General features: G+C 72.9%; 27 protein-coding genes. 21 read left to right on the top strand and 6 right to left on the bottom strand.

Annotation, left to right across the window (positions count from 1 at the left end; translation table 11 throughout):
- The 6 genes from ETD83_RS12365 to ETD83_RS12340 form a co-directional block, all read left to right on the top strand.
- On the top strand, positions 1-276 hold a 276-nt coding region (locus ETD83_RS12365), incomplete at its 5' end, for an acetyl-CoA carboxylase biotin carboxyl carrier protein (protein ID WP_329602764.1).
- 5 nt (positions 277-281) lie between these two features.
- The gene (locus ETD83_RS12360) at positions 282-1,688 is read left to right on the top strand and encodes an acetyl-CoA carboxylase biotin carboxylase subunit (protein ID WP_138645240.1); all 1,407 of its coding nucleotides are present in this window, start codon (positions 282-284) and stop codon (positions 1,686-1,688) included.
- On the top strand, positions 1,685-2,470 hold the full coding sequence (gene fabG / locus ETD83_RS12355) for a 3-oxoacyl-ACP reductase FabG (protein WP_138645239.1): 786 nt from the start codon (positions 1,685-1,687) through the stop codon (positions 2,468-2,470). The genes ETD83_RS12360 and fabG overlap by 4 nt, the downstream gene beginning before the upstream one ends.
- Positions 2,471-2,478: 8 nt before the next feature.
- A complete protein-coding gene (locus ETD83_RS12350; protein WP_138645238.1) occupies positions 2,479-3,441 on the top strand; it encodes an aromatase/cyclase in 963 nt (320 codons plus the stop codon).
- 37 nt (positions 3,442-3,478) lie between these two features.
- Positions 3,479-4,999, top strand: a complete 1,521-nt coding sequence (locus tag ETD83_RS12345; RefSeq protein ID WP_138645237.1) for an FAD-dependent monooxygenase — start codon at positions 3,479-3,481, stop codon at positions 4,997-4,999.
- Positions 4,996-5,736: a class I SAM-dependent methyltransferase gene (locus ETD83_RS12340; RefSeq protein WP_138645236.1), complete on the top strand. Its 741-nt coding sequence runs from the start codon at positions 4,996-4,998 to the stop codon at positions 5,734-5,736. Before ETD83_RS12345 ends, ETD83_RS12340 begins: the two co-directional genes overlap by 4 nt.
- A gap of 77 nt (positions 5,737-5,813) precedes the next feature.
- On the opposite strand, the gene ETD83_RS12335 is transcribed toward ETD83_RS12340, so the two are convergent.
- Entirely contained in the window at positions 5,814-7,250 is a 1,437-nt protein-coding gene (locus ETD83_RS12335) for an FAD-dependent monooxygenase (RefSeq protein WP_138645235.1), read from the bottom strand.
- A gap of 125 nt (positions 7,251-7,375) precedes the next feature.
- Between ETD83_RS12335 and ETD83_RS12330 the strand changes: the two genes are divergently transcribed.
- Positions 7,376-8,149, top strand: coding sequence for an AfsR/SARP family transcriptional regulator (locus ETD83_RS12330; protein WP_138645234.1), 774 nt, complete (start codon positions 7,376-7,378; stop codon positions 8,147-8,149).
- A gap of 53 nt (positions 8,150-8,202) precedes the next feature.
- On the opposite strand, the gene ETD83_RS12325 is transcribed toward ETD83_RS12330, so the two are convergent.
- Entirely contained in the window at positions 8,203-14,871 is a 6,669-nt protein-coding gene (locus ETD83_RS12325; RefSeq protein WP_138645233.1) for a type I polyketide synthase, read from the bottom strand.
- Positions 14,868-20,780, bottom strand: a complete 5,913-nt coding sequence (locus ETD83_RS12320) for a type I polyketide synthase (RefSeq protein ID WP_138645232.1) — start codon at positions 20,778-20,780, stop codon at positions 14,868-14,870. The genes ETD83_RS12325 and ETD83_RS12320 overlap by 4 nt, the downstream gene beginning before the upstream one ends.
- Before the next feature lie 303 nt (positions 20,781-21,083).
- On the opposite strand from ETD83_RS12320, the gene ETD83_RS12315 reads away from it, so the two are divergent.
- The 11 genes from ETD83_RS12315 to ETD83_RS12265 all read left to right on the top strand — a co-directional run bounded on the left by ETD83_RS12315 (position 21,084) and on the right by ETD83_RS12265 (position 33,380).
- Positions 21,084-21,353: an acyl carrier protein gene (locus tag ETD83_RS12315; RefSeq protein ID WP_138645231.1), complete on the top strand. Its 270-nt coding sequence runs from the start codon at positions 21,084-21,086 to the stop codon at positions 21,351-21,353.
- An 83-nt stretch (positions 21,354-21,436) separates the two neighbouring features.
- Complete coding sequence (locus tag ETD83_RS12310; RefSeq protein WP_138645230.1) at positions 21,437-22,780, top strand: NAD(P)/FAD-dependent oxidoreductase; 1,344 nt, start codon at positions 21,437-21,439, stop codon at positions 22,778-22,780.
- An 81-nt stretch (positions 22,781-22,861) separates the two neighbouring features.
- A complete protein-coding gene (locus tag ETD83_RS12305; protein WP_138645229.1) occupies positions 22,862-24,655 on the top strand; it encodes an NAD(P)/FAD-dependent oxidoreductase in 1,794 nt (597 codons plus the stop codon).
- Between the two features lie 28 nt (positions 24,656-24,683).
- A complete protein-coding gene (locus ETD83_RS12300) occupies positions 24,684-26,348 on the top strand; it encodes an NAD(P)/FAD-dependent oxidoreductase (protein WP_205717621.1) in 1,665 nt (554 codons plus the stop codon).
- Positions 26,349-26,423: 75 nt separating this feature from the next.
- Positions 26,424-27,164 (top strand): ABC transporter permease, encoded by a 741-nt coding sequence (locus ETD83_RS12295; protein ID WP_138645228.1) that lies wholly within the window; start codon positions 26,424-26,426, stop codon positions 27,162-27,164.
- 11 nt (positions 27,165-27,175) lie between these two features.
- Positions 27,176-27,913 (top strand): ABC transporter permease, encoded by a 738-nt coding sequence (locus ETD83_RS12290; RefSeq protein WP_171064160.1) that lies wholly within the window; start codon positions 27,176-27,178, stop codon positions 27,911-27,913.
- A 74-nt stretch (positions 27,914-27,987) separates the two neighbouring features.
- Complete coding sequence (locus ETD83_RS12285) at positions 27,988-28,719, top strand: ABC transporter ATP-binding protein (RefSeq protein ID WP_138645226.1); 732 nt, start codon at positions 27,988-27,990, stop codon at positions 28,717-28,719.
- Positions 28,720-28,731: 12 nt separating this feature from the next.
- Positions 28,732-30,072: a cation:proton antiporter domain-containing protein gene (locus ETD83_RS12280; protein WP_138645225.1), complete on the top strand. Its 1,341-nt coding sequence runs from the start codon at positions 28,732-28,734 to the stop codon at positions 30,070-30,072.
- Positions 30,073-30,148: 76 nt separating this feature from the next.
- Entirely contained in the window at positions 30,149-31,288 is a 1,140-nt protein-coding gene (locus ETD83_RS12275) for an acyl-CoA dehydrogenase family protein (protein ID WP_138645224.1), read from the top strand.
- The gene (locus ETD83_RS12270) at positions 31,288-32,835 is read left to right on the top strand and encodes an amino acid adenylation domain-containing protein (protein WP_138645223.1); all 1,548 of its coding nucleotides are present in this window, start codon (positions 31,288-31,290) and stop codon (positions 32,833-32,835) included. The genes ETD83_RS12275 and ETD83_RS12270 overlap by 1 nt, the downstream gene beginning before the upstream one ends.
- Complete coding sequence (locus ETD83_RS12265) at positions 32,832-33,380, top strand: flavin reductase family protein (RefSeq protein WP_138645222.1); 549 nt, start codon at positions 32,832-32,834, stop codon at positions 33,378-33,380. The genes ETD83_RS12270 and ETD83_RS12265 overlap by 4 nt, the downstream gene beginning before the upstream one ends.
- 57 nt (positions 33,381-33,437) lie before the next feature.
- Here the strand turns inward: ETD83_RS12265 and ETD83_RS12260 are convergent, their stop codons facing one another.
- From ETD83_RS12260 to ETD83_RS12250, 3 genes are all read right to left on the bottom strand, one after another.
- Positions 33,438-35,177, bottom strand: coding sequence for an NAD(P)/FAD-dependent oxidoreductase (locus tag ETD83_RS12260; RefSeq protein WP_205717620.1), 1,740 nt, complete (start codon positions 35,175-35,177; stop codon positions 33,438-33,440).
- Entirely contained in the window at positions 35,096-36,484 is a 1,389-nt protein-coding gene (locus ETD83_RS12255) for an NAD(P)/FAD-dependent oxidoreductase (protein ID WP_138645221.1), read from the bottom strand. Before ETD83_RS12255 ends, ETD83_RS12260 begins: the two co-directional genes overlap by 82 nt.
- Positions 36,485-36,615: 131 nt before the next feature.
- Positions 36,616-37,404: a DUF3050 domain-containing protein gene (locus ETD83_RS12250; RefSeq protein ID WP_138645220.1), complete on the bottom strand. Its 789-nt coding sequence runs from the start codon at positions 37,402-37,404 to the stop codon at positions 36,616-36,618.
- Positions 37,405-37,679: 275 nt separating this feature from the next.
- On the opposite strand from ETD83_RS12250, the gene ETD83_RS12245 reads away from it, so the two are divergent.
- The 3 genes from ETD83_RS12245 to ETD83_RS12235 form a co-directional block, all read left to right on the top strand.
- A complete protein-coding gene (locus ETD83_RS12245; protein WP_205717619.1) occupies positions 37,680-38,036 on the top strand; it encodes a 4Fe-4S dicluster domain-containing protein in 357 nt (118 codons plus the stop codon).
- Positions 38,033-40,015 (top strand): hypothetical protein, encoded by a 1,983-nt coding sequence (locus ETD83_RS12240; protein WP_205717618.1) that lies wholly within the window; start codon positions 38,033-38,035, stop codon positions 40,013-40,015. Before ETD83_RS12245 ends, ETD83_RS12240 begins: the two co-directional genes overlap by 4 nt.
- Positions 40,016-40,026: 11 nt before the next feature.
- The coding region (locus tag ETD83_RS12235) for an amidase family protein (protein WP_268920445.1) at positions 40,027-40,421 on the top strand (395 nt) is incomplete at its 3' end.

The raw sequence follows: 40,421 nt of genomic DNA, 5'->3' as shown, positions 1-40,421 counted from the left end.
GAGAGCGCCCCCACCGCGGAGGACGCCGACGAGCACCTCACCTCGCCCGCGGTCGGCGTCTTCTACCACGCCAAGGAGCCGGGCGCCGAGCCGTTCGTGTCCGTGGGCGACGCCGTGAGCCCCGGGCAGCAGATCGGGATCGTCGAGGCGATGAAGCTCATGATCCCCGTCGAGGCGGACCGGGCCGGGACCATCGCGGCCGTGGTGAAGGACGACGGCGCGCCCGTCGAGTACGGCGAGCCGCTGTTCGCGCTGGCGGCGGCGGAAGGGAGCTGAGCGGCATGTTCGGCACGGTCCTGATCGCCAACCGGGGCGAGATCGCGCTGCGGGTCGCCCGCACCTGCCGCGAGCTGGGCGTCCGGACGGTCGCGGTCTACTCCACCGAAGACCGCGACTCGCCGGTCGTGTCGTACGCCGACCAGGCGGTGCACATCGGCCCGGGCCCGGCCAAGCGCAGCTACCTCAACATCCCGGCCGTCATCGAGGCGGCCCGGCAGACCGGCGCCGACGCCGTGCATCCCGGCTACGGCTTCCTGTCCGAGGACCCCGACTTCGCCGAGGTGTGCGGGAAGGAGGGCCTGACCTTCATCGGCCCGCCCGCCGAGGTGATGGCCCGGCTCGGAGACAAGTGCACGGCCCGCAGGACGATGGCGGAGACCGGGCTGCCGCTGCTGCCCGGCAGCTTCGGGCCGGTGGCCTCCGCGCAGGCCGCCCGCGAGGCGGCGGAGCGGATCGGCTTCCCGGTCATCATCAAGGCGGCGGCGGGCGGCGGCGGGCGCGGCATGCGCGTGGTGGACAACCTCGACTCGGTCCTGCCGGTCTACGCCGAGGTGTCGGGCGAGGCGCAGACGCTGTTCGGCGACTCGACCCTCTACGTGGAGCGCTACCTGCCGTCGGCCCGCCACGTGGAGGTGCAGGTGCTGTGCGACGGCCATGGCGAGGCCGTCCACCTCGGGGTGCGCGACTGCTCCGTCCAGCGCCGCCATCAGAAGCTGCTGGAGGAGAGCCCGGCGCCGTGCCTGCCGCCCGGGACGATCGACCGGATGGGCGAGGCCGCGGTGGCCGGGGCCCTCGCCGCCGGGTACACCGGCGCCGGCACCTTCGAGTTCCTCGTCGACGCGGACGCGGAGTTCTACTTCATGGAGGTCAACTGCCGGATCCAGGTCGAGCATCCGGTGACGGAGCTGGTCACGGGGCTCGACCTCGTCCGCGAGCAGCTGCGGGTCGCGGCGGGGGAGCGGCTCGGCCTGCGCCAGGACGACGTCCGCGCCCGGGGCGCCGCCATCGAGTGCCGGGTGAACGTCGAGGACCCCGACCGGGGCTTCGTGCCCACGCCGGGCCGGATCGAGACGCTCGAACTGCCCGGCGGCCCGTTCGTCCGGGTCGACACGCACGGCTACCCCGGCTACCGGGTGCCCGCGCTGTACGACCCGCTGCTGGCGAAGGTCCTCGCCTGGGCGCCCACCCGCGAGCAGGCGGTCGCCCGGATGGACCGGGCGCTGGCGGAGTTCCGGGCGGAGGGACCGGGCGTGCGCACCACGGCGGGCTTCCTGCGCCGCGTCCTGGCGGACGAGCGCTTCCGCGCCGGGACCTACGACACCGGCCTGGTCTCCCGGCTCATGGACGCGCCCGGCACCGCGGACGCGGGCCCACCGACCACGACACAACCGGAGGAGGAAAGGGCATGACATCGGAGCGGACGCAGGTCGCCCTGGTCACCGGGGCGACCAGCGGCATCGGACTGGCGACGGCGCGGGCCCTGGCCGGGATGGGGTACCGCGTGTTCATCTGCGCGCGGGACGCCGACGCCGTCCAGGAGACCGTGAAGCGGCTCCTGGACGAGGGGTTCCAGGCCGACGGGCAGGCGTGCGACGTGCGGGAGCCCGACCAGATCGCGGCCTTCGTGCGCGCCGCGGTCGACCGGTTCGGGCCGGTGGACGTCCTGGTCAACAATGCCGGGCGCAGCGGCGGCGGGGTCACCGCCGACCTCGCCGACGAGCTGTGGTTCGACGTGATCGACACGAACCTGCACAGCGTCTTCCGGATGACCCGGGAGGTGCTGAACGCGGGCGGCATGCGGGAGGCGAAGCGGGGCCGCGTCGTCAACATCGCCTCGACCGCGGGCAAGCAGGGCGTGGTGCTCGGGGCGCCGTACTCGGCGTCCAAGCACGGCGTCGTCGGCTTCACCAAGGCGCTCGGCAACGAGCTCGCGCCGACCGGGATCACGGTCAACGCGGTGTGCCCGGGCTACGTCGAGACGCCGATGGCGCAGCGGGTCCGGCAGGGCTACGCGGCCGTCTGGGACACCTCCGAGGAGGCGGTCCTGGAGCGGTTCCAGGCCAAGATCCCCCTTGGCCGCTACTCCACGCCGGAGGAGGTGGCCGGGCTCGTCTGCTACCTGACCACCGACACGGCGGCGTCCATCACCGCCCAGGCGATCAACGTCTGCGGCGGCCTCGGGAACTTCTAGGGAGCGTCATGGACCAGCCGGGCCACCGCGAGGTGGAGCATCAGATCGACGTCAACGCGCCCGCCGCGACCGTGCACCGGATGATCGAGGCCGTCGAGGACTGGCCGAACCTGTTCCCGCCGACCGTGCACGTGGACCGGTTCGAGCGGTCCGGGACGCAGGAGCGCATCCGGATCTGGGCCTTCGCGAACGGCGAGGTGAAGACCTGGACCTCGCGCCGGGTCCTGGACCCTGAGCGGCTGCGGATCGAGTTCCGCCAGGAGGTCCCGGCCGCGCCCGTCGCGGCGATGGGCGGCACCTGGATCGTCGAACCGGCCGGCGACGCGGCGTCCACGGTGCGGCTGCTGCACGACTACCGGGCCGCCGGCGACGATCCGGAGAAGCTGGCGTGGATCGAGCGGGCCGTGGACGGCAACAGCCAGGCGGAGCTGGCGGCGCTGAAGGCGGGCGCGGAGGCGGCGGCCGGGACGGGAGAACCGCCCGTCCACACCTTCGAGGACTCCGTCGTCGTCAACGGCACCATGGGCGAGGTCGCCGGTCCCGTGTACGACTTCCTCAACGAGGCGAAGCTGTGGGAGGAGCGGCTCCCGCACGTGTCACGCGTGGACCTCACCGAGGACACCCCCGGTCTCCAGCTCCTGGAGATGGACACCAAGGCCAAGAACGGCTCGACGCACACGACGAAGTCGGTCCGGGTCTGCTTCCCGCAGCACACGATCGTGTACAAGCAGATCGGGCTCCCGGCCCTGCTGACGCTGCACACCGGCATCTGGCGGGTGGCGGCGGACGGGCCGTCCGGCGTGCGGGTCACCTCGTCGCACACCGTGGCGATCAACACCGCGAACATCACCGCCGTGCTCGGCGCCGACGCCGGTGTCCCGGAGGCGCGCGACTTCGTCCGGGACGCGCTCGGCACCAACAGCCTGGCGACGCTGCGGCACGCCAAGGAGTACGCCGAGAACCGGCCCTGACCGTCCACCTGCCCGCCCGTTCCCGGAGGGAGGCGCGATGCGAACCCAGGTCACCCAGGTCACCGTCGTCGGAGCCGGTCCGGTCGGGCTGCTGCTGGCGGGCGAGCTGCGGCTCGGCGGAGCCGCGGTGGTGGTGCTGGAGCGGCTGGACGAGCCCGTCGCGCAGACCCGCGCGTCCACCCTGCACGCGCGCACGATGGAGTTCTTCGAGCAGCGCGGCCTGCGGGCGTCGCTGGGGTCCCCGCCCAGCCACCGCATGGGCCACTTCGGCGGGATCCCGCTCGACCTCGGCCTCCTGCCGACGCCCTTCCCGGGGCAGTGGAAGGTGCCGCAGCCCCGGCTGGAGGCACTGCTGGCCGAGTGGGCGAGCGGTCTCGGCGCCGACATCCGGCGCGGGCACGACGTGACCGGTCTGGTCGTGGAGGACGACCGGGTGCTGGTCGACGTGCTCGGCCCGTCCGGGCCCTACCAGGTCGAATCCGGTCACGTGGTCGGCTGCGACGGGGAGGGCAGCACGGTGCGCCGGGCGGCGGGCATCGGCTTCCCCGGCCGGGACGCGACCGGTGAGCTGCTCGCCGCCGACGTGGCGGGCATCGCCGTCCAGGACCGGCGCTTCGAGCGGCTCCCCGGCGGGCTGGCCGTCGCCGCGAAACGTCCGGACGACGGCCTGACCCGCGTGATGGTGGCCGTCGACGGGCACGCCGCCGGGACGGAGCCACCGACGTTCGCCGATGTGCAGACGGCATGGCGGCGGGTGACCGGGGAGGACATCAGCGGCGGCACCGCGCGCTGGCTGCACGCCTTCCGGGACGGCTCCCGGCTGGCGGAGCGGTACCGCGCCGGACGGGTGCTGCTGGCCGGTGACGCGGCGCACCGGCAGCTCCCCGCCGGCGGCCAGGCGATCAACCTGGGGCTGCAGGACGCGGCGAACCTGGGCTGGAAGCTCGCCGCCGTGGCGATCGGCCGCGCGCCGCACGGCCTGCTGGACACCTATGACGAGGAACGCCGGTCCGTCGGGCGGCGCGTCCAGCGCGGCGTCGACGCGCAGGCGGCGCTGCTCCTCGGCGGCGCCGAGCTGGACCCGCTGCGCGCCGTGCTGGCCGAGCTGATCGGGTACCCGCAGGTCCGCGACCAGCTCGCCGGGCTCGTCACGGGTCTCGACGTGCGGTACGGGCCGTTCCAGGGGGTGTGGGGGGCCGTCCCCCCGCAAGAGACCGATGGCGGCCCGCATCCGCTGGTCGGTGCCCGGATTCCACCCGGCGACGGGTGGGACGGGACGGCGGCGGCGCTGCGGTCCGCGCGCGGGGTGCTGCTGGTGCTCACCGCCGTCCCGGAGCATCGGGCCGCGCTGCGCGACGCCGCCGCGGGATGGGCCGGACGGGTCGACCTCGTCGCCCCCGACCGGCATCCGGGCGGGCCGGTGGCCGGGCTGGACGCGGTGCTGCTCCGTCCGGACGGCCACGTGGCGTGGGCCGGTGCCGGTTCCGACGATCCGCGTCCGATGCTGCGCCACTGGTTCGGTTCTGTTGGCACGTCGCACAAGGGAGACGACAGATGAACAGGGAAGATCAGGTACTCGCCGAGGACACCTCCGCGTTCGAGCCGCTCTACGCGGGCAAGGCGCCGATCGAGGGGCTCGGCATGCGGTTCGGCTTCGCCCCCTGGGACATCGGGGAGCCGCAGCGGTCGGTGATGGATCTCGAACGGGCCGGCGGGTTCACCGGCCCGGTGCTCGACGCCGGATGCGGGCGCGGCGCCCACGCGGTCTACCTCAGCGGCCGCGGATACCCGGTGACCGGCGTCGACATCTCGCCCACCGCGATCGACGACGCCCGCGAGCGCGCCCGCGCGCAGAACGCCGACGTCGAGTTCATGGTCGCGGACGCCACCCGCATGGACGGGGTGCGCGAGGGCTTCCGCTCGGTGCTGGACTACGGCCTCTACCACTGCCTCGACGACGACCAGCGCCGGGTCTACGCCGCGACCGTCCACCGGCTGTGCGCGGAGGGGGCGACGCTGCAGCTGTTCAGCTTCAGCGAGACCGCCCCGCCCGGGCTCCCCCCGGCGTGGCTGCGGGTCGGCCGCGCGAACCTGGAGGCGAACCTGAGCGAGCACTGGCGGATCATCGAGATCCGCGAGACCAGCTCCGCGACGCGGTTCACCCGGGCCTTCCTTGAGGAGAAGCGCGACGCCGCCCCGGAGGGCGGCGTGGAGTTCGACCCCGACGCGCTGGACGAGGACGACCAGGGACGCATCCTGCTGCCGATGTGGCACGTCCACGCGGAACGGGTGTGACCGGGACGGGTGGAGCACGGCCGCGCCGGGACGACCGGCGCGGCCGCCGCGCGTCACACCGTCCCCACCTCGATCGCCTACACCGTCTCCGTCGCCTCCGTGGCCTCCCTCGGCAGGTCCCGGCCGCCCGGCCGCAGGTCCCTGCCGTCGGGGCGGAGGACGCGCGCCCCGCCGGGCGGGACGCCGAGGGCGCGGGCGATCTCCGGGGGGAGGACGTGCGTGGTCACCGGGGCGTGCACGCGGGGTATGGCCGGTGGCTCATGCGGGTCGGCCCGTCCCGGGTCGCTGAGCACGGTGATCCCGTCGCCGAGCAGGTCCAGCGTGGACACCGTCAGGCCGTTGCGGGTCAGCCAGTGGTGCGCGAGCCGGCCGTTGAGGTCCCAGGGCAGGGCCTCCTCGGGGGTGCACCGGGCGCCGTTCGGGTCCGCGGACCGTTCGACGTTGTGCAGCGCCACCGGGCGCCGTTCGGCCTCGTAGCTGTGCAGCAGGCCGTCCCCCGCCCAGCCGCGCAGCACCCAGGCGAGCTTCCAGCCCAGGTCGTAGCCGTCGTGGATCGCGGTGTTCATGCCGGTTCCGCCGCGCGGGGTCATCTGGTGCGCCGCGTCGCCGACGAGGAAGCCGCGGCCCGCCCGGAACCGCTCGGCGACCTGCGCGGCGAACCCGAACTCCGAGACCGACTCGATCCTCGGCCGCAGGCCGCGGACCCCGGCGGCGGCGGCGATCAGCTCCGTGAGCTGCTCGGTCGTGCGGTCGACCAGCGGGACCTGGCCGGGCCTGTGCTCGCGGCCGTAGTGCCAGCGGTCGCCGGGCCCGCGCGGCGTCAGGATCCCGGACGCGGCCGGATCGGTGATCACGTTGAGGCCGTAGCGGCGGCCGTCGAGGAACGCCGCGAGCGGGGCCCGGAACTGGACGCCGTAGTAGCCGCCGCGCACCGGCGAGCCGTCCAGCCCTATCCCGAGCTGCTCGCGCACCGTGCTGTGCGCGCCGTCGGCGCCCACGACGTACAGCGCCCGCAGCGTCCGTGCCCGGCCCCCGTCCTCGTCGTGCAGGATCGCGCGGACGCCGCCGGCGTCCTGCTCCACCCCGACCAGCCGGGACCCGAACCGGACCTCCACGGACGCGGCCTCGCGCAGCCGGGCCAGCAGCATCGGCTCCAGATGGTCCTGCGGCACCCAGGCCGGCGCCGCCGGGCTCACCCGGGCCGCCTCCTCGGAGGTGGGGTAGCCCAGCGGGAACTCCCTGCCCTCGCCCGAGGCGAGCGCCGGGGTCACCCAGCCGCGCGGCACCACGTCCGCCGCCCCGGCGCGCACGGCGTCCGCCAGGCCCCAGGACCGCAGGATCTCCATGCTGCGCGTGCTCACCACCAGCGCCCGCGAAAGCGTCGACACCCTCGGGCGCTTTTCCGCGACCAGTACCTCGATTCCGTATCGTGCCAGGGTCAGCGCCATGACCAGGCCCGCCGGACCGGCTCCGGCGATGACCACCTCGACGTTCCCGCGCTCCTTATCCGCCATGCCTAGATTGAACGCCGTCGGGGAGCGGCCGGGCAACCGTTGTCGGCCCCACAATGAGCAATTATCCTTTGGTGTCAGTCGCTGACTGCGCGACCATTAGGGGGCGCTGTAACCGAGGGGTACAAATGGTCCGATTCGCGATTCTCGGCTCGTTTGAGATCTTCAATGAGAGTGGCGTCTGTGAGCTGACGGCGCCGAAACTGAGACAGGTGCTCGCGCTGCTGCTGGTGCGCCGGAACCAGCTCGTCACGCTGGAGACGGTGGTCGAGGAACTGTGGGGCGCCGACCCGCCCAAGAGCGCGCAGACCACTGCCCAGACCTACATCTACCAACTCCGCAAGACCATCGAATCCGAGGGGCTCGCGCCCGACAGCCGCGAGTTGCTGGTCACCCGCCCGTCGGGCTACATGCTGCGGGTGGAGCCCACCGAACTGGACCTGTTCGTCTTCGACGAGGAGGTCAAGAGCGGGCGGCGGCTGCTGGAGGTGGGCCGCCTGCAGGAGGCGGCGCGGCAGCTGCGCGACGCGCTCGCCCTCTGGACGGGCCCGCCCCTGGCGGGCGTCAACCGCGGCCCGCTGCTCGAAGCCTACGCCGCTCACCTGCAAGAACAGCGGCTCTACACGCTGGAGTTGCGGATCAAGGCCGACATGCTGCTGGGCCGCGACCGCGAGCTGATCGGGGAGCTGCGGTCGCTGGTCGCGGCGCATCCCTTCAACGAGTGGTTCCACGGGCAGCTGATCATGGCGTTGAGCCGGGCGGGCCGGCGCAACGAGGCGCTGGACGTCTTCCACAGCCTCCGGCACGTCCTGGACAACGAGCTCGGGCTGCTGCCGTCCCCCGAGATCCAGGAGATCCACCAGAACGTGCTGCTGGTCGGCAAGGGCCCGGCCGGCGGCTGACCCGGCCGGGCTCCGCCGCCCCCCGGCCGGGCCCGGGCGCCCCTGGCCGGGGGTCATCCACCGGCCGGGGGCAGGTAGCCGGTGCGGGCCATCCAGGAGAAATAGGTGCGCAGCAGCCGCTCGTCCAGCGGCGGGCATTCCACGCCGGTGCCGGCCAGCACCTCTTCGGCATTCGCGGTGTCGTAGTCGATCGCCTCTTCGCCGCCGACCACGAACTCCTCGACCACGTCCATCACCGGATGCAGGACATTGTCCCGTTCGGCAAACGACTCCTGCAGTTCTTGCCACCATTTCTCGACCGGCACGACCGCGACCGGCCATCCGTTTTCGCCAATGTTGCGGACGAGTTCGCCAAAATGCATCTTACGCCGGTTGACAAGGTGGAAGTTCGTCCCGAAGGCGTGCGGGGCGCGGGAGATCCGGACCAGTGCCGCACTCACATAGTCGACCGGTGTCATCTCGATTTCCAGGTCGAGGTCGGGCGCCATGCCGAGCTGGACGCAGCCGCGGATGACCCGGGTGGTGAAGTGGGTCGTCAGGCAGGCCCCGGTGCGCGAGTCGCCCAGCACTCGCCCGGGGCGGTGGACGTCCACCGGGATGCCGCGCTCCCGCGCGATCTCCACCAGCCGCTCGGCGGCCCACTTGGTCTGCACGTAGCCGGTGACCAGTCGGCCCGCCGTGGCGATCGGGTCGGCCTCGGCGATCACGGAGCGGCCGTCCTCGGGGATCCCCCAGATGCCGTAGGTGGACACGTGGCTGACCGGGGTCAGCGGTCCGGTGCAGGCCAGCCGCAGGATCTCGGCGAGGCCGTCCACGTTGGCCGCCTCCAGCCGCCGGTAGGTGTAGGAGAAGCTGACCCAGGCGCCGCAGTGGTAGATCGCGTCGACGCTCTCCGCCAGCGCGCCGAAGGCGGACGCCTCCAGGCCCAGCAGCGGCGCCGCGAGGTCTCCGGGGAGCACCTCGATCCGCTCGTCGGCGTCGTCCCGCCAGGGGAGGTAGTGCTCCAGGTTGCCGCGGATCCGGGCCAGGCCCTCGGTCTCGTCCGCGCAGCGGGTCAGGCAGACGACCGTCGCGTCCGTCGCGCTGAGCAGCTCGTCCAGCAGGTACGCGCCGACGAAGCCGGTGGCGCCGGTGAGCAGCACCCGGCGCGGGTTCTGGTAGCCCTTCCCGAGGGGGCCGCTGGGACGGATGTCGGGGTCGAGCTCCACCCGCCGCGCGATCTGCGAGGGGAGGGTGAGGTCGGCCTCCTCGTCCTCCGTGGTCTCCGCTCCGGTCTCTTCGCCGAGCAGCGCCGCCCACTCGCCGAGGGTCGTCCGTGCGAAGAAGGCGTTGGGGCGGACGGTGACCTGGAGGTCGCGCTTGCAGCGTTTGACGACCTCCATGACCATCAGCGAGTCCAGTCCGTATCCGATCACGTCGTCCTCCACCGCGATGCCGCGGGGATCGATGCCGAGCACGTCGCCGAGCACGTCCTGGACGTAGGCGACGAGCAGTGCGGTGCGCTTTTCGGGTGGGGCTTGCGCCAGGTCGTCCAGCAGCGGGGCCGTGGCCTCGCCGGTCTCCTCGGAGACGTCGAGGGCGTGCAGCAGCGGCCGGTCGATCCGGGCCTCCATGACCGGGCGGAACGTCGACCAGTCGGCCGCGCACACCACCCCGTGGGAGGCGCCCGCCGCCAGCAGCGCGCCGAGCAGCCGCAGGCACTGCGGCGCGGCGAGGGTGCGCAGCCCGGTGGAGGTGAGGAAGCTCAGCACCTCCTCGTCGAAGAGGGCCGAGGGCAGGTCCCACGGGCCCCAGTCGACGGTGAGCGCGGCCTCGCCCCGGCGGCGCCGGTAGGCCGCCAGGGCGTCCAGGAACGCGTTCCCGGACGCGTAGCTCGACAGGTGCTGCGAGCCCCAGGTGGCGGCGATCGAGGAGAAACCGAGGAAGAAGTCGAGATCGAGCCCCGCGGTCAGGCGGTGCAGCAGCCATCCACCGGCGACCTTGGGCCGCCATACGGCGTCGTAGTCGTCGGGTGCGGTGACGGGGACGTCCCGCAGGAACTGCGGTTTGGACACTCCCGCCGCGTGCACGACCCCGCGCAGCGGACGGCGGGCGGTGCGCAGCGCGGAGACGACGGCCTCCATCCGGCCGGCGTCGGCGACGTCGGCGGCGACCACCTCGACCTCCGCCCCGAGCGCCTCTAGCCGCCGCACGACGGCGACGCGTTCGCGCAGGCCGGGGGCGAGGCCGCCGTCCCACTCGGCGCGCGGTGGCAGGGGCGTGCGGGCCAGCAGGACGAGCCGTCCGGCGCCGTGCCGCGCCAGCCATTCGCCGACGGCCTGCCCGATGCCGCCGAACGCGCCGGTGATGAGGTAGGAGCCGGACGGGCTGACCCGCGGAGCCCCGCGCATCGGCGCCGTGGCGGCGGCGCGGTTCAGCCGGGGCACGTACCGCGCGCGGTCCCGCAGCGCGTGCTCGTCCTCGGACGACGGGTCCAGCAGCGCCTGGATCAGGGCGTCGAGGTCGGCGTCCTCCGGGGCGGACGGGTCGAGGTCGACCGCCCCTCCCCAGTGCTCGGGGTGCTCAAGGGCGATGACCCGTCCGAGCCCCCACAGCGTTCCCGCGAGGGGGGCGGTGAGCCTGTCCTCCGCCGCGACGGCCCCGCGCGTCACCAGCGAGACCTTCGTCTCCGCCCAGGCGGGGCGTTCCAGGAGCCGCTGGACGAGCCCGATCACGGTCAGCTCGCCGTGCCGCAGGAACGCGGTGACGGCGTCCCCGTCGCAGGTCTCGGGGTCGGGCGCGTCGAGCCCGGTGAGCACGACGATCCGGCCCGGCGCGGCGGGGCCCGTCCAGCCGTCGAGGAGCGAGGGCCCGATGCCGTCGTCACCGGGGTCGATGATCTGGCAGTGGGCGCCTTCCTGGCGCAGCCTGCCGGCGAGCGCGGCCGCGGTGCCGCCGCGGTCGGCGATCAGCAGGACGCTCTCGTCCCGCACGCGCGCCGGGGACGGCGCGGCGGCCCGCTCCCATCCGACCTCGTACAGCAGCTCGCCCGGGGAACGCCATCGGGCCCCAGCGGTCGCGTCCTGTGCCGTGTCCACCACTTCGAGGCCGCGCAGTGTGCCCAGGCGCGCGCCGTCCTCGGCCAGGAACTCGATGTCGCCCGTCACCACGGCCGCGTCCCCCTTGGCGCCATCACCCGTGGTGCCATGCGCCGTGACCGCGGCCGTGACGTGGCGGACCCGTGCCGGGTCGTGCAGGACGCCCTCCGCCAGGCGCCGCGCGCGGCCGGTGAAGGAGTCCGGCACCGCGCCGTCGGCGGCCCAGGAGAGGGCGGCGACCGACGCGTCGAGGAGCTGGCCCCAGCGGGCGGCGGGCTCGCGGTCGTCCGGCGGTTCCAGCGCGACGAGCACGCCCCGCCCGCCCCGATGGGCGCCGGAGATCGCGTCGAGCAGCGCCGGGGGCAGCGAGGCCCCGTCGTGCGCGATCGCGCGTCCGTAGCTCCCGGGGTCGAAGCCGTCCGGTGAGACGGGGATCCGGCGGGAGCCCGGGATGGGCCGCCGGACCACGCCGCGCGCGTGCCGCGTCCAGGGGGCGCCCGCCTCCTCCTCGGACCTGGACACCGAGTGGATCTCCACGGCCGCCGTGTCGGCATGGCCGGGCGAGACGGTGATCTGCAGGATGCGGTCCGGGTCGTCCATCGGCACCCTGCTGTCGATCCGCACGTCCGCGACGCTCAGCCGGAGGCTGTCGAGCGCGTCGTTGACCGCCGCGTCGACCACGATGCCGAGCCCGCCGACCGAGAGGTAGCGGCCGCTGCCGTCGGAGCGGGTGTACTCGGCCCAGACCGGCGCGCTCAGGTCCGCCTGGTAGGTCGGGACGGCGGCGCGCAGCCTGCGCAGGCCCGCGGGGAGCGCGGCCGCTGAACCCGCCTCGGTCGGCGCCTGCCCGGTGGCGGCGGCGCCGTTCCGCCTCTTCTCGAACCAGTAGGGCGAGCCCTGCCAGACCGTCGCGGGCAGCGGCACCCGGCGCGGGGGCGTGCCCGTGTGCACCTTGTCCCAGTCGGCGGAGACCCCGCGCAGGACGGCCATGCCGAGGGCCGCCCTGACCGACGTCCGGTCTTCCGGTCCGTTGGGTTTGGGACGGCGCAGTACCGGAATCCACGCGCATGTGGGATCGTCGAGCGCACGGGCTCCAAGGGCGCTCAGCACCGGCGACGGGCCCAGCTCGACGAAGGTCCGGTAGCCGCCGTCGTGCAGCGTCCGCAGTCCCTCATGGAAGCGGACGGTCTGGGCGGCGTGCCGCACCCAGTAGTCCGGGCCGCCGTCGCCGGGCTCCCAGAAGCGTCCCGTCACGTTGGACACCAGCGGGATCTCCGGTTCCCGGTGCTCGATCTCGGCGGCTATCGCGCGGAACTCCGCCAGCATCGGCTTGAGCAGCGGCGAGTGGAAGGCGTGCGACACCGAGAGCCGCTGGGCCCGCACGTCGCGCGCGGCCAGCTCCGCCTCGATCGCGGCCACGTCCTCGGCGAGGCCGGAGAGGACGACGCTGTGCGGCCCGTTCACCGCGGCCACGGCGACCGTTCCGGTGCGCGCGCCGATCGCCTCCAGCGCCTCCTCCTCGGTGAGCCCCAGGGCCGTCATCACCCCGTCCGCCGGGAGCACGGCCATCAGCGCCGAGCGCGCCGCGACCAGCCGCGCGGCGTCGGGGAGCGTGAGGACCCCGGCCACGCAGGCGGCGGTGATCTCACCGATGCTGTGCCCGGCCAGCGCGCCCGGCGTGACGCCCCACGACCGCCAGAGCCGGGCCAGCGCGTACTCGACCGCGAACAGGGCGGGCTGCGTGTAGCGGGTGTCGTCCAGGTCGGGGGCGTCGCCGTCCGTCGACCGGGGCCAGATCACCTCGCGGAGCGGACGGTCCAGGAGGGGGTCGAAGTGCTCGGCGCACTCGTCCAGGGCCTCGGCGAACGCCGGTTCGGCGCTCAGCCCGGCGGCCATCCCCGCGTACTGCGCCCCCTGCCCCGTGAACAGCCAGGCGGGCTTGCGGTGCTTGTGGGCCTGGAGTTCGGCGGTGCCCAGGGACGGATGCCGGCCGCCCCGGGCGTGCGCTTCGAGGGCGTCCGCCATCGCGTCCGGCGTACCGGCGGACGCGACGAGCCCGTGCCGCTGGCGGCTGCGTCCCACCTGGGTCGTGTAGCAGACGTCGGCGAGGTCGTCGCCGGGGGATTCGCGCAGGTGGTCGGCGAACCGGCCCGCGAGCTGGGCGAGGCCCTGCGGGGTGTGCGCCGACAGGAGCAGCGGCCCGGCCATGTCGCCGGTGCGGTCACCGGTTTCCGCCGCCTCGTGCGACCGGACGATGCAGTGCGCGTTCGTGCCGCTCACCCCGAAGCTGCTGACCGCCCCGGCGCGCGGCCGGCCGGCGGCGTCCGGCCACGGCGTGCCGTCGGCGGCGACCCTGATGTGCAGCCGGTCCCAGTCGACGTTGGGGTTCGGGTCGGTGAAATGCAGGTGCGGGGGGATCCAGCCGTGCCGGAGCGACAGGACGAGCTTGCAGAGCCCCGCCACGCCCGCGGCCGGTTCCAGATGCCCGATGTTGGTCTTGACCGATCCCACCAGCAGCGGCGCCTCGTCCGCGTGGTGCCGGCCGATCACGGCCTCCAGCGCCCGCAGCTCGATCGGATCGCCCAGGGAGGTCCCCGTCCCGTGCACCTCGACGTAGTCGAGGTGGGCCGGATCGAGGCGGGCCTGCGCCAGCGCCGCCCTGATCACGTCCTGCTGCGCGGCCGGGTTCGGCACCGTCAGCCCACTGGACCTGCCGTCGTGGTTGACCGCCGACCCTTGGACGACGGCCAGGACGGGGTCGCGGTTCTCGATCGCGTCCGACAGGCGCTTGAGGACCAGGACGCCCGCTCCCTCGCCGCGCCCGTAGCCGTCGGCGGAGGCGTCGAAGGTCTTGCACCGGCCGTCCGGGGACAGCGCCTTGAACTTGCTCATCAGCACGTACCCGTACGCGGAGAGGATCATGTTGACGCCGCCCGCCAGCGCCATGTCGCACTCGCCCAGCCGCAGCGCCTGGCACGCGTCGTGCACCGCGACGAGGGACGAGGAGCAGGTCGTGTCGATGACCTTGCAGGGACCCTCCAGGCCCAGCGTGTAGGAGATGCGGCCCGCGGCGAAGCTCGGCTCGCCGATCAGCTGGTAGGCGTCCACATCCCTGATGTCGCCCTCGCTCTGCCGCATCCGCACGTAGTCGGTGGTGCTGAGGCCCATGAAGACGCCGGTCCGGGTGCCCGCCAGGCGGTCGGGCGCCTGGCCCGCGCGCTCCAGCGCCTCCCACGCCACCTCCAGCGCGAGCCGCTGCTGCGGGTCCATGCCGAGCGCCTCCCGGGGCGAGATCCCGAAGACGGCGGGCTCGAACGTGCTGACCTCGTCCAGGAAGCCGCCCTGGACGGTGTACGCCTTGCCCGGCTCGTCGGGGTCGGGGTGGTAGACCGCCCCGGCGTCGTCGCGTTCGGGCGGGAACTCGCGGACGGCGTCGACGCCGTCGGCCAGCAACCGCCAGAAGCGGTCCGGGGTGTCCGCTCCGCCGGGGAAGCGGCAGCCCAGCCCGATGATGGCCACCGGCTCGGCGGGCGGGCGCGCCGAGCGCTCGCGCAGCTTGCGTTGCAGGCGTTCGATGGTCCGGGCCGCCTCCGCGAGGCTGGCGCGCTGGTCGGTGCGTTCCCTGGCCGGAGCTTGGTCGCTCATGCGTGGTCGTCCTCTTCGGTCAGCGTCGATTCGGCGGTGGAGATCGCGGCCAGCAGGCGATCGGTCAGGGCCTGCTCGTCGAGGTCGTCAAGGTCGTCATCGAGGTCGTCGTCGAGGTCCTTGCCGAGTTCCGGGGCGGCGTCGGGGACGTCGTCGGAGGTGGCGAGGTCGAGCACCTCGGACAGGATGAAGTCGGCGAACGACGCGGCGTTCGGGCACTCGAAGATCACGGTGCCGGGCAGGTCCGCGGCGAGGCTCCGCTCGGCGGCGGCCTTCAGCCGGCTGGACAGCACCGAGTCCATACCCAGGTCGAAGAATCCCTGGTCGGGGGCTATGTCTTCGGTCTCGCCGAGCACGGCGCCGGCCATGTCGAGCACCGCTTCGAGCGCCCGCTCGAAGCGCCGCCCGGCGGGCAGCCGGGCCAGCTCGGCGGCGAGCAGGCCGCGCCCGTCGTCGTCCTCCGGCTTGTTCTGGGGGACGGGGGCGTCCGCGGCGGACGGCTCCGGCCGTGCCGCGATCCAGTACGGCCGGTGCTGCCACGGATAGCCCGGCAGCGGGACGGGTCTGCGGCCCGTGGGCACGACCCGGTCCCAGTCCACCCGGCATCCGTGGGCGTGCAGGTCGGCGACGACTTCCAGGTGGTCGTCCAGGAGGTCGCGGGGGAGGCCGGACAGCACGAGCACGTCCGCGCCGGACGCCGCGTGCGGCTCGGGCGGTGCGCCGATGGCGAGGATCGCCTCGACGCCGGTCTCGGCCAGCCGCTCGACCGACGCGGCCTCCCCGGGCGTGCGGTTCCGGACCAGGGCCTCGACGGCTTCCGCCACGGTGAGCGCGCCGGTCGCGCATGCCGCGGCGGTCGCTCCGATGCCGTCGCCCATGGCCGTGTCGGCGGTGACGCCGAGTGCCTCCCACAGGTCGGTGATGGCCAGGTGGCCCGCGAGCGTCACCAGGTCATGGGCCGGCGTGCCGGGTTCGGGGACGGTGTCCGAGCGCCACATCTCGAACGGGGCGATCCCGGCCAGCGACGATGCCGCGGCGTCGAGTTCCGCCAGGCGCGGCGTCGACCACGGCGCCTCGAAGGGCCGCGTCACCGGCTCGGATCCGTAGTAGAAGGCGAGGCGCTTGTGCTCGCCCGGACGCGCCGTGCCGGTGGAGATCCTCGGGAACCGGCCCCCCGCCGCGCCGTTCGGGGTCGTTGCGTCGGCCACGGCGTCCAGGCCCGCGATCAGGTCGCGGCGGCCGGTCCCGATCACGGTGGCGCGGTGCTCGTGGTGCGTCCGGCGGGCGCCGGACGTCCAGCACAGGTCAGCCAGGTCCGCTTCCGGCATGGTGCGCAGCGCCGTCCGCAACCGGTCGGCGGACGCGCGCAGCGCGTCGGCACCAGCCCCCGAGGTGGCGAGCACGAACGGGCGCCGCCGGTCCGTCCAGAGGGTCTCGCCGGGCGCTCGGGGCGCGGAGTGAAGTGGGTCGGGTGGTTCCGTCACCACGACGTGTGCGTTGGTGCCGGTGAATCCGAAAGCGCTGACACCGGCGATCCTCGGACGTTCCCCGCGCGGCCAGTCGACGGATTCGGTGGGGACGCGCAGCGCCAGCTTGTCCCAGTCCACCTGGCGCGTGGGCTTGGTGACATGGAGGTGCGGGGGGATCGCCTCGTGGTGGAGCGCGAGGACGCTCTTGAGCAGCCCGGCGATTCCCGACGCCGCCTCCAGGTGCCCGATGTTGGTCTTCACCGAGCCGACCAGGAGCGGTGCCCGCGGGTCGCGTCCGGCGCCCAGTTCGGCGTCCAGCGCGCGGAGTTCGATCGCGTCGCCCAGCCTTGTCCCGGTCCCGTGCGCCTCGACGTAGTCCACCTGGGCGGGTGCGACGCCCGCCTGGCTCAGCGCCTCCCGGACGACCTCCCGCTGCGCCTCGCCGTTCGGGACGGTGAGGCCGCCGCTGGCGCCGTCCTGGTTGACCGCGCTTCCACGGATCACCGCGTAGATGCGGTCCCCGTCCCGCACGGCCCGCGACAGCGTCTTGAGGACCACGGCCCCGCTTCCCTCGCCGCGGCCGTACCCGTCGGCGGAGTCGTCGAAGGTCTTGCAGCGGCCGTCCGGGGCCAGCGCGCCCGCCGACGACATGGACAGGAAGACGGTCGGCGTGCACATCGCGTTGGCGCCGCCCGCCACGGCCACCTCGCTCTCGCCGGAACGCAGGCTCTGGCAGGCCAGGTGGACGGCCGTCAGCGACGACGAGCACGCGGTGTCCACGGCGATGCTGGGGCCGCGCACGCCCAGGAAATGGGAGAGCCGCCCGGCGGCGCCGCTGAAGGAGTTGCCGGTGCCGTAGTAGAGGTCGATGTCGGCGTTCCGCGCGGTCACGAGCTGCTGGTAGTCGGTGGTGTTCAGCCCGACGAAGATGCCCGCGCGCCCGCCGCGCAGCCGGTCGGCGGGCAGGCCCGCGTCCTCCAGCGCCTCCCAGGCGACTTCCAGGAACATGCGCTGCTGGGGGTCCATGCTGCGCGCCTCGTGCGGCGAGACGCGGAAGAAGGCGTTGTCGAAGCCGTCGATGGCGTCGAGGAACGCGCCCCGTCCGGTCACCGTGGTGCCCGGCGTTCCCGGAGGTCCGGAGAGCAGCCCGGCGGAGTCCCATCGGTCGGCGGGCACCTCGCGCGTGGTGTCCACGGCACCGGACAGCAACCGCCAGTAATCCCCGGGATCTTGCACGCCGCCCGGCAGCCGGCAGCCGATCCCGATGATCGCGATCGGTTCCTGGCCGCCCGGGGCGGCCTCTTCAGCCGCGGGTTCCGGCCTGACCTCCCGTGTCGGCTCCGGCGGGGCCGGGGTGAGGGTGAGGACGTGCTCCGCGAGCGCGTCGATCGACGCGTGCGCCAGGACGTCGGCGGCGGTCAGGGCGCAGCCGAGGGCCTGCTCCAACGCGCGGGCGAACGTGACCGTCGCCACCGAGTCCAGGCCGAGGTCGAAGAAGCCGCGGGTGCGGGGGAGGCGATGCCCGGCGGGGTGGCCCAGCACGTCCAGCAGCGTGCGATGGACGATCGCCGCCACTCCCTCCCGATCGGCCGGCTGGGCGGCCTCGGCCGGGGCGGCGGGTGGCGCCGCCGGCGCGGGTTCCGGTTCCTTCGCCGCTGGGCGCGCTCCCCCCGACAGCTCTCCGACGAGCTCGCCTGCGGCGTCGTACAACCGCACCTCGGCCCGCACGGCCGTGGTGGACGAGGTCCGCGCCCCGGTCTGCGAGCCGCGCGGCACGCCGGGCAGCCAGTACCGCTCGTCCGCCCAGCGGGGCGGCGGGAGCGGGACGGCGCGGACGGGCCCGCCCGCCACGGCCGCCCAGTCGACCGCGATCCCGCAGGTGTGCAGGCGGGCCCGCGCCTGGGCCAGGGCGGCGGGCCCCGGACGGGCGCGCACCAGCGAGCCGACGACCGGGCCGCGCCGCCCCCGTTCGGCGAGCGCCGCCTGCAGCGGCCTGGTCAGCACCTGGTGGGCGCCGATCTCCACGAAGGCGGCGTCCCGCTCGGCCAGGAACGCGTCGACCGCGGGCCACAGCAGCACCGGGTCGCGCAGGCTCCGTCCCCAGTACGCGGCGTCCATCAGCGGTGACCGCTCCCCCGGGACCACCGTGGACAGCACTTCTACCTGCGGGGTCGTGACCGGCAGGTCGGCCAGCAGCTCCTCCAGCTCGTCCCCGTGCGGCCGCATGAGCGGGTGGTGGAAGGCGTAGTCGACCCCGAGCGGGATCGTGACCGCCCCGCCGTCCTTGAGGGCCCGGACCGCCGCGTCGAGCGGTTCACCCGGCCCGGCCAGCACGACCGAGCGCGGGCCGTTCTCGACGGCGACGCGGACCTCGGGGTGATCGTCCCGCAGCCGGTCGCGGACGTCGCCAGCGGCGAGCTCGACCGCGACCATCGCGCCGCTGCCGGTGGCGCGCTGCATCAGCCGCCCGCGATGCACGATCAGGCGGGCCGCGTCGGGCAGGGTCAGCGCCCCGGCGACGCAGGCGGCGGCGATCTCCCCCATGCTGTGCCCGATGATCACGTCCGGCGTGACGCCCCAGGAGCACCAGAGCCGGGCGAGGGCGACCTGGAGGGCGAACAGCGCGGGCTGGGCCACCTCGGTCGCGCGCAGCCGCGCCGGGTCCTCGTCGCGGAGCGCGTCCAGCAGCGACCAGCCGCCGTGCTCGCGGATCAGGGCGTCGCACTCGTCGAACGTCTCCGCGACGACCCGTTCCCGCTCGTACAGGTCCAGGCCCATGCCGGGCCACTGCGATCCCTGGCCGGCGCAGACGAAGGCCACCGGGAGCGGATCGTCGTCCGCCACGTCCGTGACGACGGCGGGGGAGCGCTCGTCCCGGCCCAGCGCCGCCAGGCCCTCGGCCAGCTCCGCCGCGTCGGCTCCGACGACGGCGGCGCGGTGGGCGAGATGCGTCCGGCGCGCGGTGGACGCCGCCGCGACCTCGCCGACGGGAACGTCCTCCTCCAGCAGCCGCCCGTAGTCCCGGGCGAGATCGCGCACGCCCTCCGCCGTGGACGACGACAGGGCCAGCGTGAACGGAGCCGTTGCGGCCGCCCCCCGCCGCGCCCGGGACGGGGCGGACAGCAGCACGTGGGCGTTGGTCCCCGACAAGCCGAAGGCGCTGACCCCGGCCACCAGCTCCCCGGTGGACGGCAGCGAGATCGCGGCGTCCGGGACGCGGACGGTGCCCCCGCCCCAGTCGATCAGCGGCGCGGGAGAGCCGAAGTGGGCCTGCGGCGGGACCGTCCGGTGCCGCAGCACCAGCAGGGTCTTGAGCAGGCCCGCGATCCCCGCCGCCGAGTCCATGTGCCCGAAGTTGGCCTTGTGCGACCCCACCAGCAGGGGCCGCTGCGCGGTCCGTCCGGCCCCGAGGACGGCGCTGAGCGCGGCGATCTCCAGCGGGTCGCCGAGCGGCGTCCCGGTGCCGTGCGCCTCGACGAAGCGCGGCGCCTCGGGGCCGAGCCCGGCGGCGCGCAGCGCGGACCGCAGGAGCATCTCCTGGGCGGACGCGTTCGGCGCGGTCAGGCCCGCGCTGTGGCCGTCCTGGTTGACGGCGGAGCCGCGGATCACCCCGTAGATCTGGTCGCGGTCGCGGACCGCGTCGGCGTACCGCTTGAGCACGACCACGCCGCACCCCTCGCCCCGCACCACCCCGTCGGCGGCGGCGTCGAACGGGCGGCAGCGGCCGGTGGGCGAGAGGGCCTGGACGCGGTCCATGTAGAGGGTCAGCTCGGGGGCCACCATCACGTTCACGCCGCCGGCGAGCGCGGTGTCCACCTCGCCGGAACGCAGCCCCTGGCACGCCAGATGCACCGCGACCAGGGACGACGAGCAAGCGCTGTTGAGCGTCATGCACGGGCCGTGCAGGTCGAAGGTGTAGGCGAGACGGCCCGCGGCGAAGCTGAACTCCTTGCCGCTGGCGAAGTAGGGGTCGACGCCGTCCGGGCCGAGGGTCTTGGCGTGCAGGACCATGTAGTCCGAGCCGAGGATGCCGAAATGCGCGCTGGTCGCCGAGCCGCGCCAGCGCTCCCGGGGGACGCCCGCGTCCGACATGGCCTCCCAGGCGACCTCCATCAGGAGCCGCTGCTGGGGGTCCATCTGCCGGGCCTCCCGCGGGGAGATGCCGAAGAACCCCGCGTCGAACCGGTCGATGTCGGCGAGGAACCCGCCCACGACCGGGGACGGCCCACGCCCGCCAGGACGTCTGCCCGGCGCCCCGCCCGGCGGCACGTCCGGGGGCACGTCCGGCGACCCGGCGTCCCAGCGGTCGGCGGGAACCGGCTCGATGACGTCCCGGCCCTCGATCAGGATCCGCCACAGCCCGTCCAGGTCGCGCACCCCGCCGGGAAACCTGCAGCCCACCCCCACGACGGCGATGCGGTCCTTCCGTGAATCGGGCATCCCTGCTCCTCCCAGAAGCCTGGTGCGATGTCGCGCCGCGCGGGTGAGGCGGCGGTTCCCCTCGGCCCACAGGGTGGTTTCGCTCGCTCGTGTCTGGTTCGAAGACCGATCTCGGCGCCGTCGCGTCCGATCCCTTGGCGCGCCGCCCACCCGCCCCCGCCTGCGGCGCGCCCCGGCCTGGACGAGGTCTTGAGTCACTTCAGAACGGACTGAGATCAGGAGCCGAACCGCGGCGGCCAAGGTGACCCAGGTAGCCGCGAACGGCGGCACGCGCCAAGTGGACAAGCCGAAGGGGTCCGATCGATGGCTCTCGACGCCGAGCAGATCTACACCGAGCTCCGCGCGTACGTCAGCACGAACTTCCTGGAGGGCGGGGAGGTCGAGGAGCTGAACCGCGACACCCCGCTGCTGGAGTGGGGAGTTCTCAACTCCATGAACACCTCGATCCTCATGTCGCACATCAGGGACCGGTTCGGGGTGGACGTCCCGCCCATGTACATCACCGGCACCCGCTTCCGTGACCTCGGCGCCATCACCGAGATGGTGCACGAGCTGTCCTTGCAGGCGGCCTGAGCGCGACCGTCAGCGATCCACCCGCGATCCACGCACATCGAGGCGGCTCCGCGCCGAGGGGCCGACGTAGAAGGGAAGGCGACGTGGAGGCAGAGTTCGACGTCGGCATCATCGGGGGCGGGCCGGCCGGATCCGTGGCCGCCGCCTACCTCGCCAAGGCGGGGCTGAAGGTGGCGGTCTTCGAGAGCGAGAACTTCCCCCGTGAGCACGTGGGCGAGTCGCTCGTCCCGGCGACGACCCCGGTCCTGCTGGAGATCGGGGCGATGGAGAAGGTGGAGGCGGCCGGCTTCCCGAAGAAGTACGGCGCCGCCTGGACCTCGGCCGAGCACCGCGACATCGACCACATGGGGTTCCGCGGCCTGGAGCACGACTTCCGCGCCGCGGAGATCCTCTTCAACGAGCGTGACCAGCCCGGGGTCGACCGGGACCACACCTTCCACGTCGACCGCGGGAAGTTCGACCTGATCCTGCTCAAGCACGCCGAGGAGCTCGGCGCGCAGGTCTTCCAGGGCGTGCACGTCACCAGGAGCGACATCGCCGACGACGGCGTGACGCTGCACGTCCGGGTCGGCGGCCGGCAGGTGGAGGTCCCGGTCCGCATGGTCGTGGACGCCAGCGGCCGCCGCACCCAGCTCGGCGCCCAGCTCAAGCTGAAGATCAGCGACCCGGTGTTCAACCAGTACGCGGTGCACACCTGGTTCGACAACTTCGACCGGACCGCGCTGGCCGTGGACGACGCCAAGGCCGACTACATCTTCATCCACTTCCTCCCGGTGACCGACACGTGGGTGTGGCAGATCCCCATCACCGACACCATCACCTCCGTCGGTGTGGTCAGCCAGAAGAAGCGGTTCAAGGAGTACGGCGGCGACCGGGAGCGGTTCTTCTGGGAGACCGTCGGCAGCCGTCCCGAGCTGCTGGACGCCCTGAAGAACTCCGACCAGGTCCGCCCGCTTAAGACCGAGGGCGACTACAGCTACGGCATGCGGCAGATCTGCGGGGACAGGTTCGTCCTCATCGGGGACGCCGCGCGGTTCGTCGACCCGATCTTCTCCAGCGGGGTCAGCGTGGCGATGAACAGCGCCCGGATCGCCTGCGGCGACATCGTCGCGGCGGCACAGGCCGGCGACTACTCCAAGGAGCGCTTCGCGGGCTACGAGCGCACGCTGCGCCGCGGGGTGAGCAACTGGTACGAGTTCATCTCGATCTACTACCGGCTGAACATCCTGTTCACCGCGTTCGTGCAGGACGAGCGCTACCGGCTGGACGTGCTGAAGATGCTGCAGGGCGACGTCTACGAGGACGACGAGCCCAAGGCGCTGGCCGCGATGCGCGAGATCGTCAAGGTGGTCGAGGACGACCCGACCCACCTCTGGCACCCCTACCTGGGCAGCCTCAAGTCGCCGTCGGCCAAACCCACCTTCTGACGGCCGCGCCCAGGTCAGACCGCGGCCCCGGCCCCGGCCGGCGGCCCCATCTTCCGACCGTTTCCGACAGAGGAGCATGACATGGTCAGCGGGCAGCCGGCCGCGAGGGCCGGAACGACGGGCGCCGCGAGGGCCGCCGCCAGGGGCGGCGGGGACGTGCACGATGTCGCGATCATCGGGTCCGGTGTCGCGGGCACCGTCCTCGCCGCCTGCCTGGCGCGCAACTACGCCAGGGTGGTGCTGATCGACGCCGCCACCCATCCGAAGTTCACCATCGGCGAGTCGACGATCCCGTTCACCTCGATGATGCTGCGGCTCCTCGCGGAGCGGTACGACGTGCCGGAGATCAAGCACCTGTCGACGTTCGAGGGCGTCCACGCCAACGTCACCACGCAGTGCGGGATCAAGCGCAACTTCGGCTTCGTCTACCACCACGAGGGCGAGCGGCAGGATCCCGAACTGCGCACGCACTTCCAGATCCCGAAGATCCTCAACACCGAGAACCACTACTTCCGCCAGGACATCGACTCCTGGATGCTGTCGGTCGCCGTCAAGTACGGCACCGAGGTGCGCCAGCAGCAGCCGGTCACGGACGTCGACATCGACGACGACGGCGCCACCGTGCACCTCGCGTCCGGGGCGAGCGTGCGGGCCAAGTTCGTCGTGGACGCCAGCGGGTTCCGCTCGGTCCTCGCGGACAAGTACGGGCTGCGCGAGCAGCCGACCCGGTTCCGGCACCATTCGCGGTCGCTGTTCAACCACTTCACTGGGGTGCGCCCGTTCGACGACGTGGCGAGGCCCGACGAGGGCTTCCCGAGCCGGTGGGGCGAGGGGACGCTGCACCACCTGTTCGAGGGCGGCTGGATGTGGGTGATCCCGTTCGACAACCATCCCCGGGCGACGAACCCGCTGTGCAGCGTCGGGATCCTGATGGACCCGCGCGTCCACCCCGAGCCTGACTGCTCGCCCGAGGAGGAGTTCCAGCGGTTCATCGACAAGTACCCGGACATCGCCGCCCAGTTCGAGGGGGCGCGCCCGGTGCGCAGCTGGGTCCGGACCGGGCGGCTGCAGTACTCGCCCCGCCAGACGGTCGGGTACCGCTGGTGCCTGACCTCGCACGCGGCCGGGTTCATCGACCCGCTGTTCTCGCGCGGCATGTCCAACACGATGGAGACGGTCCACGCGCTCACGCACCGCCTGCTGGACGCGATCCGCGACGACGACTTCTCCGTCGAGCGGTTCGAGTTCATGCAGGACCTGGAGCAGGGGCTGCTGGACTTCAACGACGACCTGTGCGCGAACGCCTACGTCTCCTTCGGGGACTGGAGGCTGTGGAACGCGTGGTTCCGCATCTGGGCGCTCGGGCAGATCATCGCGACCTTCGAGGTGAACCGGGCGTACGCGCAGTACCTCGACAGCCGTGACACCGCCGTCCTCGACCGGCTTGAGCACGCCTGGTGGCGCGGCAAGGCGTTCCAGGAGGACTCCCCGTACGCGCCCGTCCTGGAACTGTTGCGCGAGGTGAGCGAGCTGTGCCAGGCGGTCCAGAACAAGGAGCTGGACGCCGGCGCGGCGGCCGACACGATCATGGCGCGGCTGCGGGAGGCCGACTTCGTGCCGCCGCACTTCGGCCTCGCCGACCCCGGCCGGCGCTGCCTCGACGCCACGTTCCTCGACGTGCTGCGCATGCTCCGCTGGGGCAAGCGGAAGGCGCCGCCGGAGATCGGCCGGCTCACCCGCGAGGGGCTGACGCTCTTCATGAAGAAGCGCCTGGCCCCCGGGGAGTTCGAGCTCGGCGAAGAGTTCAGGCAGTACCTGGCGGGCCGGCGGTGGCTGGGCCGGAAGCTGCGCGTCCCCGACCCCATGAAGTCCTAGGCCGACCCCTACGTTCTGGGAGCGACAAGTGCCGACCACGACGCATCAAGAGATCTACGACGTCGCCATCCTGGGCTCGGGGTTCGCCGGCTCCATGCTCGGCGCGATCCTGGCCCGCAACGGGGCCAAGGTCCTGCTGCTGGACAGCAAGTCCCACCCCAAGTTCGCGATCGGCGAGTCCACCATCCCCAACATGCTGGTGACGCTGCGCACCATGGCGCTCCGCTACGACGTGCCGGAGCTCATGGCGGTGTCCACCTTCTCCGGCTGCCAGAAGATCGTCTCGGCGGCGCACGGGCAGAAGATCCACTTCGGGTTCATGAACCACCAGGAGGGCGCGGAGCAGGATCCGCGCCAGCTGACGATGTTCAACTTCCCGAAGCTGATGCTGCACCCCGCCGCGCACATGCTCCGCCAGGACGTCGACGCCTACCTCTACAACGTCGCCGTCAAGTACGGCTGCGCGACCCGCACCAACTTCACCGCCGAGAAGATCGACTTCGACGGGTCGGGCGTGACGATCGCGTCCGAGCGCGGCGAGGAGATGCGGGCCAGGTACATCGTGGACGCCAGCGGGTACCGCTCGCTGCTGGCCAAGAAGTTCGGCCTGCGCGAGGACCCGTGCCGCTACCGGCACCACTCCAGGTCGATCTGGAACCACATGCGCGACACCCCCAGGACGGACGACGTCTTCCGCCGTCCGAAGCGCGACACCCCGCCCGTCCCCTGGTACGACGGGACCGTCCACCACCTGTTCGACCACGGGTGGTTCTGGGTGATCGCGTTCGACAACCACCCCTCGTCCCGCAACCCGCTGTGCAGTGTCGGGCTCACGCTGGACGAGCGGCGCTACCCCAAGCCGGAGGGCGTGACGCCCGAAGAGGACTTCTGGCACCACGCCAACCGGTTCCCCGGCATCGCCCGCCAGTTCGAGGGCGTCAAGCCGGTGCGGGAGTGGGTGGCGACCGACCGCCTCCAGTACTCGTCGTCGCAGACCGTCGGCGACCGGTGGGTGCTGCTCGCGCACGCCGCCGCCTTCATCGACCCGCTGTTCTCCCGCGGCCTGCACAACACGTGCGAGGCGGTCAACATCCTCGCCTGGCGGATCCTGCGGGCGGTCGAGGACGACGACTTCTCCGCCGAGCGGTTCGCCCCCGTCAACAGCCGCCAGCAGGCGCTGTTCGACGGCAACGACAAGCTGGTCAACGCGGCCTACCAGTCGTTCGCCGACCACGAGCTGTGGTCCGCCGTCTTCAGGATCTGGGCGTGGGGCTCCAACGCGGGGACGTTCCGCGCGCTGGAGGCGTTCCGGCGCTGGCGCAAGGACGGCGACAACGCCCACCTGCTGGAGCTGGAGGAGGTCGAGAACCCCGGCCTGCACTGGTCCGACCACGAGGGCTACGCGGAGCTGTTCGACGACATGGTCGCCCAGTGCGACGCCTTCGACCGCGGTGAGATCACCGGCCGGGAGGCGGCCGACGCCCTGTACGACCACCTGGAGCGCGCCCCGTTCGTGCCCCGCCACTGGGGCTGGACGGAACGCGACCTGCGGTTCATCAACCCGAACCTGCGGCGCGTCAGCCGGACCATGTGGTGGGCCGCCAGGCAGGCGCCGCCGGACGTCCGCCGGCTGATGCTCGGCTTCCTCCGCGAGAGCACCAAGGAACTCGTGCGGGGCCGCCGTGTCCTGTGAGCCGGAGCGTCCGCGACCCGGGCCGGAGCGCCCGCGACGCCCGCGACCCTTGCGACCCCAGAAAGGTGGTCTGAAGTGATCTCCCGCAATTGCCTGCTCATCGCGAACCGGGTTCTCCGCGAGCTGCGGCGCGACTACCGGACGCTGTTCCTGTTCACCATGTCGCCGCTGTTCGTGATGATCCTCGTCGCCGGGATGCTCGTGGAGACCCCGCGGACGTTCGACCGGAGCGGCCTGCTCGTCATGGGCCTGTTCCCGACCGCTCCCGGGTTCCTGTTCGCCGCGTTCGCCATCCAGCGCGAGCGCTACCGGGGCTCACTGGAGTTCCTGCTGTCGGGCCCCGTCACCCGGTTGGACGTCCTCGTCGGCTACCTGCTCGCGTTCTCCGTCCCCGCGGTCGCGCAGGTCGCGCTGACGGTGTCGGTGTCCTACGGGCTGCTCGGCCTGGACAGCGCCGGGCCCTGGTGGGCGGCGGCGCTCCTCGCCATGCTCGCCTGCGTCCTCGGCGTCGTGCTCGGCATGTTCGCGATCAACCTGGCGCACAACGAGCTCCAGCTCACCAAGGTGCTGCCGACCGTGGCGCTGCCGCACCTGATGGTGTCCGGGCTGTTCCTGCCCTATGAGGACATGCCGGGCTGGATGCAGGCCGCGGCGACCATCGCGCCCTGGCGGTACGCGGTCGGCGCCGTCTCCGAACTCCATCTGCACTCGTCGGTCACGTCCGAGCTGGTGCTCAACCTGAGCGTGACGGTCGGCATCGTGTTCGCCCTTTCCGCCGTGACCGTCGGCACCGTGCTCAGGCGCCGGACCGCCTAGGAGGGACAGCCGTGTTCTCTGTACGGATCACGCTCGCGATCACCCGCCGCATCCTGCGGGAGGTCTTCCGCGACACGCGCGCGAGCATCTTCCTTCTCGTCGCGCCGGGCGTGCTGATCGTGCTCGTGCGCAACCTGTTCGAGTCCGCCGCGGACTTCGCCCCGACGGGCGCGATGATGCTCGGCGCGTTCCCCGCCCTGTCCATGTACATGGTCGGCAGCACGCTGGTGGTGCGGGAACGCAACCGGGGAACGCTGGAGGCGATCCTCGCCACCCCCGCGAGCCGGCTCGACTTCGTCCTCGCCTACCTGTGCGCCGCCGTGGCCGCGTCGCTGGTGCAGGCCGTCAGCACCGTCGCGGTGGGCTACACCCTCGGCGGCCTGGAGACGGCGAGCCCGCCGTGGCTGCTCGGCGCCATGGCCGCGCTGTGCGCGATCTTCGGGATGAGCCTCGGGCTCATCTGCAGCGCCATCTGCCAGAACGAGGGCCAGGCGTCCCAGCTCGTGCCCGGGATCATGGTGCCGCAGCTGCTGATCTGCGGCGTCTTCTGGCCGCTGCCCGTCATGGCCGACTGGCTGCGGGCCATCGAGCGGTTCATGCCGTTCTCCACCGTCACCCGGGCGATGACCGCGGCCCGCGAGCACTCCTACGGCGGCTCGGAACTCGTGGTCAACAGCGTCGCCATGGCCGTGCTCACCGCGGCCGCGCTGCTCGGGGTCGCGGCGATCATCCGCCGCCGGACGGCCTAGGTCCCTCACTCCACAAGCACACGTCAATCCACAAGCACCGCGTCAATCCACAAGCACGCAGAACGGAGACAGTCATGTCCGAATCGGCCGTGCGGATACGCGATCTGGTCGTGTACCGCGGTGGCGCGCTCGTCCTGGACGGCATCGACCTGGACGTCGCGCCCGGCACCGTGACCGGCCTGGTCGGCCCCAGCGGCAGCGGCAAGACCACGCTGCTGCGCTGCGTCGTCGGCGTCCAGAAGATCAAGAGCGGCCGGGTGACCGTGCTCGGCCGCCCGGCGGGCACCGCCGCGCTGCGCCACGAGGTCAGCTACCTCACCCAGTCGCCGACCGTGTACGGCGACCTGACGGTGGAGGAGAACGTCCGCCACTTCGCGGCGCTGTACCGCAGGTCCAAGCGGGACGCCGCGATCGTGATCGAGCGGGTCGGGCTGAGCCCGAAGTCGCGGCAGCTCGTGCGCAAGCTGTCCGGCGGGCAGCAGACCCGCGCGAACCTCGCCTGCGCGCTGGTGGCCGCGCCGCGGATGCTGGTGCTCGACGAGCCCACCGTCGGCCAGGACCCGCTGCTGCGCCGCGAGCTGTGGACGCACTTCCACAACATCGCCCGCGCGGAGGGGACGACCATCGTCGTCTCCAGCCACGTCATGGACGAGGCCGCGCGCTGCGACCGCATCCTGCTGATGCGCACCGGCAAGATCATCGCCGACGACACCCCGGAGATGATCCGCAAGGAGACGCAGACCGACGACCTCGACGAGGCGTTCCTGCGGCTCATCGAGGCCCCCGTGGCCGTCCCCCAGGTGTAGGGCGGCGGGCGCGTGGACAGGGCCGCACATCTCGACTGGGCGTACACGACCGCCATCGGCGGGATCGCGCTGCTGCTGGTCACGTCGACGCTGTTCATCGCGCTGACCCGGCGGCTGCGCCAGCCGCCGGTGATCGGCGAGATCATCGCGGGGATCTGCCTCGGGCCGAGCGCGCTCGGCCTGCTCCCGGGGAACCTGACCGACCGGCTCTTCCCGGACGAGGTCAGGCCGCTGCTCACCATCGTCGCGCACGCGGGCGTGCTGCTGTTCATGTTCATCGTCGGCTGGGAGCTGGACGGCCGGGTGCTGCGCGGGCGGCGGCGTCCCCTCGGGCTGCTGTGGCTGGGCGGCGTGGCGCTGCCCATGGGGCTCGGGATCGGGCTGGCGGCCGTCCTGTACGACCTGCACGACACGGTCGACGGGCGGCCCATCCGGTTCCTGCCCTTCGCGCTGTTCCTCGGGGTCGCGATGTCGATCGCGGCGTTCCCGGTGCTCGCCCGGCTGCTCACCGAGCACGGGATCCACCGCCTGCCGCTCGGCTCCTACGCCCTGGCCGTCGCCGCGCTCGACGACATCTTCGCGTGGTCGATGCTCGCCTTCGTCTCGGCGCTGGCGACCTCGGCGGGCACCGCCGAGCCGGTGAAGATCGCGATCTGGGGCGCCGTGTACGTTGCGGCGTTGCTCTGGCTGGTCAGGCCGCTGCTGGCATGGCTGGTCAACCGGCTCTCCTCGACCGCGTTCGCGCAGCTCCCGCTGCTGATCGCCGCGGGCACGCTCGGGTCGGCGTACGTGTCCTCCGCGATCGGCCTGCACATGATCTTCGGCGCGTTCCTGTTCGGCGCGATCATGCCGAAGGACGGCGACCGCGACCTGCTCCGGCGCACCGTGGTGATCCCGCTGGAGGACGCCGGGCGGCTGCTCCTCCCGGTGTTCTTCGTCGTCACGGGCCTGTCGGTGGACCTCACCTCGATCACCGCGGCCGGGCTGCTGCAGCTCGCCCTGATCATCGTCGTGGCCTGCGGCGGGAAGCTCGGCGGCATCACGCTGTCGGCCCGGCTGACCGGCCTCGGCTGGCGGGACTCCACCGCCCTCGGGATCCTGCTCAACACCCGGGGGCTGACCGAGCTGGTGATCCTCAACGTGGGCTACTCGCTCGGGCTGCTGAGCACCGAGCTGTTCACGCTGATGGTGATCATGGCGCTGCTCACCACCGGGATGACGTCCCCGCTCATCGGCGCGGTGCTGCGGCGGGCCCGGCGGGACGGCGGCGTCCCCGGCCTGGACCTGCTGGGCGCCACCACGCGCGCCTCCCCGGCCGCCGCCTCCGTCTCCGCGCACGACCGCGACCCCTGACGGCCGTCCGGACCGGCGCGCGGCACGGCCGCCGGTCCGGACGGCAGCCAACCGACCCGTCCACTCTGGAGAGCCCATGGAATTCGCCTGGGACGACCGGCAACGCGACCTCTACGACCAGACCCTCGCCTCGGTTCAGAAGTCGTTTCCCGACGACCCGCCCGCGACCGCCTCCTTCTTCACCCGCGACGACTGGCGCACGCTGGGCGATCTCGGGGTACTGGGCGCCTGCGTGCCGGAGACCTACGGCGGCGGCGGCCTCGGCGCGCTCGACACCGCGCTGATGACCGAGGCGTTCGGGCGCGGCTGCGCGAACACCGGCCTGGTGTTCGCGGCGGGCGCGCACCTGTTCGCCTGCGCCATGCCGATCGCCGAGTTCGGCGGCGAGAAGCTCCGCTTCGGAACGCTCCCGGGCCTGTGCTCCGGCGAGCTCGTCGCGGGCAACGCGATGACCGAGCGGGGCGCGGGCTCCGACGTGGCCCGGCTCGCGGTCAGGGCCGAGCGGGCCCCCGGCGGCTGGGTGCTGAACGGGGAGAAGAGCTTCGTCAGCAACGGGCCCGCCGCCGACATCTACGTCACCTACGCCACCACCGACCCCGCGGCCGGGCACCTCGGCATCACCGCCTTCGTCGTGGAGCGCGACGCGGACGGCGTCCACGCCGGCGAGCCGCTGGACAAGATGGGCCTGCTGCAGTGCCCGGCGGGGACCGTGCGGTTCACCGACTGCCTCGTCCCGGACGAGCAGGTGATCGGGGAGCCGGGCCAGGGCGGCTGGATCTTCCAGCAGTCGATGGGCTGGGAGCGCAGCTGCCTGTTCGCCGGGTACCTCGGGCTCGCCGACCGGATCCTCGGCCGGTGCGTCGACCACGCGCGCGACCGCCGCCAGTTCGACCAGCGGCTCGCGTCCTTCCAGGCCGTCTCGCACCGCCTCGCCGAGATGAAGCTGCGGGTGGAGTCGGCGCGGCTGCTGCTCTACCGGGCCTGCTGGGAGATGGACCGGGGCGGGCGGCCGACGATGTTCACGGCGCTGTCCAAGCTGGCCGTCTCCGAGGGCGCGCTGGCGTGCGCGCTGGACGCGGTGCGCGTGTTCGGCGGCCGGGGCTACCTGCGCCCGGACGGCGTCGAGGCCGCGCTCCGCGACACGGTGCCGTCGGTGATCTTCTCCGGCACGTCGGATGTCCAACGCGAACTGATTGCGAGGGAGCTGGGACTGTGATGCTGCTACGCGAACTGCTTTCGGCCTCGGCGCGCCGCCGTCCGGACGCCGTCGCCGTGCACGACGCCGCGGGACCCGCGACGTACCGGGAGCTGGACCGGCTCGCGGACCGGTACGCCGCCGGGCTGCGCGCCCGGGGCGTCGGGCCGGGCGACCGGGTGGTGGTCTGGGGAGAGAAGGGCACGTGGGCGATCGCGGTCATGCAGGCCGCGCTGCGGCTGGGCGCGATCTACGTCCCGGTGACCGCGTCCAACCCCCCGGCCCGCCTCTCGCTCATCACGGCGGGCGCCGAACCGGCCGTGGTCGTGGCCGACGACACGGCCGCGGGCAAGGCCCGCCGCGCCGACTGGGCCGACGCCGACCTGGTGACGGCCCACGAGCTGGAGACCTCCGCCGACGCCGACACCGGCGAACCCGCCGAGCCCCGCGATGCCGATCCCGACGCGCCCGCCTACATCCTCTACACGTCCGGATCCACCGGGACGCCCAAGGGCGTGTGCATCAGCAACCGCAACGCGCTGGCGTTCGTGGAGTGGGCGGCGGACGAGCTGAACATCGGCCCCGGCGACCGGCTGTCCAACCACGCCCCGTTCAACTTCGACCTGTCGGTCTTCGACATCTACGCGGCGTTCCTCACCGGGGCGTCCGTCCATGTGATCCCCGAGGAGATGTCCTACGCGCCCGCGCAGCTCACCGCCTTCCTGCGGGAACGGCGGATCACCGTCTGGTACTCGGTGCCGTCCGCGCTGAGCCTGATGATCCGCGAGGGCGGGCTGCTGGACGAGCCGCCCCCGCCCGACCTGCGCGCCTGCGTGTTCGCCGGGGAGCCGTTCGCGATCCAGCACGTCCACCGGCTGCGCAAGGAATGGCCCGCGGTGCGCCTGCTCAACTGGTACGGGCCGACCGAGACCAACGTCTGCACGTCCTACGAGGTGACCGACGACGACCTGGCCCGGTCGGGCCCGCTGCCGATCGGACGGGCCTGCTCCGGCGACACGGTGACGCTCGACCCGCCGGGCGGCGCCGAGGGCGAGGTCGTGGTGTCCGGCCCGACCGTCATGCTCGGCTACTGGGGGATGGAGCCGCACACGGGCCCCTACCCCACCGGCGACCTGGCCCGCCTGGACGACCGGGGCGACCTGCACTACCTGGGCCGCCGCGACCAGATGGTGAAGCTGCGCGGCCACCGCATCGAGCTGGGCGAGATCGAGACGGTGCTCGCCGGGATGGAGCGGGTCGGCGAGGCCGCCCTGCTGGTGGTGGGGGAGGGCACGCACGCCCGGCTGCACGCGTTCGTGGTCCCCGCGCCGGGCGGCGCCGCCCCGTCGCTGCTGGCGGCCAAGCGGCACTGCGCGGAGCGGCTGCCCCGCTACATGATCATCGATGCGCTGCACGTCCTGCCGGACCTGCCGCGCACGGCCAACGGGAAGACCGACCGGACCCGGCTGCTGGGCATCGCCCAGGAGGCCGCCCTCGTCCAGGAGGCCCTCGGTCAGGCGGCCCCGACCCAAGAGGCCCCGGCCCGGAAGGGGGGTGAGCCGCGATGATCTCAGGGACGCCGGCGACCGCGGGCGAGCACGTCGCCGACCTGCGGTCCTCCTCACTGCCCTCGGTGGACGTGACGACGTTCCGGAAGGTGATGGGGTCGTTCGCCAGCGGTGTCTCCGTGGTGACCACGCTGGACGAGGACGGCGTGCCGCGCGGGTTCACCTGCTCGGCGCTGTGCAGCGTGTCCAGTTCCCCGCCGCTGCTGCTGTCGTGCGCGAACTCGGTCAGCAGCACGATGCGCGCGATCCTCGACCGGGGCCGGTTCGCGGTCAACATCCTCGGCTCGCGCGGCACGGAGATCTCCCGGCTGTTCGCGTCCCGGGGCACCGACGGCAAGTTCGAGCGGATCGGCTGGGACGCCGGCGTGGTCACCGGGATGCCGCTGCTGCGGGCGACGGTCGCGCACGCCGAATGCGAGCTGAGCGGCACGGTCGAGGCCGGAGACCACACCATGCTGCTGGGCCGGATCGTGGGCGGCGACGCCTTCCCCGAACGGGCGCCGCTCACCTACTGGCGCGGCGGGTACGCCACCCTGCACCGCTAGCCTCCGCCGCACATCGAAGAAGCCTTCGCCGCGCGCGGCGAAGGCTTCTTCGATGTGTCAGCGGGAGGAGCGGGTGCTCACCGAGGTGACGTTGTCCCGGGTGAGGAGCCGGCGGAAGTCCGACGGCGCCTTCGTCTTCACCCACCACAGCATCTGCAGTCGCTTGGGGAGGGTGAACCGGTAGATCCGCGCGCCCGGGTCGCCGAACGCGTAGAGCGGCGGGACGAAGTCGGCGGTCCGGAGGCGTCCGAACACGTCGTCCGCGGCGGACCGGGGATCGATCAGCCCCGCCCGGACCTGCGCGAGGCGGTCCATGGTGAACGCGATCGTCTCGCGGAGCCCGGCGGGCGCCTGGAACCAGAGGCCGCCGAGCTCGAAGCGTTCGACCGGGGACCAGTCGGCCCGGCCCCGGGCGGCCGCGACCTTGCAGTCGAGCCGGGCCCGCTTCAGCGACAGGTCCGCCAGGATCTGCCACAGCAGCCAGACCCGGCTGAAGGCGTTCAGCAGCGCGAAGTCGGCGCACGCGGTGCGCGCGCCGTCGATCCAGGAGTCGTGGAAGGCGGCCAGCTCGTGCTGGAAGCGGGCCGCCCGCTCGAACCGGCCAGGGGAGAGGTCGCCGTCCGCGAACGCGGGGATCAGCGCCGCCGCCAGGCTGTGCACGAGCTCCGCGCTCGTCGTCACGTCACGCGCCAGGAACAGGTCGTTGCGCGCGGCGGACCGCTCGAACGCGAACCACCCCTCGCCGTGGGTCCGGGCGGCGGTCCGCTGGACGAGCGGCGCGACCCGCCACGACACCGGGACGGCGTTCTCGAACTGCCGTTTCAGGTCGGGGAAGCGGTCCACGACGGTGTGGAACGCGGCGCCGGGATCCGAGGGGAGATCGGCGAGGGCGGCCGGGTCGAGGCTGAGCGTCACGCTCGTGCTCCGGTTCCGGCTGTCCTCGTGGTTGCCGAACGCGGCGAGCTGCAGCCAGCCCCCCTCGAACAGGTGGTGCACCGTGCCGCGCGACCAGAGCGACGCCTTGGGGTAGCGGGAGGCGTCCACCAGCTCCTCGAACGGGGTCACGTCGTGCATCCGCGCGGTGAGCACCGCGGACCGGTGCCTGAGGCGCGGCTCGGCGTCGTCGCCGCCGTTGCGCCGCACCAGGGGCGAATCCGTCCCGGCGGCGTCGACGAGGAAGCGGGCCCGGTAGACGTGCCCGCCGCTGGTCTCGACCCGGCCCGCCGGCGCGCCGTTGCCGTCCGGCTCCACCCACGCGTCGACGAGTTCGTCGTCGGACGAGGTGGCGGCGGCCCCGTACTTCTCGGCCAGCCGGACCGCGTACCGGTCGACGTCCGGACGGAACGGGTGCCATTCGGTGTGCTCGCCGGGCACGTTGAACTGGATGCTCTCCTCCGGGTCGTGCACCGCGCCCGCACGGTGGTACAGGAAGCCGAGGCTGCGCTTGACGCCGCTGCCCCGGCGCAGGCCGGCGGGCAGGTCGGGGAAGCGCCCGAAGGCCGCGAGCTCCGGCACCTCGAACCGGTGCGCCAGGAGCATGAACACCTCGGAGGTGTAGGGCACGGTCGTCTCGCCGGAGACCTCGGTGCGGTCCCCGGGGGCGGCCACGACCAGCACGCGCAGGCCCTGCCGGGCCAGGACCGCGCCGAGCATGCCGGTGGCGAGATGACCGCCCAGCAGGGCGACGTCGTAGCGCTCGGACGGGTCGGGCCGCGTCATGACGCCCGTCCGCTGGGCGCCGCGGCGGCCTGCACCGGGCAGCCGTACATCGGCTCGTAGCCCTCGAAGAGCGTCCATTCCTTCTCTTCGCGGAGCCGCTCGAAGAACCGGTTGTCGTCCGACCAGAAGTCACCGTTGAGCGCGCGGACGAGCCACTTGTGCTCGATCTCCTCCTTGGTGTCGAACGGCCCGCCGGAGGTGGCGCGCAGGCGCTCCTGGATGCCCCACCAGCCGGCCCCGGTGAGCCGGGCCTCGTTCTCCGCCGGGACGAACCGCAGCTCCTTGCCCGCGGTGGGGTACCGGTTGTCGTACACGGCGCGGATGAGCCGGTAGTAGGTCTCGTAACCGGTCTTGAAGAAGGACTGGTAGCGGTCGCCCGCCTCGGCCTCGGAGGACTCGCCGCTCAGGATCAGGGCGCACTCCTCGGCGGCCCGCCGTCCGGTCGAGAGGGCCAGCAGGACGCCGCCGGAGAACACCGGGTCGGTGAAGCAGCCCGCGTCCCCGATGATGAAGTAGCCGGGGCCGGCGAGGGTGTCGCAGTGGTACTCGAAGTTGTTCTCGCCGGTCAGGTCGCGGACCACGGTGGTGCCCTCGATCCGCTGCCGGATCCGCGGGATCCGGCTCAGGTGCTCCTCGAAGACCTCCTCGGGACGGGACGCGCGCAGGATCGACGCCGGCACCACGGCGCCGACGCTCATCGTGTCCGGGCGGATCGGGATCGCCCACAACCACCCGTCGTCGTGCAGGCCGAGCTGGATGTCGCCCTGCGTCGCCGGGTTCTTCCGCTCGTCCACGCCGCCGAAGTGCTTGAACACCGCGGCCATCTTCAGCTCGTCGTCGGTCCTGCGCAGGTCCAGCGCCCGGGCGATCACTCCGGCGCGGCCGCTGGCGTCCACGACGATCCGCGCCGTCGCCGCGTGCTTCTCGCCCCGGTGGGTATACCGGACGCCGTCGATCCGCTCGCCGTCCCGGATCAGGCCGGTGACCCTGGCCTCCTGCAGAACGGTGGCATTGGGCTCCTCTGCCGCCGCGTCGAGCAGAATCTTGTCGAAATCCGCCCTTTCCACATGCAGCGTCCAGCCGCGCAGATCGTCGCCGATCTGGCCGAGGTCGAGGCGCCGGAAGTGACCGTCTGTCCCGGTCAGCTCGATGCCTTTCTTGACAACGAATCCGGACGCCCGCACCCGGTCCAGCAGGCCGAGCTGGTCCAGCACATCGGCGGTATAGGTCAGCAGCGACTCACCGATATGGAATCGGGGGAAAGTCTCCCGCTCCAGCAGGAGCACGGAGTGGCCTTTCCGGCTGAGCGTCATGGCGTAGCTCGACCCGCTCGGGCCGCCGCCGATGACGATGGCGTCGTACGCACCGGCGTGGGTTTCGGTCATGAGACCATTCCTTTCTCGGAATATGCGCACGGTGGATGCGCGGGCTGCTGCGACACCTTTCGGGGCGGCGCGGATGGAATGGCGTTCGGGCGGCGCGGCGCGAATGGCGCGGGCACCTCGGGCGGTGTTGCTCAGGCGGCGTCGAGCCGGGCGGTGATGCCGTCCCACAGGGCGCGGCGGGCGCGCAGCGCGGCGATGATGGCGTCGGCGCAGTCGTCCCACTTGGCGGTGTCGTCGCCGCACAGGTCGGCCACCATGGCCATCGCCATCGGGGTGTGCTCCTCGCCGTCCACCTCGATGTGGCGGGCCAGGTAGTCGCAGAAGGTGCCGAGCCGCCCGTCCCGCTCGCCGATCGCGATGACCCGGTCGAACATCTCGGGGATCAGGTCCTCGCGGCCGAAGGCGAACGCGGCGGCCTGCTGGTGCGCCGCGGCCTTCTCGATGAAACCCCAGGTGGTGGCCGTGAACTCGGCCGCCGGCCGGGGCGCGGGGGCCGCGTCAAGCGCGGCGGGCACCGGTGTGCCGCCGCGGACGAGGTCCAGGAACCGCTCGATCGGCCCGGTGTCGGCCCCGGCCTCGCGCATGCCCGCCAGGTACAGCTCGAAGTGGCTGATGAACCCGTCGCCGAGCTCGTCGCTCTCCTCGACCAGCACGATGTCGTTGATCAGCCGGCGGCTCTCGGTCGGCCCGTGCGGGACCCACGGGACCTCGACGCAGGTCAGCATGCGCTGCAGGTTCTTCAGCAGGGACATGAAGTCCCAGACCGCGAACACGTGGTGCTCGGTGAAGACGTTGACGTCGGCGAGGGAGCCCAGCCGCGTGTAAACCGGATGGTCGATCACCTCGGCGCGAGCCGGCTCGACCGCCTTCTTCAGCTTATCGATCCCTGGATGCGCTTTTGCCCAATCGTAGCGCGACACTGTTGTCATCTCCATTTGCCGGTGGGCGATGTCAGTGGGCCGTGGGAGTGGGCCCATGCCGGAGTGTTCGACTGCGTACTTCCGCAGTCGAACAGGGCCCGGCCCGGTCGGCGCGCCGTTCTATGATCTTGTCTTCCGGGTGAACTCCCGGCGTCGCCTTCCCCTATTCCAGCGTGCGCGTGACGTGTCATTTTTGTCGAGTCCGGACGCCGTCCCGGCGCATATTGCGACCCGCCATCGCGGTCTTTAGAGTTGGGCCCGGCGAAGACGTCCAGTTGGAGGTCCTGATGCCTTGGCAGAAAGCTGACCCGGCAATTACGCCCGCCGCGCGGGCTGATCGGACCGCACGTATCGAGACGCGTTCGCGCGGTGGAGCCTGGCGAAAGCCGCCGCGCCGCATCGAATCCTCCGAATGCATCACCTGCGACAGTTGCGTGCGCGGCTGCCCGCCGGAGTTCGGCGCCATCTTCGATCGCGGCCTGGACGTGGTCATCGTTCCCGAGCTCTGCTCCGGGTGCCCCGCGTGCGTGCTCGTCTGCCCCGTCGACTGCATCTACGTCGACGAGGAGTGGACGCCCACCGGCGGCGACCTGTGGAGCCACGTCGAACTCACCGCCGCGGGTGCGCCATGACGGGTCCCGAACGGCCCCCGGTGGCCGACGACCGCGCGGCCCGCCGGGCGAAGCGGGCCGAGCGCTGGCGCAACCGCCGCCCGAGCCGGCTCGGCACCCGCGCCGGGACCGCGCCCAAGCCCGACTACGTGCTCGACGACGACGCCGGGTTCCGCGCGCTCCTCAAGCGCGTCTGGCGGGAGGCGAAGGCGGCCCCCGACCTGCCCGCCGCGGTCGATGTCCTGCTCACCCTGGACGGCGTCGTCCCCGCCGACGTGCAGCTACGGGCCCTGCGCGAACGGGACGAGACGGCGCTGAACGTCCTGTGCGGCGTGTCCTGGCGGGCGCACCGCCGCCGCGACCCCGCCCCCGGCGTCGCCCTCGCCGAGGCGGCGTACCTGGGTGAGCTGGGCCTGACCGTGAGCGGCCGGATCGCCGTGCGCGTCCCATCCGAGGGGCCCTTGGAGACCGGGCACGACCTTGTCGACGGGGTCATGCGCGTGCCATGGTCGGCGGCGAGCCTGCACGAGTACCGGGACGAGACGGCCCGGGCCGCGGCGCGGCGATCGGAGACGGTGGCCGACTGCCGCCGCTGGCTCGACGACCTGGGCCCGAAAGGCCGGGACGACTGCCTGGAGTGGCTCAAAGAGGCCGCGCAGCGCACCGCCCCTTTCGTCCTGTACCAGGAGGACAGGCAGTACACCAACTTCCGCGACCGCAACACGATCACAGGTAAGACGCTGTGGCCGGGCCACCCGGACTGCGCGTTCAGCGCGCTGCAGGCGGTGCCCCTGGAGCTGTGGTCGGACGGCGACGCCGTGGCGGTGGTCTGCCTTTCGCTGCTGGTGCGTTCCGCGGGGTTCGCGCGCATCGAGGAGGCCAACGGCACCCAGCTCACCGTCGACCACGTCGCCCACCTCCTCGAACGGACGCGGCGCGGGTACAACCGCGCGTCCGGTCCGGAGCTCGCGCCCGTTCCCGCGGCGGAGCCGGCGCGGGTCGCGTCACTCGACGAGCTCGCTGGGGCGCTCGGGGCGCGGCGCCGGGAGCTGTCCGGGCACGTCCAGCTCTACCGCGAGATCCACGGCGCGCTGATGCACAAGGTCGAGCGCATCGCGGGACCACCGGAGACACCCTGCGAGCGGCGCGAGCGGGCGCTGTGCGCCCGGCTGCGCGAGACCCTGCCGGTCACCGGCGGCACGCTGGCAGAGCAGGCGGCCGAGCTGACCCGGTCCCCCGGATGGCTGGCCCGCCCGCACCGCGGGTTCGGCACCGGGCTGGAGTCCCTCGTGCACGCGACGGTGACCGGCGCGGGAGGCGCCGCCGAGGCGGACTTCGCGATGAGCCGCGGGATGCGGTCCCTGCCCGCGCTGATCCGCGCGCTGCGGGACGAGGACTGGACCGAGATCGTCGGATGGGAGATCGGCGAGTACTTCTGCTGCGTCGTCCCGTCCCCCGGCGCCCGCGCGCTCTTCGGCGGCTCGGCCACGCACCTCGCCGACACCGCGTGGGCGATCTCGGCGCGGATGCAGTACAACTCGTGGCACTTCATCGCGGGCAACCTCCCCGGCGTGCCCGAGGTCCGGGCCCGCGACCACTTCGTCCCGCCGACGATCCCCGACCTCGCCTACAACTCCGACCTGCACCATCGCGGGCATGTGGCGGCGCGGGTCCGGTACAGCATCCGCAGCCCGCAGCCGGTCCGCGTGCTGGACCGGACGTTCGACGGCTTCGTCGACCTGCGCCTGCTGCGCTGCGAGGGACGGCCGTTCGACGAGCAGGACCTGCTCTTCGCCCACCGCGCGTCGGGCTTCATCGCCCACGCCACCGGCCTGGCCGCCGGCCTGGTCGCGGACGGCGCCGCCATCGAGGTCACCGCCTTCGACCCCGCCTGGCACTGGGCGACCATCGCCGGAGCCACGAAGCCGGACGGCGCGGACGGCACGGGTGGCGCGGACGACGCGGACGGCGGCGACCGGCCCGACCGGCGGAACGGCTGAGGGCAGCGGAGATGGGTGGAATACGCGAGATACGCGGATCGCTGATCCGGGGCGAGCTGACCGTCGCCGAGCACATCGGGTCCCGGCTGGCCGCGATCGAGGACGCCGACCGCGATCTCGGCGCGTTCCACGCGGTCGCCGGCGACGAGGCGGTGCGCGCCGCGGAGAAGGCCGACGCCCGCATCTCCGAGCTCGGCCCGGCGGCGTGGCGCGACCGGCCCCTCCTCGGGATCGCCGTCGCCGTGAAGGACCTCGTCCAGACCGCCGACCTGCCCACCGGGCGGGGGTCGCTCCTGGAGAACCCGCGTGCGCGGGTCGACGCGCCCGCCGTGGCGCGGCTGCGGGCGGCCGGCGCGATCCTGGTCGGGAAGACGGCGACGTCCGAGCACGGCTGGAGCGCCAGCAC

It is taken from the genome of Actinomadura soli (assembly GCF_005889715.1).
Classification (GTDB): Bacteria; Actinomycetota; Actinomycetes; order Streptosporangiales; family Streptosporangiaceae; genus Spirillospora; species Spirillospora soli.
The sequence above is the reverse complement of the archived record's forward strand: the minus strand, read 5'-3'. Positions and strand labels throughout refer to the sequence as shown.

Excerpts from the sequence above, each read along its gene's own strand:
- ETD83_RS12360 (WP_138645240.1), top strand. The coding sequence starts at position 282 with ATGTTCGGCACGGTCCTGATCGCCAACCGGGGCGAGATCGCGCTGCGG.
- fabG (WP_138645239.1), top strand. The coding sequence starts at position 1,685 with ATGACATCGGAGCGGACGCAGGTCGCCCTGGTCACCGGGGCGACCAGC.
- ETD83_RS12350 (WP_138645238.1), top strand. The coding sequence starts at position 2,479 with ATGGACCAGCCGGGCCACCGCGAGGTGGAGCATCAGATCGACGTCAAC.
- ETD83_RS12345 (WP_138645237.1), top strand. The coding sequence starts at position 3,479 with ATGCGAACCCAGGTCACCCAGGTCACCGTCGTCGGAGCCGGTCCGGTC.
- ETD83_RS12340 (WP_138645236.1), top strand. The coding sequence starts at position 4,996 with ATGAACAGGGAAGATCAGGTACTCGCCGAGGACACCTCCGCGTTCGAG.
- ETD83_RS12335 (WP_138645235.1), bottom strand. The coding sequence starts at position 7,250 with ATGGCGGATAAGGAGCGCGGGAACGTCGAGGTGGTCATCGCCGGAGCC.
- ETD83_RS12330 (WP_138645234.1), top strand. The coding sequence starts at position 7,376 with ATGGTCCGATTCGCGATTCTCGGCTCGTTTGAGATCTTCAATGAGAGT.
- ETD83_RS12325 (WP_138645233.1), bottom strand. The coding sequence starts at position 14,871 with ATGAGCGACCAAGCTCCGGCCAGGGAACGCACCGACCAGCGCGCCAGC.
- ETD83_RS12320 (WP_138645232.1), bottom strand. The coding sequence starts at position 20,780 with ATGCCCGATTCACGGAAGGACCGCATCGCCGTCGTGGGGGTGGGCTGC.
- ETD83_RS12315 (WP_138645231.1), top strand. The coding sequence starts at position 21,084 with ATGGCTCTCGACGCCGAGCAGATCTACACCGAGCTCCGCGCGTACGTC.
- ETD83_RS12305 (WP_138645229.1), top strand. The coding sequence starts at position 22,862 with ATGGTCAGCGGGCAGCCGGCCGCGAGGGCCGGAACGACGGGCGCCGCG.
- ETD83_RS12285 (WP_138645226.1), top strand. The coding sequence starts at position 27,988 with ATGTCCGAATCGGCCGTGCGGATACGCGATCTGGTCGTGTACCGCGGT.
- ETD83_RS12275 (WP_138645224.1), top strand. The coding sequence starts at position 30,149 with ATGGAATTCGCCTGGGACGACCGGCAACGCGACCTCTACGACCAGACC.
- ETD83_RS12270 (WP_138645223.1), top strand. The coding sequence starts at position 31,288 with ATGCTGCTACGCGAACTGCTTTCGGCCTCGGCGCGCCGCCGTCCGGAC.
- ETD83_RS12265 (WP_138645222.1), top strand. The coding sequence starts at position 32,832 with ATGATCTCAGGGACGCCGGCGACCGCGGGCGAGCACGTCGCCGACCTG.
- ETD83_RS12260 (WP_205717620.1), bottom strand. The coding sequence starts at position 35,177 with ATGGACGCTCTTCGAGGGCTACGAGCCGATGTACGGCTGCCCGGTGCA.
- ETD83_RS12255 (WP_138645221.1), bottom strand. The coding sequence starts at position 36,484 with ATGACCGAAACCCACGCCGGTGCGTACGACGCCATCGTCATCGGCGGC.
- ETD83_RS12240 (WP_205717618.1), top strand. The coding sequence starts at position 38,033 with ATGACGGGTCCCGAACGGCCCCCGGTGGCCGACGACCGCGCGGCCCGC.